The sequence below is a fragment of the Halotia branconii CENA392 genome (assembly GCF_029953635.1).
Lineage (GTDB): Bacteria > Cyanobacteriota > Cyanobacteriia > Cyanobacteriales > Nostocaceae > Halotia > Halotia branconii.
On record NZ_CP124543.1, the window covers coordinates 6804831 to 6862013 of the forward strand.

The 57183-nt window shown below is 40.4% G+C and carries 62 protein-coding genes (2 of these 62 running past the window's edge); 29 read left to right on the forward strand and 33 right to left on the reverse strand.

Annotated elements, in window-relative coordinates; all coding sequences use genetic code 11:
• The 3 genes from QI031_RS29930 to QI031_RS29940 all read right to left on the reverse strand — a co-directional run.
• A protein-coding gene (locus QI031_RS29930) for a glycoside hydrolase family 24 protein (RefSeq protein WP_281483167.1) crosses the window boundary here: on the reverse strand, positions 1 to 278 show its 5' end (the start). Its footprint begins 421 nt before the window's first position; the window shows 278 of its 699 coding nt (coding positions 1–278); its start codon is at positions 276 to 278; the stop codon falls past the left edge of the window.
• A gap of 284 nt (positions 279 to 562) precedes the next feature.
• Positions 563 to 1738 carry a DNA double-strand break repair nuclease NurA gene (locus QI031_RS29935; protein ID WP_281483168.1) on the reverse strand — a complete coding sequence of 392 codons (1176 nt, stop codon included), beginning with the start codon at positions 1736 to 1738 and terminating at the stop codon, positions 563 to 565.
• Between the two features lie 351 nt (positions 1739 to 2089).
• The gene (locus tag QI031_RS29940; RefSeq protein ID WP_281486161.1) at positions 2090 to 2875 is read right to left on the reverse strand and encodes an HAD family hydrolase; all 786 of its coding nucleotides are present in this window, start codon (positions 2873 to 2875) and stop codon (positions 2090 to 2092) included.
• A gap of 155 nt (positions 2876 to 3030) precedes the next feature.
• On the opposite strand from QI031_RS29940, the gene QI031_RS29945 reads away from it, so the two are divergent.
• Positions 3031 to 3564 carry a hypothetical protein gene (locus tag QI031_RS29945; protein ID WP_281483169.1) on the forward strand — a complete coding sequence of 178 codons (534 nt, stop codon included), beginning with the start codon at positions 3031 to 3033 and terminating at the stop codon, positions 3562 to 3564.
• A 7-nt stretch (positions 3565 to 3571) separates the two neighbouring features.
• Here QI031_RS29945 and QI031_RS29950 read toward each other — a convergent pair whose 3' ends face one another.
• Both QI031_RS29950 and QI031_RS29955 read right to left on the reverse strand, forming a co-directional pair.
• Positions 3572 to 4417, reverse strand: coding sequence for a metal ABC transporter permease (locus QI031_RS29950; protein WP_281483170.1), 846 nt, complete (start codon positions 4415 to 4417; stop codon positions 3572 to 3574).
• A 127-nt stretch (positions 4418 to 4544) separates the two neighbouring features.
• The gene (locus QI031_RS29955) at positions 4545 to 5342 is read right to left on the reverse strand and encodes a metal ABC transporter ATP-binding protein (protein WP_281483171.1); all 798 of its coding nucleotides are present in this window, start codon (positions 5340 to 5342) and stop codon (positions 4545 to 4547) included.
• 96 nt (positions 5343 to 5438) lie between these two features.
• Here QI031_RS29955 and QI031_RS29960 point away from each other — a divergent pair, with 96 nt between their 5' ends.
• From QI031_RS29960 to QI031_RS29990, 7 genes are all read left to right on the forward strand, one after another.
• Positions 5439 to 6404 carry a metal ABC transporter substrate-binding protein gene (locus tag QI031_RS29960; RefSeq protein WP_281483172.1) on the forward strand — a complete coding sequence of 322 codons (966 nt, stop codon included), beginning with the start codon at positions 5439 to 5441 and terminating at the stop codon, positions 6402 to 6404.
• Positions 6405 to 6609: 205 nt separating this feature from the next.
• Positions 6610 to 6954 carry a hypothetical protein gene (locus QI031_RS29965; RefSeq protein ID WP_281483173.1) on the forward strand — a complete coding sequence of 115 codons (345 nt, stop codon included), beginning with the start codon at positions 6610 to 6612 and terminating at the stop codon, positions 6952 to 6954.
• Between the two features lie 130 nt (positions 6955 to 7084).
• Positions 7085 to 7819, forward strand: coding sequence for a hypothetical protein (locus QI031_RS29970; protein WP_281483174.1), 735 nt, complete (start codon positions 7085 to 7087; stop codon positions 7817 to 7819).
• 22 nt (positions 7820 to 7841) lie between these two features.
• On the forward strand, positions 7842 to 8489 hold the full coding sequence (locus QI031_RS29975) for a carboxylesterase family protein (protein ID WP_281483175.1): 648 nt from the start codon (positions 7842 to 7844) through the stop codon (positions 8487 to 8489).
• Between the two features lie 309 nt (positions 8490 to 8798).
• Entirely contained in the window at positions 8799 to 9092 is a 294-nt protein-coding gene (locus QI031_RS29980) for a collagen-binding domain-containing protein (RefSeq protein ID WP_281486162.1), read from the forward strand.
• A gap of 67 nt (positions 9093 to 9159) precedes the next feature.
• A complete protein-coding gene (locus QI031_RS29985) occupies positions 9160 to 10425 on the forward strand; it encodes an IS701 family transposase (RefSeq protein WP_281480781.1) in 1266 nt (421 codons plus the stop codon).
• Complete coding sequence (locus QI031_RS29990) at positions 10376 to 11119, forward strand: choice-of-anchor A family protein (protein ID WP_281483176.1); 744 nt, start codon at positions 10376 to 10378, stop codon at positions 11117 to 11119. The genes QI031_RS29985 and QI031_RS29990 overlap by 50 nt, the downstream gene beginning before the upstream one ends.
• Here QI031_RS29990 and QI031_RS29995 read toward each other — a convergent pair.
• The 5 genes from QI031_RS29995 to QI031_RS30015 all read right to left on the reverse strand — a co-directional run bounded on the left by QI031_RS29995 (position 11116) and on the right by QI031_RS30015 (position 16478).
• A complete protein-coding gene (locus QI031_RS29995) occupies positions 11116 to 12174 on the reverse strand; it encodes a zinc-dependent dehydrogenase (protein WP_281483177.1) in 1059 nt (352 codons plus the stop codon). The two genes, QI031_RS29990 and QI031_RS29995, sit on opposite strands and share 4 nt — an antisense overlap.
• 668 nt (positions 12175 to 12842) lie before the next feature.
• Entirely contained in the window at positions 12843 to 13793 is a 951-nt protein-coding gene (locus tag QI031_RS30000; protein WP_281483178.1) for an AAA family ATPase, read from the reverse strand.
• Between the two features lie 301 nt (positions 13794 to 14094).
• The gene (locus QI031_RS30005; protein WP_281483179.1) at positions 14095 to 15183 is read right to left on the reverse strand and encodes a DUF4350 domain-containing protein; all 1089 of its coding nucleotides are present in this window, start codon (positions 15181 to 15183) and stop codon (positions 14095 to 14097) included.
• Positions 15180 to 15776, reverse strand: coding sequence for a DUF4129 domain-containing protein (locus tag QI031_RS30010; protein WP_281483180.1), 597 nt, complete (start codon positions 15774 to 15776; stop codon positions 15180 to 15182). Before QI031_RS30010 ends, QI031_RS30005 begins: the two co-directional genes overlap by 4 nt.
• Before the next feature lie 207 nt (positions 15777 to 15983).
• Positions 15984 to 16478, reverse strand: coding sequence for a DUF2243 domain-containing protein (locus QI031_RS30015; RefSeq protein ID WP_281483181.1), 495 nt, complete (start codon positions 16476 to 16478; stop codon positions 15984 to 15986).
• Between the two features lie 159 nt (positions 16479 to 16637).
• Here QI031_RS30015 and ybiA point away from each other — a divergent pair, with 159 nt between their 5' ends.
• The 3 genes from ybiA (at position 16638) to QI031_RS30030 (ending at position 21960) form a co-directional block, all read left to right on the forward strand.
• A complete protein-coding gene (ybiA, locus tag QI031_RS30020) occupies positions 16638 to 17123 on the forward strand; it encodes a riboflavin biosynthesis intermediates N-glycosidase (RefSeq protein ID WP_281483182.1) in 486 nt (161 codons plus the stop codon).
• A gap of 483 nt (positions 17124 to 17606) precedes the next feature.
• Complete coding sequence (locus QI031_RS30025; RefSeq protein WP_281483183.1) at positions 17607 to 20357, forward strand: GAF domain-containing sensor histidine kinase; 2751 nt, start codon at positions 17607 to 17609, stop codon at positions 20355 to 20357.
• An 832-nt stretch (positions 20358 to 21189) separates the two neighbouring features.
• Positions 21190 to 21960, forward strand: coding sequence for a hypothetical protein (locus tag QI031_RS30030; RefSeq protein ID WP_281483184.1), 771 nt, complete (start codon positions 21190 to 21192; stop codon positions 21958 to 21960).
• A 37-nt stretch (positions 21961 to 21997) separates the two neighbouring features.
• On the opposite strand, the gene QI031_RS30035 is transcribed toward QI031_RS30030, so the two are convergent.
• Both QI031_RS30035 and QI031_RS30040 read right to left on the reverse strand, forming a co-directional pair.
• Entirely contained in the window at positions 21998 to 22759 is a 762-nt protein-coding gene (locus QI031_RS30035) for a DUF4058 family protein (RefSeq protein WP_281483185.1), read from the reverse strand.
• A 151-nt stretch (positions 22760 to 22910) separates the two neighbouring features.
• Positions 22911 to 24251: a pentapeptide repeat-containing protein gene (locus tag QI031_RS30040; RefSeq protein ID WP_281483186.1), complete on the reverse strand. Its 1341-nt coding sequence runs from the start codon at positions 24249 to 24251 to the stop codon at positions 22911 to 22913.
• Positions 24252 to 24366: 115 nt separating this feature from the next.
• Here QI031_RS30040 and QI031_RS30045 point away from each other — a divergent pair, with 115 nt between their 5' ends.
• Both QI031_RS30045 and QI031_RS30050 read left to right on the forward strand, forming a co-directional pair.
• Positions 24367 to 25332: an acetamidase/formamidase family protein gene (locus QI031_RS30045; protein ID WP_281483187.1), complete on the forward strand. Its 966-nt coding sequence runs from the start codon at positions 24367 to 24369 to the stop codon at positions 25330 to 25332.
• 24 nt (positions 25333 to 25356) lie between these two features.
• Positions 25357 to 25728: a TSUP family transporter gene (locus tag QI031_RS30050; protein WP_281483188.1), complete on the forward strand. Its 372-nt coding sequence runs from the start codon at positions 25357 to 25359 to the stop codon at positions 25726 to 25728.
• Positions 25729 to 26271: 543 nt separating this feature from the next.
• Here the strand turns inward: QI031_RS30050 and QI031_RS30055 are convergent.
• On the reverse strand, positions 26272 to 28146 hold the full coding sequence (locus QI031_RS30055; RefSeq protein ID WP_281486163.1) for a DUF1565 domain-containing protein: 1875 nt from the start codon (positions 28144 to 28146) through the stop codon (positions 26272 to 26274).
• A gap of 320 nt (positions 28147 to 28466) precedes the next feature.
• Here QI031_RS30055 and QI031_RS30060 point away from each other — a divergent pair, with 320 nt between their 5' ends.
• The 9 genes from QI031_RS30060 (at position 28467) to QI031_RS30100 (ending at position 35395) form a co-directional block, all read left to right on the forward strand.
• A complete protein-coding gene (locus QI031_RS30060) occupies positions 28467 to 29570 on the forward strand; it encodes a thiamine phosphate synthase (protein ID WP_281483189.1) in 1104 nt (367 codons plus the stop codon).
• 39 nt (positions 29571 to 29609) lie between these two features.
• A complete protein-coding gene (gene thiS, locus QI031_RS30065; RefSeq protein WP_281483190.1) occupies positions 29610 to 29822 on the forward strand; it encodes a sulfur carrier protein ThiS in 213 nt (70 codons plus the stop codon).
• A gap of 343 nt (positions 29823 to 30165) precedes the next feature.
• Positions 30166 to 30327: a hypothetical protein gene (locus QI031_RS30070; RefSeq protein ID WP_281483191.1), complete on the forward strand. Its 162-nt coding sequence runs from the start codon at positions 30166 to 30168 to the stop codon at positions 30325 to 30327.
• Positions 30328 to 30530: 203 nt separating this feature from the next.
• Positions 30531 to 30719 (forward strand): CPXCG motif-containing cysteine-rich protein, encoded by a 189-nt coding sequence (locus QI031_RS30075; RefSeq protein WP_281483192.1) that lies wholly within the window; start codon positions 30531 to 30533, stop codon positions 30717 to 30719.
• Between the two features lie 19 nt (positions 30720 to 30738).
• On the forward strand, positions 30739 to 31185 hold the full coding sequence (locus tag QI031_RS30080; protein WP_281483193.1) for an SRPBCC family protein: 447 nt from the start codon (positions 30739 to 30741) through the stop codon (positions 31183 to 31185).
• Positions 31186 to 31221: 36 nt separating this feature from the next.
• A complete protein-coding gene (locus QI031_RS30085; protein ID WP_281483194.1) occupies positions 31222 to 32226 on the forward strand; it encodes a sodium:calcium antiporter in 1005 nt (334 codons plus the stop codon).
• 378 nt (positions 32227 to 32604) lie between these two features.
• The gene (locus tag QI031_RS30090) at positions 32605 to 33168 is read left to right on the forward strand and encodes a methylmalonic aciduria and homocystinuria type D protein (protein WP_281483195.1); all 564 of its coding nucleotides are present in this window, start codon (positions 32605 to 32607) and stop codon (positions 33166 to 33168) included.
• Between the two features lie 410 nt (positions 33169 to 33578).
• The gene (locus QI031_RS30095) at positions 33579 to 34043 is read left to right on the forward strand and encodes a GFA family protein (protein WP_484832218.1); all 465 of its coding nucleotides are present in this window, start codon (positions 33579 to 33581) and stop codon (positions 34041 to 34043) included.
• 398 nt (positions 34044 to 34441) lie between these two features.
• Complete coding sequence (locus QI031_RS30100; protein ID WP_281486165.1) at positions 34442 to 35395, forward strand: heme-dependent oxidative N-demethylase family protein; 954 nt, start codon at positions 34442 to 34444, stop codon at positions 35393 to 35395.
• A gap of 47 nt (positions 35396 to 35442) precedes the next feature.
• Here the strand turns inward: QI031_RS30100 and tftA are convergent, their stop codons facing one another.
• From tftA to QI031_RS30120, 4 genes are all read right to left on the reverse strand, one after another.
• Positions 35443 to 36795, reverse strand: coding sequence for a hormogonium tapered terminus morphoprotein TftA (gene tftA, locus QI031_RS30105; RefSeq protein ID WP_281483196.1), 1353 nt, complete (start codon positions 36793 to 36795; stop codon positions 35443 to 35445).
• 147 nt (positions 36796 to 36942) lie between these two features.
• Positions 36943 to 37158 carry a DUF5615 family PIN-like protein gene (locus tag QI031_RS30110; protein WP_281483197.1) on the reverse strand — a complete coding sequence of 72 codons (216 nt, stop codon included), beginning with the start codon at positions 37156 to 37158 and terminating at the stop codon, positions 36943 to 36945.
• An 11-nt stretch (positions 37159 to 37169) separates the two neighbouring features.
• Entirely contained in the window at positions 37170 to 37376 is a 207-nt protein-coding gene (locus QI031_RS31860) for a DUF5615 family PIN-like protein (protein WP_425526001.1), read from the reverse strand.
• Between the two features lie 3 nt (positions 37377 to 37379).
• The gene (locus QI031_RS30120) at positions 37380 to 37706 is read right to left on the reverse strand and encodes a DUF433 domain-containing protein (RefSeq protein WP_281483198.1); all 327 of its coding nucleotides are present in this window, start codon (positions 37704 to 37706) and stop codon (positions 37380 to 37382) included.
• Between the two features lie 140 nt (positions 37707 to 37846).
• On the opposite strand from QI031_RS30120, the gene QI031_RS30125 reads away from it, so the two are divergent.
• Positions 37847 to 38122 carry a Precorrin-3B methylase gene (locus QI031_RS30125; RefSeq protein ID WP_281483199.1) on the forward strand — a complete coding sequence of 92 codons (276 nt, stop codon included), beginning with the start codon at positions 37847 to 37849 and terminating at the stop codon, positions 38120 to 38122.
• 1 nt (position 38123) lies between these two features.
• Here QI031_RS30125 and QI031_RS30130 read toward each other — a convergent pair whose 3' ends face one another.
• On the reverse strand, positions 38124 to 38741 hold the full coding sequence (locus tag QI031_RS30130) for a tetratricopeptide repeat protein (RefSeq protein ID WP_281483200.1): 618 nt from the start codon (positions 38739 to 38741) through the stop codon (positions 38124 to 38126).
• Between the two features lie 213 nt (positions 38742 to 38954).
• Here QI031_RS30130 and dnaG point away from each other — a divergent pair, with 213 nt between their 5' ends.
• On the forward strand, positions 38955 to 40874 hold the full coding sequence (gene dnaG, locus QI031_RS30135; RefSeq protein ID WP_281483201.1) for a DNA primase: 1920 nt from the start codon (positions 38955 to 38957) through the stop codon (positions 40872 to 40874).
• 240 nt (positions 40875 to 41114) lie between these two features.
• Here the strand turns inward: dnaG and QI031_RS30140 are convergent, their stop codons facing one another.
• Positions 41115 to 41867: a hypothetical protein gene (locus QI031_RS30140; protein WP_281483202.1), complete on the reverse strand. Its 753-nt coding sequence runs from the start codon at positions 41865 to 41867 to the stop codon at positions 41115 to 41117.
• Between the two features lie 169 nt (positions 41868 to 42036).
• Positions 42037 to 43641 carry a tetratricopeptide repeat protein gene (locus QI031_RS30145; protein ID WP_281483203.1) on the reverse strand — a complete coding sequence of 535 codons (1605 nt, stop codon included), beginning with the start codon at positions 43639 to 43641 and terminating at the stop codon, positions 42037 to 42039.
• Between the two features lie 270 nt (positions 43642 to 43911).
• On the opposite strand from QI031_RS30145, the gene QI031_RS30150 reads away from it, so the two are divergent.
• Together QI031_RS30150 and QI031_RS30155 are read left to right on the forward strand one after the other, a co-directional pair.
• Positions 43912 to 44499 (forward strand): TetR/AcrR family transcriptional regulator, encoded by a 588-nt coding sequence (locus QI031_RS30150; RefSeq protein ID WP_281483204.1) that lies wholly within the window; start codon positions 43912 to 43914, stop codon positions 44497 to 44499.
• A gap of 4 nt (positions 44500 to 44503) precedes the next feature.
• Positions 44504 to 44893: a tautomerase family protein gene (locus QI031_RS30155; RefSeq protein WP_281483205.1), complete on the forward strand. Its 390-nt coding sequence runs from the start codon at positions 44504 to 44506 to the stop codon at positions 44891 to 44893.
• Positions 44894 to 45091: 198 nt separating this feature from the next.
• Here the strand turns inward: QI031_RS30155 and QI031_RS30160 are convergent, their stop codons facing one another.
• The 11 genes from QI031_RS30160 to QI031_RS30210 all read right to left on the reverse strand — a co-directional run bounded on the left by QI031_RS30160 (position 45092) and on the right by QI031_RS30210 (position 52165).
• Positions 45092 to 45496: a hypothetical protein gene (locus QI031_RS30160; protein WP_281480803.1), complete on the reverse strand. Its 405-nt coding sequence runs from the start codon at positions 45494 to 45496 to the stop codon at positions 45092 to 45094.
• 204 nt (positions 45497 to 45700) lie between these two features.
• Positions 45701 to 45880: a hypothetical protein gene (locus QI031_RS30165; protein WP_281480802.1), complete on the reverse strand. Its 180-nt coding sequence runs from the start codon at positions 45878 to 45880 to the stop codon at positions 45701 to 45703.
• Positions 45881 to 45886: 6 nt separating this feature from the next.
• On the reverse strand, positions 45887 to 46321 hold the full coding sequence (locus tag QI031_RS30170; protein ID WP_281480801.1) for a hypothetical protein: 435 nt from the start codon (positions 46319 to 46321) through the stop codon (positions 45887 to 45889).
• A 5-nt stretch (positions 46322 to 46326) separates the two neighbouring features.
• The gene (locus tag QI031_RS30175) at positions 46327 to 46674 is read right to left on the reverse strand and encodes a hypothetical protein (RefSeq protein WP_281480800.1); all 348 of its coding nucleotides are present in this window, start codon (positions 46672 to 46674) and stop codon (positions 46327 to 46329) included.
• Entirely contained in the window at positions 46671 to 47174 is a 504-nt protein-coding gene (locus QI031_RS30180) for a hypothetical protein (RefSeq protein ID WP_281480799.1), read from the reverse strand. Before QI031_RS30180 ends, QI031_RS30175 begins: the two co-directional genes overlap by 4 nt.
• Positions 47171 to 47383: a hypothetical protein gene (locus QI031_RS30185; protein WP_281480798.1), complete on the reverse strand. Its 213-nt coding sequence runs from the start codon at positions 47381 to 47383 to the stop codon at positions 47171 to 47173. Before QI031_RS30185 ends, QI031_RS30180 begins: the two co-directional genes overlap by 4 nt.
• Positions 47376 to 47918, reverse strand: a complete 543-nt coding sequence (locus QI031_RS30190) for a hypothetical protein (protein WP_281480797.1) — start codon at positions 47916 to 47918, stop codon at positions 47376 to 47378. The genes QI031_RS30185 and QI031_RS30190 overlap by 8 nt, the downstream gene beginning before the upstream one ends.
• A gap of 117 nt (positions 47919 to 48035) precedes the next feature.
• The gene (locus tag QI031_RS30195; protein ID WP_281480796.1) at positions 48036 to 48857 is read right to left on the reverse strand and encodes a hypothetical protein; all 822 of its coding nucleotides are present in this window, start codon (positions 48855 to 48857) and stop codon (positions 48036 to 48038) included.
• Complete coding sequence (locus QI031_RS30200; protein WP_281480795.1) at positions 48857 to 51361, reverse strand: alanine-zipper protein; 2505 nt, start codon at positions 51359 to 51361, stop codon at positions 48857 to 48859. Before QI031_RS30200 ends, QI031_RS30195 begins: the two co-directional genes overlap by 1 nt.
• Position 51362: 1 nt before the next feature.
• Positions 51363 to 51833 carry a hypothetical protein gene (locus QI031_RS30205; RefSeq protein ID WP_281480794.1) on the reverse strand — a complete coding sequence of 157 codons (471 nt, stop codon included), beginning with the start codon at positions 51831 to 51833 and terminating at the stop codon, positions 51363 to 51365.
• A 2-nt stretch (positions 51834 to 51835) separates the two neighbouring features.
• Positions 51836 to 52165 carry a hypothetical protein gene (locus QI031_RS30210; RefSeq protein WP_281480793.1) on the reverse strand — a complete coding sequence of 110 codons (330 nt, stop codon included), beginning with the start codon at positions 52163 to 52165 and terminating at the stop codon, positions 51836 to 51838.
• Positions 52166 to 52394: 229 nt separating this feature from the next.
• Between QI031_RS30210 and QI031_RS30215 the strand changes: the two genes are divergently transcribed.
• Both QI031_RS30215 and QI031_RS30220 read left to right on the forward strand, forming a co-directional pair.
• Positions 52395 to 52976: a tyrosine-type recombinase/integrase gene (locus QI031_RS30215; RefSeq protein ID WP_281483206.1), complete on the forward strand. Its 582-nt coding sequence runs from the start codon at positions 52395 to 52397 to the stop codon at positions 52974 to 52976.
• Positions 52977 to 53145: 169 nt separating this feature from the next.
• Positions 53146 to 53484, forward strand: a complete 339-nt coding sequence (locus tag QI031_RS30220; RefSeq protein WP_281483207.1) for a hypothetical protein — start codon at positions 53146 to 53148, stop codon at positions 53482 to 53484.
• A gap of 21 nt (positions 53485 to 53505) precedes the next feature.
• Here the strand turns inward: QI031_RS30220 and QI031_RS30225 are convergent, their stop codons facing one another.
• Together QI031_RS30225 and QI031_RS30235 are read right to left on the reverse strand one after the other, a co-directional pair.
• Entirely contained in the window at positions 53506 to 55932 is a 2427-nt protein-coding gene (locus QI031_RS30225; protein ID WP_343217833.1) for a DnaB-like helicase N-terminal domain-containing protein, read from the reverse strand.
• Between the two features lie 244 nt (positions 55933 to 56176).
• Positions 56177 to 56566, reverse strand: a complete 390-nt coding sequence (locus tag QI031_RS30235; RefSeq protein WP_281483208.1) for a hypothetical protein — start codon at positions 56564 to 56566, stop codon at positions 56177 to 56179.
• A 494-nt stretch (positions 56567 to 57060) separates the two neighbouring features.
• Between QI031_RS30235 and QI031_RS30240 the strand changes: the two genes are divergently transcribed.
• Positions 57061 to 57183: the 5' portion of a hypothetical protein gene (locus tag QI031_RS30240; protein ID WP_281483209.1), read on the forward strand. Its footprint extends 120 nt past the window's final position; 123 of the gene's 243 nt are visible here — the first part of the coding sequence; the start codon lies at positions 57061 to 57063; its stop codon lies off the right edge, out of view.

Genomic DNA, 57183 nt, shown 5'->3' on the forward strand with positions numbered 1-57183 from the left:
TGGCGGTTGAGGTCATTGATCTGCTGTCCACCATACAACAGAGAATAGGGACGGTTGCCACTTGCTTCACTGGCTGAGATAGTTCGCATTAAAGCGCGGATGCGGGGATCGCCTCCTTTCATGACTAAAGGTGGCTGTTTGACGTTAAAAATAGGGTCAGAAGGCGATCGCAATTCTCCAGATATGTACCACTGCAACAAATATACAAATCCTAGAAGTGCAGCTATCGGGCCAATGAGTTTTTCAACGCCTTTGATTTCAAAGCTTTTCAGAGTCAAACTCCTCCCAATGCGTTTGCTTAATCAACAACATTTATTGACGCACTCTTTTTGAGCAAAGTTCACTGTTATTAGGAAAAGGGGCTAGGGACTAGGGCGTGTTTTCAAACTCGAACTGTAAGTTGGGTTGACGTAAGGAAACCCAACAAAGCAACTATAAGTTTTATTTTGGGTTTGAAAATAGTCTCTAGGGGCAGAGGCTAGATTGATGTATTCTATCCATAAAAAATAGTGATATTGCCAATCTAGCAAATTATCTGTTTAACAGTTAACTGATAACTGATTCATGCAATACTGCCTCGTTTTCTGGCTTCTTTGTAAGAAGTTCCCACATTTCTTAAACCGGCTTTAATCATTTGTCTCTCTAAAAGAGCAAAAAAACGTGCTTTATCACCACCGCGTACTACAGCTTGATTATGGGCTTCAGCGATCGCTACAGGGTAGCCATAGCCTTTTTGTACTTGTGCCAACATTAATCCTAGTGCTTGATCAAACATAGTTGTGTCTTCAGCTACCCAGGCAGGAACTTCGATTCTGGCAATTTCAGCACCGACATGAACGTAGCAAAAGTAAATAATTTGGTCGCCATAAAGTTCTAAAATGCGGTTATTACTCCGCCACAGAGGGCCGCGTTGTCCTGGTTTGAGTTGAGTTACCCAAAGGGCAGTATCTCGCAAAGGTTCAAAAACTTTACAAGGTACTTTTTCTAACTGATTTGGGCAATAACTCTGACAGTCAGGTACAGGATGGGTACAAGCTAACAAACGTAAAAAGTTCATACCTTCGATGTTACGAGAAGCGCTAAGATAACCCATCAGTGGAATTTGAGCATCACGCATTTGCTGCCATGCTTCTAAAATTGGGGGTAAAATGCGATCGCGGGCATCAATCGGCAACTGTTCTAAAAACCAGTAAATTAATGAACCATCTACCATTGCTAGGGTTGGCGCTTCTGTTTTGGCTGCACAGGCGAGTTCTGCCAACACTGTTGTTTCACTAGCAGTCCGCCGATAACCCATCCATTCTTCGGTTTTAATTCCCCACTGCCGAGACATATATAAATCTTCGGGACGATAAAATACTTCTGGCAAACTATCTAATAATGGCTGGCGATTCTGCCCGTAGTGCAAGACAACTCTGCCAATATTTAATAGATAACAATAAGCAATTTCGTGATGATTAGGGGCAATTTGGGAACCGTCGGTAGCAATAACAGTATGGATTTTGGGGGGAACTGGAATATCAATGCAGGTTTCTAATGGTTCGGTGGGGGTAGCGTTAGCAAAAATAATGCGATCGCGCCATTTTTCTTGACGTTCAATTAAATCTTGTTGAGAATCGTAAGCTTGTTTTAGATATTGTTGCGCTAATTCTAAACGTTGACGACTGGCAACAGCTTCTAAGGTAAGATGCTGACTTAAACCTTGCATTTGCCGCGCTAACTTATTCAGATCAAGCATGGGTTTTTAAATATTATCTTAAACTTGGAGTTGATATTTCACGCAGAGGTAATCTTAAGCTAATCATCATTTAAATTGCATCATGTTCATGGTAATAAAAGCTGCAAATCCTCTCCCCTGCTCCCCTTCGGGTTCGCCAGTCCAACGCCAGTCGCTCCTGGGGAGCCACTGCGTTGCGGGGGTTCCCCCCGTTGAAGCAAGTGGCATGGAAACCCCCATGACCGCGCTGCCTCCTCTTTGTTGGAACAACAAGACCAGGCTGGCTCACCTGCTCCCTGCCCCCCTACGACCTCAATGTGCAAATTAAATGCTTAACAGTTTAACGCCTCTGCGTGAGCTTATCCTACTTTCTTAACCCCAATTTGAGAAATTCTTAGTAAATTGAGAAAGGGATAATAATTGAATTTGGGGATCATCTTGGGCAACTTTTCTTTCTTGTTGGGTATTATAGCCCCAATCTGCCAGAAATAATTTTACATCCCTAAGATCTGCTTGCTGTTGGACTAACTGCAATGTCTTGAGTCTATCTTCTACAAACCATAAACTGACTGGTTGTACTTCTGCTACTTTAATTAATTCTCGCAGAATTTCGTACTTAGGACGTTTCACTTCTTTACCAAAAATTGCTGTTGGAGATAAATTGATTCCTTCTCGTTGCAATAACTGATGCACAAAACGTCCTTCTTTCGTAGTGACAACAAATAACTTAATTTCACTAGCAATAGTCACCTTGAGTTTTTCCACCACGCCTGGATAAAATTTATGCAGACTCAACCATTCATTTAAATTTGTGGTAATCCATTCATCTCGCAGGTTATCTAATTTTGCACCGATGTCTTTCGCTTGTAATCTACTTTGCAATAAAATTTGCGGGGTAATATTTGACCACTCTTGAAGGATTTTTTCCTCGGTAATTTCATCTACCAAGGCTTTAATTAAAACAGGCATTTCCCAGCCTGTTTCAATTACAGGTCGCAAGCGATAGAATCTCAAAGCTAAATCATCTGCGGGTGTGTCGTTCGCAGGCGACCAAATTTGACAGTAAGTACGCCATGCTACCTCAAAATATTCAATTAGTCCATCGCAAATTACTCCGTCAAAGTCCAAGGCTAAAATTGTGGGACTACCTGCTGTCATTGTTTTGAGGGTTAAAACTGCTGTTGTCAGCTTACCCGACAAATTAAAATTATGCAGTAATTTTTGTTAGTGTTTTATAATCTGACTGGAAAATACTTGGTGTCTTAGTGCCTTCGTGGTAAAAATACCTTCAACCACTGAGACATACACTGTTGATGATGACTACTTATTTAATTAAGAAAAATATGCGATCGCAACATGAACCACAAGTTTTTTCCGCTGTCATTAAAGATGCCGGAATAGAAAGAAATTTTCTAGATGCAAGGTCTAGTAGTTTAATAACTAGCACTTCTTTAACGCCAGTTCTTTCATGGGAAAATCTTCGTCTGCCAGAAAGATTAATTCATGGAATGAAAATTATAGGTTTTTCTAATCTTCAAAAAGAGACTTACGAAGATTGGCTTTCAATTAATAATCAACCTTCCTGCCTCACTCCATTGATTACAAATCCTCATGTCACTTTGATTTCTGAAAGACAGTCTGAACAAATTATCAATAACCATGATTATAGATGGTCTATTATATATACTTTAACTCGACCAGGATTTTCTATTGATTTTTCCCAAGCATTAATTCAAATAACCGCCCATTGTCCAGCAGGGCCACCCCAGTATGGGAGTTTGCTTTATTTGGAAAGAACGAGCGAACAATGGCAAGTCCAGTCATCTTACGGGCTATACAATCAGTAGAAAAAATCTATTTTTGATTTACAGTTGGTATCAAAACCCCGTGCTTGGGACTAAATAATAACGCTAATAAAAATAATCCCGATACTACTAAAACGATCGCCGGGCCAGAAGGCAAATTATAAAAGTAGCTGAGATACATCCCACTAATACTAGAAATAACTCCAATTACTGCACCTAAAATCATCACTTTATGCAAGCGTTTCACTAATAAATAAGCAGTTGCTCCTGGTGTAATTAAAAGTGATAATACTAAAATTACACCTACAGCTTTCATACTAGCAACAATAGTTAAAGCAATTAGCAGCATCAATCCAAAGTTGAGCCGATTGACTGGCAAACCTGCGGCTTGAGCGCCTAAAGGATCAAAGGTGTAAAATAAAAGTTCTTTATATAATAAAAAAACAACTATTAAAACAACAGTGGCAATAATGGCAGTGTCTCGTACTTCGTCAATAGTAACACCAAGAATATTACCAAATAAAAAGTGATTCAGGTCAATTTTATTATCTTTTTGAATAACAGTAATTAAAGTAATTCCCAAAGCAAAAAATGCTGAAAATACTATACCCATTGCAGCATCTTCTTTGATGGGCGATCGCGTCCTAATCCAGGCAATCACCATTGTACTCAAAACCCCAGCAATAAATGCCCCAATATATATATTTGCTCCCAGCATAAAGGCGATCGCTAATCCTGGCAAAACTGAGTGACTGATAGCGTCACCTAATAAAGCTAGTCTTTGCACCATCAAGTAGCTGCCTACCACAGCACACAACAAACCGACTAAAATGGCAATGACGAGCGATCGCTGCATGAAACCATACTGCAACGGTTCAATTAATGCTTGCAACATAAGAGTTTATTGATAATATGAACCCGGAGTATGAATATCACGCAGAGACGCAAAGGCGCAGAGAGTAAGAGTTAATAAGAGTTTATTTTTAAATTTCATATTCTAATTCAGTAACGTCTTTTAACTCTTATGCGGCATCAGAATAATACATGACTTTACCACTGTAAGCGCGCTGTAAATTTTGTTCTGTAAGGACTTGTTGTCGTGAACCTGTGGCAATTAATTCACAATTTAATAATATTAAATCATCAAAGTGAGTGATTGATTCTCCTAAGTCGTGATTGACTACCAACACGATTTTATTGGCAGCTGTTAGTTCTTGAAAGACTTCAAAAATTACTGCTTGAGTTTTTTGATCGATGCCTACTAAAGGTTCATCAAAGCAGAAAATTTCCGCTTGCTGTACCAATGCACGGGCCAAAAATACTCGCTGTTGCTGTCCTCCTGAAAGTTGTCCAATGGGACGATCAGCATATTCACTCATGCCAACTCGTTCTAGAGCATTTTTTGTGACTTGGTGGCTAACTGTTGAGAAGCTACGCAACCAACCTGTTTTCTTGACTCGTCCCATCATCACTACATCCCAAACTGTGGCGGGATAAGTCCAGTCTATTTGATTGCGCTGGGGTACGTAGGCAACTTTTGATCTTTGCTGCATTAAAGGTTTTCCCTGGTAAAGCACTGTGCCGCTATTTAGGGGAACCAAACCCAACATTGCTTTCATTAAAGTACTTTTACCAGCGCCATTGGGGCCAAAAATTCCTGTTAACTTTCCTGGCTTGATAATGCAGTTAATGTCCCTCAAAGCCTCTTGTGTCCGGTAAAGCACCCCTAAATGGGCAATATTAATGGTTGCAGTGGTTGTTTGGGTGTCTTTCATAAAGTGGCTGGAATTTGCTTCTAAGGAAAAGTCAACAGTTCTCATGAGTTGATTTTTGGTAATTAAATAAAAAATGAAAAGAATATGAGAATAATGTACCTTAAAAAATGAGAAGAATATGAAAATAAGTGTAACAAGTCGATGAGAGGAATCACTCAGTCAAAAGCTATATACTATTGGCCAGCCACATTTGGAGTATTATTAGGACTTTGGATAGGTGGTTGTGTGCAACGTACCTCTCCAGGGGTAGATGGCAAGCCGCGAGTGGTGGCAACTAGCACGATTATTGCTGATTTGACACAAGAGGTGGGGGGAGATGAAATTCAGCTAACTGGAATTTTGCAACCGGGTACTGATCCCCATGTTTATGAACCTGTACCAGCAGATAGCATAACTTTAGAAGAAGCCGACTTGATTTTATATAACGGCTACAACTTAGAACCAGGACTGATTAAGTTAATGAAAGCCTCTGGTGGCAAGGTGCAGCAATTACCTGTGGGAGAAGTTGTTAAACCTTTACGCTTAGAAAAAACCAAGGGTGAAGTCGTGCCAGATCCCCACGTTTGGGGTAGTGCAGCAAATGCGATCGCAATGGTAAATGTGATTAGAGATGCTTTGATCAAGTTATCCCCGGAAGATCAAGAAAAATTTACCCAAAATGCTGCACAACTGACTCAAGAATTACAGCAGTTGCATAGCTGGACTAAAAAACAAATTCAAACTATCCCCCCAAATAAACGCCAACTTGTAACCACACACGACGCATTTCAGTATTATGGAGATGCTTATGGAATTGCGATCGCAGGGACTTTAATTGGCATTAGTACTGAAGAACAACCCAGCGCTCAAACTGTGCAACGATTGGTAGAGTCAATTAAAAAGATTGGTGTACCTGCAATTTTTGCCGAAACTACAATTAATCCTGCTTTAATTAAAACCGTTGCCCAAGAAGCAGGTGTGAAATTAGCACCAAATCAACTATATTCTGATTCCATTGGTGCAAAGGGTAGTAATGGAGATTCTTATATCAAAATGATTGAGGCTAATACCCGGACTATTGTAGAAGCATTAGGCGGTAAATATACACCATTTCAATTAAACAAGTAAATCCAACACCATTTTTTGATCATGCCCTATGCCCCATGCCCTATGCCCTATGCCCTATGCCCTATAAGCACGAATACATTTTATAACTTTAGACATGAAAATTTTATTTTAATCCCAAACTCTCTCCGAAGAAAGAACAAATTGTAGCTGTAATTTACTAAATTGAGATTTAGTAAACGTAGATATCTTAATTTCTGAAATTACCATGAATAAAGAAGTAGAAAGTAAAAATAATCAATCAGATATTCGTCAGCCAGTCGGTGACGATCCTAACACTAGAGAACAGCCAACGGTTCAAGAAAGAAACTTAACTGCAAATCCCGGAGATGCGATCGCTGAACGGCCACAATCAGTTGAAGAGAAAGCAAAACAGGTAGCTGTAGATTCTCCAGATATTACAGGTGATCAAATTACAGTCCCAACTTACTTTGTTGTAGATGAACCCGACGGTGAAGAAAAAGCCCTTCATCATGTCAAAGATGCTGAGGAAATTTCTGACGTGATTCGGGAAGCACGAGTTGACGAAAATGGAAACCGAGTTTGGTGGTAGTTTATTTAATAATTCAGTAGAGACGTGATAATTAATCATGTCTCTATCTTCATGCCCTCGATTCGATTTCCAGGAAGCTCATGATTTTGATAACAAATTAGTTCCCGCGGCGAATTGAGGGCAGATATTAATGAAAAATATTATAGATACTCAAACGTTAACTGACTGGAATACCCAGGAAATTAAAAATAAAACTTTAGAGCTAGTAGCAGGACGAGATACAGAGCCTTTGAGAGATAAGGTAAAATTTTATCAAACTGAATTAACACCCTATTTTGACGAATTAAGTCAACGTAATCCCTTTCCCAATGTCATCGAGCAAGTGCCGATTGTAATTGGTGCTTGGATACCAATTTGGTCTACCATACCCTTTCAAGATATTTTGCCGGGTAGATTATACGAACAGTCTTACCAAATCTTTCATGATAATGGTTACTATGCCAACATTGCTCGTTACGCACCAGGACAATCTAGGTTTTGGCGAATATTTGCTTCCAAATTGCCAGCTTTCGATTTAATGGTGATGCAAAAATACGCAATTCAAGATAACAATTGGTGCATTCAAAATGTAGGGTTGTTTCAGGCTTGGAAAAACAGAGAAAAACCACTGACTATTGACGATGCAGACAAGTGGTTTACAGCGATCACAAAATCTAAATTCCAAGAAAATAGAGCTGAGTTAGATTTACGGCAAGAAATTCAGTTAGAAAAAATGGATAGAAATACTGTCAAAAAATTTGAAAAAGCCTACTTAGCTACTTCTGTTTTAGAACATTTATATATAGATCATGACTTTCGGTTAGTTAAGAGTCAACGCGAAGCTAAACAGCGACCGAGTTATACAATTGCTGTTCGCAGAGGTTAAGTTAGCCCAAGCCGTAAATATTATGCATTCAATACAACAACAAATTAATTGTACTGATACATACAACTATTTGCTGTTTTTACCCGATCGCCAAAAAACGCCAGAGCAACTTTTGCCAACAATTATATTTTTACACGGTGCTGGTGAGCGAGGCTTTAATTTAGAAGACGTGAAAAAGCAAGGCATTCCCCAAATTGTAGAAAAACAGCCAAACTTTCCATTTATTGTGATTTCTCCTCAATGTCCTTTAGGTCAGTATTGGTCAGTACGTCCCTTGAGTATTCTTTTAGATCAAGCGATCGCAGCTTACCCAATTGATAGCGATCGCATATACTTAACAGGGTTAAGCATGGGTGGTTTCGGCACATGGCGCTGGGCTACAGCTGAACCACAACGCTTTGCGGCGATCGCACCTATTTGTGGTGGTGACAACCCATTAACAGCAAAGAACTTAAAAAATCTTCCTGTGTGGGCATTTCATGGAGCGCAAGATCATGTTGTTCCATTGAAAGAGTCTGAAAATATGGTTTCTGCGCTGCAAGCTTGTGGTGGTAACGTCAAGTTTACGGTTTATCCAGAAGCTGATCATGATTCATGGACGCAGACATATAACAATCCAGAGTTATATGAATGGTTCTTGCAGCATCAACGACAACAGACTGTGCATTAAAACAGATTTTAACTGTCTTCAAAAATTATGTGGAAATTACTGTATTAATTTAAATAATACTAAAATTTTATCAAAATGCTTATTTATTATTATGAAATCAGCAAAAATACGGTAATCAAATTACTTTAACCGCTGATATTTTATGGAAAAATTTATACTATCTTTTTCCGTTATTAATTAAATAAACAGTAAATTAGTATCGTAGCTATTTGATGATACTAATCTATGTTTAAAAGGCTCAAAACTACATTTGCATTGATTCCTCTATCATTGGGAACAATTGCCATAACAAGCGTAATACAACCAGCTATGGCTGTTAATCTAGGGATCGCGCAAAACTATAATGTCTTCGTTTTTGGAGATATGAATCAAAGCTCAGATTCCGAAGGTCGTGTAGCTGTTGGTGGTAATGCCACATTAACTAATTTTGGAATTGCTGACCGTCTAACTAATTCTAATGGTACAGATACTCGACTTGTTGTAGGTGGTAATTTAACCTACAATAACGGTCAGATTTTTGGTGGTAATGCTGTTGTTGGCGGTACTGTTAAAACTCCTGTCTATTTCAATTGCTCACCTAACTGTGGTGTTAGCGGGACTTAGGCAAAAAAAGAGAATAAAAAAGGCTATAATGCAGAATTAGCATAGGTTTTACGTCAAACTAACCCCCATGAAAGAGACAACTCCCACAGCTATGCCCCCATGCTTTGAAAAATGGTGTCAAAGGTTTGACGATGTATTTGGTCATAAAGCGCAAAAAAGGGAGTTTAGACATTATTTAGGGGGGTTGTTAGGAGAAAGCGAACGGAAAAACTTGTTCCAGCTCGCAGAAAATGCCGTAGGAGTAAATTACCACCGATTACACCACTTTTTGACAGATTCCCCTTGGTCGGCCACAAAGGTGAATGAACGACGCTTAGAGGTAATGAACAAGTGTAGTCAGACTAAAATCAGTAGGGGATTTAGCTTGATAATTGATGATTCAGGGCATAGGAAAAGTGGTAACTTTACCGAAGGTGTGGGAAGACAATATATCGGAGAAATTGGCAAGACAGATAATGGAATAGTGGTGGTAACAACTCATTTATATGATGGGAGAAAAAGCCTACCATTAGATATAGAGTTATATCAACACGCTGATTCATTACCCGAAGGAAAACAAGACCCTCTATTTGAGAAAAAAACAGAGATAGCAATTAAGTTAATAGACCAAACAAGAGAGCGAGGATATCAACCAGGAATAGTGATTGTAGATGCCGGATATGGTAACAATACATCATTCCTATTAGAACTAGAAAATCGCAAATTAAAGTATTTAGGAGGAATAGCCAAAAATCGGAAAGTCACAATTAGTGAGCAAGAGAATAATCAACGAACAATTAGGATAGATGAGTTAGCAAAGTCTATACCCCAAGAGGCTTTTAGCGAAACTCAACTCAATTTAGATAAACCTAGAAAAGTATGGGTAGCAACTTTTGAAGTAGAGATATCACGTCTGGAAGGTAAACGAAGTATAGCTATCGTCATGAATGCTGCTACTTTTTCTGATGCCACAGATATCGACTACTTTATTACCAATGTTTCTACATCTGTTGTAACTTCAGAATGGATAGTAAACACCTATTCTCAACGCAATTGGGTAGAGGTCTTTTATAGAGAAGCCAAGGGTTTTTTAGGATTGAAAGAATATCAAGTCCGAGATAAAACCAGTCTCATGCGACATTTTATCTTGGTATTTTGTGCCTATACTTTTGTCCTTTGGCATCAGTTGACTGGTGGTTTTAGACGTAGGTGGGCAACTAAACCGTTGAACACTTTTACTGAGGCTTTAGAAGCCTTTAGAACTGCTATTTCTTTCCGATTTATTGAGTGGTTGACTGTTAATCGTGACGTATTTGCCGCTCATAAAGCCAGTTTCGGCTTTATTTGGGCTTGATTTTTCCTTAAGTCCCGTTAGTTCAGGTAAACCGATTGATTTTGATGCTGCGCGCCAAGAGTTGAATAATCTTTCTAATTATTTGGGTGGATTAGCTTCTACAAATACTACAGAGTATAAATGGGGCGGAATTTACCTTCAAGGAAACAATAGTGATTTGAATGTCTTTACAATTGATGGTTCCCAGTTTTCTAGTAGTAGTTACTTAAATTTGAGTGGCGTTGGGAGTAATTCTACTGTAGTGTTTAATATTTTAGGAAATAGTGTCGATATCAAGAATTTTGGATTAAATCTTAATGGTGTTAATAAGCAAAATGTCTTGTTTAACTTTGTGGATGCAACTCAAGTTACAACCACTGGTTTCTCATTCCAAGGCAGTGTACTTGCTACCAACGCTAACTTTAATTTTTCTAATGGTAATGTAGAAGGAACTTTAATTGCTTCTTCATTATCTGGTAGCGGCGAATTTCATAATACCCAATTTACAGGTAATCTTCCTAACGTACCGCAGCCAGAACCTCCTAGCAATCAATGGCATCCTCCTAGTACAGGCACAGTAACAGAACCTAGTGCAACCACAGTGCCAGAACCAGGTGCTGTTTTAGGGCTATTTCTCTTAGGGACTTTGGTTGGATTTTCCCGCCGTTCTAGAATCTTGTCACAATCGGCAAGTATAGCTAATACAGTCCATTAGACTTGAGCAAGGGGATAAATCAATATTTTGTAGGTTTCTGGTGTCGGAGCGATCGCTTGTTCTACCGCTGCTGATAAATTTTGTAATGGGTAGCGATCGCTAATTAACGCTTTTACATCTATACGCCGATTAAACACAATATCAGCCGATAGATTTTGAAGGCGGTAAGACGAACTGTAACTACCCATTAAGTCAATCTCTCGGCGATAAAGAATATTGGGATTGATTGAAATTTCTAACTCATCGGGAAATTCCGCGAAAAATAGGATTTTGCCACCTTTGCGGGTACATTCCAGCGCTTGATAGAAAGCTTTCTCGCTCGGAACAGCCAGCAGGGTGACATCAACACCCATACCACCAGTGAGAGTATGAGTTTTTGCAACTAAATCACGGTCGCGGGCATCAAAAGCCGCTTCTGCGCCGACATGCAAAGCTTTTTCAATTCTAGAGGGTAGTAAATCAGTGGCGATCGCTTTCGCTCCGAAATACTTGACCAACATTACAAACATTAACCCAATTGGCCCGGCTCCTGTCACCAAAACAGTTTGTCCAGGGGCAATTTGGGCTTTTTTTACTGCTTTGAGACAACAATTAGTTGGTTCTACAAAACTCGCTTCTTCAAAACTTATGTGATCGGGAATGGGAATTAATCCCCCGTTCTGCACAATATGATCAGGAACTTTCACATACTCAGCAAAACCGCCACCACTGGCGTTAAATCCTGCTGTGGTGGAGATATTTTTGTAAACATCGCACATCGAAAAATTATCATTTAGACAGTAAGCGCAACGCATACAAGGAATGTGATGCATCACCGCTACCCGTTGTCCTACTTGCCAATTTTTGACTTGATTACCTACCGCTGCAATCATTCCAGCCGTTTCATGTCCAAATATACGCGGCGGTTCATACAAAGGATAACGAATTTTTTTGATATCTGACTGACACAATCCCACCACCTGCACCTGTACCAACACCTCACCCGGTTCCAGAGTCGGTACTGGAATCTCTTCGTAGGAAAGTTGATTAACGCCTCTAAATACTTGTGCTTTCACGTTGATTTTTATCGTTCAACATTACTAGATGTAACATTAGCGGTCAACATTCAGCTATATAACTTACGCAAGAACTCTCTCAAAACAGTAAAATAAAAGTCCCCAACCTCATCAATCAAGCTTTTATCTCCAAGTTTCGTGTTCTGAACTCGAAGTTTCCTGTTCTGAACTTGAAGTTTTATGTTTTGAACTCCAAGTTTCGTGTTCTGAACTCCAAGTTTCGTGTTTTGAACTCGAAGTTTCTTGTTTTAAACGAGAATATTCTTGTTTGAAGGTGGAATGATGGTGTTGTGAGGGCAATCGCTCTACCTTTTTACTCGAAGTTTCTTGTTCGCAGGTCAAATAATGGTGTTCTGGAGGCGATGTCTGACGACAAGCTGCAAGCGTTTAAGTAAGTCGGTGAAATAAAATCAAACTATGTGAATAAAAGTAAATAAGGCTCAAACTCTTTTTCTCCCTGCTCTTGGTCACTGAGCGACTTGTACTGAGTTTAGCCTGAGCGTTGGTTGCTGAGTTTCGACTTCGCTCAACTGCCGCGCAGTCGAAGTAAGCCGAAGTGCTGCCCCCTGCTTTATTCCAACGATAATTATTAATATCGACCTACTTACGCTCGACTGAAATTGTAAAATCAGATGCGATCGCTTGTCTAGAAAAAATCAATTACATTATTATCTTGGAACAGGAACTCCATTAATTACTGATGCAATTACGGCATCCATTTGTAAACCATCCAACATTGCCTCTGGTTTCAAAATCAGGCGATGACGCAATAATGGAGATGCCACAGCTTTAATATCATCTGGTGTCACAAAATCCCTACCAGCTAACCACGCCATTGCTTGAGATGTCTGTAACCAAGCACCAGCTGCACGGGGTGATGCACCCAAAGTTAAATCGGGATATTGACGCGATGTTCTAACTAACGCTAAAAGATAATCAACAATCGCTTCTGATACTTTCACTTGTTTGAGCGCTTGTCGTGCCTGCAAAATTTCGGCTACTGTTGTTACTGGTCGCAAATTGCTAATATCCCAACGACGTGCAGCAAAACCTGCTTGACGATTAAATAACATTTGCTTTTCGGCAGCTTGGTCTGGGTAATCTACTACCAGTTTGAATAGAAATCTATCTAATTGTGCTTCCGGTAAGGGATAAGTACCTTCAAATTCCAGAGGGTTTTGGGTCGCAATTACCAAGAATAAATCTGGTAATGGCAAACTTTCACCATCCAATGTTACCTGCATTTCTTCCATTGCTTCGAGCAGCGCCGCTTGTGTCTTGGGAGGAGTGCGGTTAATTTCGTCTGCTAGTAACACCTCGGTAAATACAGGGCCTTTTTTCAAGGTAAAACTGCGGCTATTCAAATCAAAAATATTTGTACCAGTAATATCTGACGGTAAAACATCTGGTGTTAATTGAATCCGGTGAAAATCTGCTTGGATTAACTGTGCCAATACTTTTACTAAAAGGGTTTTACCAGTTCCTGGTACTCCTTCTAAAATTACGTGTCCACCTGCTAGCAGTGCTACCAAAAACTGCTGTATCAGTTGGGATTGTCCAACTACTACTTTATTCAGATTTTGACCGAGGCGAAGGAAAACGGAATGGGTTTCGCTCATATTTTTTTATTTACGCTACGCGGATCAGTTGTCAATAGTCAGTTGTCAGCGATGCACTGAGCGGCTGGTGAGCGCAGTCGAACCATGTCGAAGTGTTGTTTTTGATTTGGTTTAACATCCCCAAAGCGTAAGTAGTCTGGCGCAGCCGCCCACGAGACTGGCTTGACTTTTCGCTGTCTTGAAAAGTTGCTCCTCTTTAGAACCCAAGACCGCACTTTTCGCTTTGCTACTGACCACTGACCACTGACAAAACTTCACCCACAAGTGGATGAAGTTTTTTCTGTAGCTTCTTTGCATGAAACTACAAGTGCCGACGCACAATTTGCCATTTCCCCAACCAGCTTAACAGGTCTGGTTCACTCATGCGGCGTTTTCGAGATTGTAATTTTAATACCGCATCTAGTTCTGCTGTACTTGCGCCTGTCTTTTCTACCCAATGGTTAATTAGGGTTTGATGTTCCAGGGGAATTTGCCCCAATCCTAAGGCTTTTTGCAATTGTAGTTGTTCCTCTTTCCCCAACATCTCTACAACAAAATCGCTAGATTCAGCTTTCTGCAAGACTCCTGCTAAAGCTTGGATATATGCTTCGCTGTTATCGACAACTGGTGTATCTAAAGCTACTGCTTGACCAAAGCGGCGATTTTTTGCCCAAATTAAGACTAATAGCAAAACGCCTATCTGCACTAATATCGGCAACACAGGAGTTTTAATAAAATAATTCAGTAAGTTGCCTTGTCCTTCAGTTTGCCTAACATCGGCATCTTTGTAGCCGTGGATGTATTCATCTACAAATACAGGCTGATTTTTATTAGTAACTAAACTTGCCAAGTATTGAAAATTGCTTAAATTATCTTGGTAGGCATTAGCAGCCAAATAGCGAGTAGTAGAAAAAATGACTTTTCCTTGATCATACTTTTTTTCCCAAACAACAGCTCCAAAGCGATCGCCTAAAGCAACTTTTTGAGGATTAGCCTTAGCATAACGTCGTCTGGTCGCAATTTTCACATCACCAAAAGACGATTTTTGCATGGTGTTAAAGTCTGCGGCTGTTACCTGACTATTCACTCCTAAAATTATTAAAGTATTGCCTTTCTCGACCCATTCTCGTTCTTCGTGAGCTAGGATTGGTGGTCTAAGAATACTGTATACCTGTAGAAGAGTGATAGGACTTGGTTGTTTTTTCAGTTCGCTAAACGGTTTTTGCCAACGCTGAATGGTAGTTCCTTGTTTTTGCATGAAAGCATACCAAGCACCATAGCCATCGGCGGCGCGATTATAAGTAGAGCCATTATTGATTTTGCTGCTATTAGGAGCTGCAATTAAGGTAAGTAAAATTATTACACCTAAAGCGATCGCTCCTAGCCAAGCAATGCGGTTTGAGCGTTTCATTCTGGAGAAACCTCTCGATAGGCTTGCCGACACTGTTCATAATTTTCTGGCAAAATCTCAGTATCACTAAAACATAATTGCTCATGGGTAGTAATTAAAGTTTCATAAGGCTGCATCGAAGTCACGGTTGATTGAAGCAATTGCAGATATTCGCCATCTGTGCGGCTGGGTTTATGAACAATCACCTTTGTATCATGCAAATGTTGCAATATTGCCAAATAAAGACAACGGCAAGCTTCGCGGTAGTTTCCCTGACGATAAAGTTGTTGCGATCGCTCCAACAAAAGTGCTACAGATTTATCATCAAAATGACTTGGTGCTTGAGAATTTTTAGAATTGCGATCGCTAGATAGCCAAGAATAAATATAAGGATTAAACTCTCGCCACAAACGCCAAGCCACCCAAGCCAAGAGTAAGCCTAATACAAGCCAGAAAAGGAATTTTAGTAAATTAGCTAGCCAAGGACTAATTGACCCAGTAGGTAATTCCGGTAAATTTTTATAAAACTGGTATTCCCACCATTCTCCCAGTTGTTGTTGCAACTGAGAAAGCCGCCAACCTAAGCTAGTTTTTTCAAAAGTATTTATAGGCATAGGGCATAGGGTATGGGGAAAGAAGAGGCAGTGTTTCGACTACGCTCAACAACCGGGGCAGGGTGCGGGGTGCAGCACTTCGGCTACGCTCAGCAACCGGGGAATGAAGAATGTCTTGAATTTGTTCATAATCTTTCTTTCTCCTTGTCTTTTTGTCTCCTTGTCTCCCTGCTCCCTGCTCCCTTCTTTCTGCTCCCCCTGCTTGTTTTAAACTTCTAATTCTTGTTGACTTTTGCTCTTTTGTAGCATTATCCAACCAATTAAAACAAGCAATGCACCCAAGACTAAAAATCCTAAATCCCAAGCTAACTGATTAGGCCCTGGTTTGACATGATGGATACCAAGAATTTGGTGGTCAATCAATCCTTCTACAAAATCGAACAATCCTACACCAATTAGCAAAGACCCCACAAATGTTTGTGATGACCAAGGAACATCGTCTCGACCTCCTGCACGCCACAGCAGTATTATTCCTACTAAGGTAAACACCCAGTCAAGGGCATGAAATAACCCGTCCCATACCATATTTAAATCTATGTTTGAGACATTTTTCAAAGGTCGAACACTGCTTAACATGTGATGCCATTGTAAAATCTGATGCAGTAAGATGCCATCAATGAAGCCTCCTAGACCCAGACCGAGGAAAACTCCAGCAACTATCAACGGTGTACGCTGATAAGGCTTTGTACTCTTTGGCTGCATTGTCAACCTCGCATATAGACTTTTCTCTCACAATAAAATTTTTTGCTTAGCAATATCTTCTGTCTTGAGACAAATTTTAGGTTTCAATCTAAAGTTGACCACTGTCTGCTAGCATCTACAGGCATTATAGAGAATGATATATAAAAGAGAAATTTTCAAATGACTATTTACTTTTACAAGGTTTGGCAGCCTTATGGCTGTTTTTCCAATTTTTCTCCCCACGGAATCCAAATTCAAGGTACTTACTGGCCAACGGTAGAACATTATTATCAAGCGCAAAAATTTGTCGGCAGTGTAGATGCAGTAATTATACCTACCATTCGTGCTGCCGCAACCCCAGAAGAAGCTGCGGCTCTAGGACGCTGTAGCACTCGCCAACTCCGTTCAGATTGGCAAGTAGTCAAAACTCAAGTAATGCGAGAAGCTGTACTTAAAAAGTTTCTTACTCATGCCGATATTAGAAAAATTTTATTAACCACAGGCAATGAGATTTTAGTAGAAAACTCACCAACAGATTATTTCTGGGGTTGTGGTGCAAAGACTACTGGTCAAAACCATCTCGGCAAAATTTTGATGAGTGTGCGCGAAGAAATTCGCCAGTCACTACTTATTTCGGTAAGTACTGCTGATTATGCCTCAGAATAGCTGCTTTTAATGATGAATTTGCTCTGTAAGGGGAATGGCAACATTTCCCCAGACAAGTAACTTTTGGCAAGGAACAGGCTTAAAAGTTTTGGTATCTGGATTTTCAGCTCGATTTTAGTTAGTCGGCATAATTAAAGCTAATTATGTCAATAAAGATTATCTTCTTTGCTTTTGCTTACTGCTTGATGCCAATGATAAATATTCACACTTACCTATTGATAGGTATACTTTATAATTACTATTTAATTTTTGATTAATAATCAAAAAGTTGTAAATAAATATCACAATTATAGAAAAAATTAGGAATATTCTAATTTACATGATTCTACCGAATACATCTCAATATTAAAATTATAAAATTAAATGTTTATAACTAATATTTTCTTAATTTTTGACCCTTGAAAATTAGGGTTTTAATGGGTATCGGCATCAAGCAATAGCTATCTAAGCATTTTTATACTTTTATTTTAGGTGTACCCAGTAATGGCATTTTCTGACAACCTTAATAGTTTGCCGCTAGCCTTCCAAAAAGAAGACTTATTGCATCGCATCACAAACCGGATCAGGCGATCGCTCGAACTACAAGAAATATTAACAGCTACTGTTGCCGAAGTTCGTTTATTTTTAGGTACAGACCGAGTGATGGTGTATCGGTTTGATGGTGATGGTAGTGGTGAGGTTGTTGCCGAATCTATTCACGAGCAAGTTTTACCATCACTATTAGGATTGCACTTTCCAGCAGATGATATTCCCCTAGAAGCGAGAGAAATGTTTGTCTCACTACGGCAACGTTCAATTGTGGACATAGCTGCCGGCAAAATTGGACTATCGCCATTGTATTCCCCAGAAACCGATGCATCTCTACAAACGCAGAGCATCAATTATCGGCAAGTAGACCCTTGTCATATTCAATATTTAACAGCAATGGGTGTACAATCTTCGCTGGTAATACCAATTTTACATCAAGACCCTAGTCAGCCATCAGCAAAGCCAGAGTTGTGGGGATTGTTAGTATCACATCACAGTAAATCACGAACGATTTTACAGCCGGAACTAAAGGTATTACAACAAGTTGTAGATCAGGTGACAATTGCGATCGCTCAAAGTAATTTACTTTCTGTCACCCGTGCCAAGCAAGAGCGAGAAGCGACTATTAATCGAATTACCACACTGTTACATAAGTTACCCACAATTCAACTACAAGGGGCGCTGGAAGAAGCTATTACTACTTTTGGTGGAGTCGGCGGAAGACTTTATGTTGATCACAGTGGAGAAGTCTATACTTGGGGCGAACAACCGCAATTGCCTTATGAATTAAAATATAGCGTTATTGAACAGCATCCTGTCTGGCAAAACTGGATAGGTGAGTTTAAGCTAGGTAATGTTTGGCCAATTAATGATCTCTACAAAGAACCGCGTTTGCGAGTTTTGGCTCCTGCATTCGAGTTAACTCAGATTCGCGGACTTTTGGTGATTCCCCTGCATTATCGCCAAAATTTTATCGGTGTAATCAGCATTTTTCGTTCCGCATTTAATAGCGAAATTTTGTGGGCAGGACAAAACGATCCAAATCAACAGCAACGGTTGCCCAGACTGTCTTTTGAGGTTTGGCGAGAGCAGAAAAAGGGTCAAGCACAAGCATGGCAGCCTCAAGAAATTTCATTGGGAGAAGCTTTGTGCTATCACTTCTCAATGGCAATTCAGCAGCAGCAAATGTATCAACAAGTACAAGTGCTAAATACTAATCTTGAATTAAGAGTACAAGAAAAAACTGCCGAACTAGAAAAATCATTACTACTAACTAAAGCTGTCAAACAAGTTGCAGAGCAAATCCGCAGTACATTAGACTTAAAAGCCACCTTGCAAACCATCGTGCGGGAAGTTCGCCCGCTAATCAATTCAGACCGAGTGCTGATTTATCGCATAGGAGATGAAGCTGATGGTGAAGTGATTGTCGAAGAAATTAACGGTAACTGGCTGTCATCGATGGGTATAAAAGCACCACTAGGATGCTTTCCTGCTGAGTATGCCTTGATGTATTTTCGGGGTAGGATACGAGTAATTAATAATGTCTCAACGTCTTATTTGAGTGATTGTCATCGAGAATTTTTGCAAAGTCTGCAAGTGCAAGCCGACTTAATTGTTCCAATCAATATGGGTACGCAACTGTGGGGATTACTTATTGCCCATCAATGTGACAGTCCCAGAAATTGGCAGGATGGAGAAATTAATTTATTACAACAGTTAGCAGATCAAGCTGCGATCGCTATTCAACAGGCACAACTTTACGAACAAAGCTGTATTGCTGAAACAGAAGCTAGATCTCAAGCTGCACAACTAAAGCATACCCTACACGAACTTCAAGAAACCCAAACAAAATTAATTCACACTGAAAAAATGTCCAGCTTAGGACAGCTGGTGGCAGGTGTAGCACACGAAATCAATAATCCTGTTAACTTTATCTACGGCAACCTCTATCACGCTAATAAATATACTCAACAGTTGATAGAACTTTTGAAACTCTACCAATCTTACTATCCTCATCCCCAAAATGAGATTAAATTAGCAACCGCAGCGATCGATTTGGATTTTTTGGTAGAAGACTTACCAAAAATCATGGATTCAATGCAAATAGGAGCCGATCGCATTCGTTCTATAGTTTTGTCATTACGCAATTTTTCTCGCCTGGATGAGGCCGATAACAAGCCTGTTGATCTCCATGAAGGGATAGACAATACTTTATTAATCTTGCAACATCGATTAAATTCAAATGGCCATTTAACTAGCATTGAAATCATCAAAGACTATGGTCAATTGCCGCGAATAGAATGCTACGCCGGACAAATGAATCAGGTATTTATGAATGTTCTCAGCAATGCCATTGATGCTCTAAATGAGCAAAGAACAACAGAACAAAGCCAAAGCCACCTTGCCTCACCGACAATTCGGATTTCTACCCAAGTCTCAACTAATAATTCATATTTATTAATCCGTATTGCTGACAATGGGCCGGGAATGACTGAAGACGTGAGAAAACGCATTTTTGATCCGTTTTTCACTACTAAATCCGTGGGGAAGGGTACAGGATTAGGGCTGGCAATCAGTTATCAGATTGTTGTAGAAAACCATAATGGAGTGATGGAGTGTGTTTCGGAACCAGGAAAAGGTACAGAATTTTGGATTGAGATTCCTATCAAAATGCTAAGTAAAGTAAATACTCAAGAATTAAGTTAATGCATCCTTAATTTTAAAGGTTGATGTTAAGACCATCTGTTATTTGTCATTTACCACTGACAACTGACCACTAATACCGTTTCACTTTAAAGTTGATACATTTGGGCAAGCAGGGGAAGCAGGGGAAGCAGGGGAAGCAGAGGAGGCAGGGGGAGTATAAGAAAAGTAATTTGTATCAATAATTTCGTGAAATGGTATAACTACTAGCTAAAGTAAAGTTTAGTTGCAAAAATAATCTACTTTCATCTACAAGTGCTAATTTAATAGTAGAAGCTAATAAAAAGCTTCCCTGACAGATTCAACAGCAGGTTTGTAATCAACAAAAGAGGTAAAAGACGCTGTTTAACTTATGTCTGTCTCGTTCAACCCCAACAACACCCAACGCGAACGCTGATATTTCCTCAAAATATTGAAAATCAGGGGGCGCTGTAACTGGTTTTCATTGCTTGTGAAGAGTGATGAACGTGATTACATCCCTGGCTATAATCAACAAAGGGAGGAAATCATTAAAGCTAGTAGATGTCTGGGTGTTGTTGTATTAATATGATTTTACCAAAGGCGGCGATCAGTCCATTTATTCAAGGAGTAAGAGAGATAGTCGCCCTGCCCCGTCAGTGGTCAGTGGAAAATAAACAACTAACAACTAACAAATAATAACTGATCCTAATCCTGCAAGAAGCTTAAAAATTTTTGATATAAATCGCTTTTCTTACTCCCCCTGCCTTCCCTGCTTGTCATCTGTATCAACTTTAAATTGAAACAGTATAAAGGGTATCACTCGGTGTAAGCTAATAAAAAGTCGAATAGCAACAGACATTTGAAATAGCCCCTTATGTCAATAATTGCGCTCAGAGCCTGGTATATAGAAGATTATGAGCCGATCGCAGAACTAGAAAAACGCCCAGCAGACATTCGTCTCAGTAAAAAAAGCTTGCTGAGATCAGCAATGCGGGCGGACTTTTTAGAAGACAGCGATGAAGTTAAACAATCAACTTGGTTTGGGCGCTATTTAGAAGGGGAAAATATTGAATTTTACATTGAAGGTAGTGGTGGTTATTGTGTAGCTAACATAGACTTGATTAGCCATGAAATTTATTTTACTAAACAGGCATTGTTGGCTCAGTTAGAACCAACAATTTTTTTATGCTATCAAACTGAATATACCCCAGCAAGTGATGCCTTAAAAGAAGAACTGCAAAAAAGTTTGGCATCTTTAAATTTGCGATCGCGTCTTCCTTTAGGATTAGCAGAAGCTAACCGACCTAGTGATGCTCCTTTACGGTTGAGCCGCGCTATGATGCGAAAAATTCGTAAGAGTTTATTGTTTATTGCAGACACTACACCTGTTGCTAACATTGCAGACAAAGAAACCAATCGTTTAATTCCTAGTCCGCATGTTTGTGTAGAAATTGGCTATGCAATTCAAAGTAAGCGTTCCGAACAAATTTTATTAGCTCACATGCAACGCCCAGACTTTGAGGGACAATTTCCTTTTGATTTACCTACACAACAGATTTTGCCGTTTCAAGACAGTGAAGAACTCAATAAAATTCTCACAGGGGCAATTGAAACTCAGTTAGCAAGATTTAAACTGTTTTTTTGATGTCGATGGTAAATTTACAAATATAGAACTTTCCCGCCTATTTAATTTGTAAAGTTTCTCTCACCCAAGCTTCTTCTTGTGGCGATCGCAATATTTTCAAAGGTTGTGTATAATCAATTGCCAAGTCAAATCTAGCACGTTCGTAAACTTGATTTAGTAACCTTTGCAAGTCAACTAGTGGCTCAGTTTCACCCTTACCCAAAGGCACAGGAAAAACAGGAATTGGGTTTCTTAAGTCGAAAGTATATAAATCTGCATCAGGTCTGTTGTAGCTACGACTGACTAAAATACTATAATCTGTGGCTGTCGCTCCCAAAATAGGCATTGACTCTCCTTGCCTCAAGAGGTCGATTTCTACCAATTTAGTTGCCGAAGCCAAAATTTCCTGTCGTTTGCTCTCGTAAGCGGTTCTACCTTCTTTGGAGCGTTTATTTTTGGGTGAAAGTATTTCAATTACAGCAATTACTTCTTGACTTTGAGTTGCTCGTACCTCTAAAAATCGCTCAGTTACCTGTTCAGGTATGGGAACTTTCACTTTACTAGGTTCGGTAAGTTTTGCAGCAGTCAAAGTTGTGCCAATATCTGTAGTATTACGATTAGCAACTGCTACATCAGCAATTCCTACAAGTAAGATATCTTCTGCACTCTGATAAACTCGCTCTTCAATGGAAACTCGGTATTTAGGTGCAATTTGAGGAGTCAAATCATCAGCTATAGCTACAATCAAACGATTGTGAACTTGATGCCAAAGTTCTGGTTGTTCTAAATAGGGGTTCATTCCAGGAAATGGATTTCCCATTGCACTTTCCTTTAGTTTTCTCGTAATATCTTTGGATGCTCACCCCAAAGTAATAAAGCGCGGGACTACTACTGCAAAAGCTCAATTGAGACTATTCTATCTGTTCTCATCTGCTGAATTTTCCCTTGTGCAAGGAGCCGCCAAGCGGAATTTATCTTCCTAACTTATTATCAATACCTTCGCAACCACCAGGAATAGTGGTTCTCGTTTTTTCACCCCCCCAAGTGCAGCAATAATAACGGTTAGCCTCAGACATTCGTTGCACATTGCTAAAATCAGCATTTTCTATGACCGCACCAGTACATTCTCCGGTCTCGTAGTTTGGTGGTATGGTGCGACTGCGGGGTGATGCCTGATCTAAGGAACCATAAAATAGTCGAGTGCCGTTAAAATCAGTATTGCTGAGATTAGCATCATATAAGATAGTGCGAGCAAGATTGGCTTTAACCAAATCACAACCGCTAAGATTAGCCCGGACAAGGTTAGCTTCACTAAGATCAGTCCAACGTAAATCATTACCAGAAAGGTCTGCGGCGGCTAACATCACCCCTAAATCAATCACACGTACACCTTCTAAGCGGTCTTCTGCATAACCTCCAACACCGTTGAGAATGGCTCTACCTAAACGGCGATCGCGTTTTAAGGGTGTCAGTAATTTGGAACGAGAGAGAAAACGCAGAATTTTCGCTTTACCACTACCATCGACACTACTAAAAATTGCCGCCGTGCGTCCTTCGGCGATCGCTCTTTCTTGAGGCCAGTCTTCTAATAAGCCTTCTTCATCCAATACCAAGTCAGAAACGCCTTGAAAATAAGAATCAATTGTCTGCTGCTGGGTGATAATATTTTGCTGAACTGTCAGCAGGTTTTGTTGAATTGTCAAGTCTTTGGAAATGACATATTGTCGCCATGCTACATATACAGCAATGACGGCAATCAAAATTTGCCCCAAAGCACCAAACCATTCGGCTAACGTGCCAGAAGCCTCCCAGTTAATTTGCTGTCCCCAAAGCAGCAGCCGATAGCCTACACCAGTAAACTTTAATGAGCCGATAATCGCTACTACGAGTCCTAAAAAGGCCACAAGCAGTGTTTTATCTAAAGACGAAAACCATTCATTGACTAGATACTGCAACCAAGGCAATAGCATCGCCAAAGATAACATCAAAGTTATCACTGTTCCAAAAACGCCGATGATCCAGTTATTTAGAATCAAGCCAACAAAAGTGATTGCGATCGCCAGTAGAGTAATCAGCAATGCTCTTGGCTTAACTGTAAATTGATTACTGATGTTTTGCTGAACACTGGAATGGGCTTGTTGCAGCGCCGTTTTATTCTGCGGAGATTGCAAAGACGCAATTGCAGATAAGGCTTGTTGGGTGGCTAGTGTTTCTGAGCTTAAGTGATTATCACTTACACCAGTCTCAAAGTCATCTGGTGGCAATTTTTCTTCTGGCACTGGTAAATTGAGGGAGTCGGGTTCAATCGTCATGTTTTCTATTTTGCCCTACAAGACTCAATTCAACAGCCACGAAGTGCAACACAAATTGATTTTCTAAAGTCCTGAGATATCTTAAACAAGAATATTAAGTAATTAAAACCTCGGCATGACTCACCATATTTTAAAAGCTACTAAAGAAAACGTACATCTAGGTGGTTTCTCACATTTGCTAGAACCAGCACTTACTATTGATTCTGGTGACACAATTGACGTAGAAACTTATACTGGCTACTATGTTTACGACAAAGCACCACCAGAGTTTCTCACACCAGAATTTGTTGATATCTGCCAAAATCTGCCACCAGAACGGAAAATTGCAGCAGGGCCTCACTTACTAACAGGGCCAATTTATGTAAAAGATGCAGAACCAGGGGATGTTTTAGAAGTAATATTAGAAGCGATCGCACCTAGTTTACCAGTTGGCTTCAATGCAATTCGTACAGGTTGGGGAGCCTTACCACAGCAATTTCCTCAACCTGCCCTGAGGTTTGTTCGCTTGGATTTAGTCCACAATATCGCTGAATTTCCTCCAGATAGCGGCATTAAAATTCCCCTCAAACCTTTTTTTGGTATTCTTGGTGTCGCGACTCCAGAAACTGCCCGAACTTCCATTCCGCCCGGCTGTTATGGTGGTAATATTGACAACCGTGAACTACAAACAGGCTCTCGCGTCTTTTTACCTATTTTTGTGTCTGGTGGATTATTTTCTATTGGTGATGGACATTCAGCACAAGGAGATGGCGAAGTTAATGTGACTGCTATTGAAACTTCCATGAATGGCAGAATAATACTCAAACTTCGCAAGGATTTACAACTGTCAACACCTGTAGCCGAAACATCTACTGATATCATCACAATGGGATTTGCTCAAACTTTAGATGCAGCTTTAGAAATGGCTGTGAAAAATATGATTGATTTTTTAGAACGTTTTGTAAATTTATCGGCAGAAGATGCTTATGTATTGTGTAGTTTAGCTGTGAATTTTCGCATCACTCAAGTTGTCAATAGCCCCCAAAAAGGTGTTCATGGGATGCTACCCAAATCTATATTCTCACATAAAATCAATTTATAACTAACAACAAACACATAGTTTTGTATGTCTAATTTACTTGTGCAAATGTTACTTATTGGTCTAGTTGCTGGCGTTGCTGGTGGGATGTTTGGCATCGGTGGTGGTGCAATTATGGTTCCAGCAATGGTACTGATAATTGGACTAGATCAAAAATTTGCTACTGGTACTTCTATAGCTGCCCAAATATTACCAATTGGCATTTTAGGAGCAGCAGTTTATTATCGTAGCGGCAATATTAATATTAAATATGCTGTGATGATTGCTATTGGTCTAGTAATTGGTAATTTTTTTGGAGCATTATTTGTTAATCAGCCATTTATTAGTAGTGAAATGATCAAAAAACTTTATGGCATTTTTTTGTTACTTATTGGTCTACGTTATTTAGTAGGACGTTAACAATAATGCCTCAGGTGTAGGTTGGAAAGCCACTCCGTTGGGCGGGTTCCCAAGGCACTCCGCCCTTGCGGTTCCCCGACTTGTAGGAAGTGCCGCCGACTTGTAGCAAGTGGCATTTAAGCACAGCACAATCCAACATCTATAAAAAACTTCATCCCGCAAGGGGATGAAGTTTTCGGGCATAGGGAATGGGGCATGGAAAAGAAGTTACCAGTTATCACTGTTTACTGTCAACTGTTCACTGTTCACTGATTTAACCACTCACGTTAGCGAAGCGGGACGAAGTCCGGGGATGGAGTTTCCCGTCGCTTTTAATAAAAGTGTTGGGTTGACGTAAGGAAAACCAACATACTAGACTGACACAGCTAAAATTTTGCATTAAAACTAACGGATTCCTCCTCCTCAAAAATTTGTTCGAGTTTTTCTCTGTGTTATACCGTCAGATGGACTTTATCTCGGCCACCTCTTCCCACTTTCGAGTCCTCACCTTGGCATATCTATTGCACTATTTGTGCTGTGTGAATCTGCTAGTCTCTTGCTCGTTCAATTCAATGGTTCAACTATGCTTCTTAAACCATTGCTACTAAGTTTTTTTAGCATTTCATCGGCGTTATAGCGGTTACTAAAAACTCCCGCTTGCATCACTTTTCGACCTTGCCAAATTGTGGAAAATGCTTCAGGAGCAAAAAGGCGTACTAAATCTCGTTCTCTGTCAGTTGCTACTTCCACCACTACGCGGTAAAGCATACCTTGCATTTGCTTGGTTTTAGTAGGTGGTAACAAATATCCACCATTGGCAGTTGTGTAAGTTTGAGGTACTTGTACATTGGGAATGGGCAAAATAGTTGAATTACCAAGGGGAGGAGTTTCTGGTACTGGTGATAATTGTCTTTGCTCTGTTTTTGCTGTTGCTACTGGATAGGATGACTGTTGGGGTGCAACAAACTCAATTGTGTTGGTATCAATATGTACATAATTCAACTGTCGCGTATCAGGCTGAAGTGCTGGTAATGGAGTTAATTTTTGCCTAGAAGCAACTTGTGTATTTGCCGATGCTTCTCTAGCTGCCAAGCTACTGGGAATTGGAAAACCGCCTATCTTTGAGGTTAGTGGTTGTTGATTGTATTTAGGCACATTCAATGGTAACTGAGCGGGCTGTAATGGCAGCAATTGACTGTTCAATTGTCTAGAACTACTGCTAGGTGATGTGTCTGTAGGCTTGGTGGCAGTATTTGATACACTTGGAGCAGAGAAATTAATTTCTCGATTCACAGGATTTTGGGAAATTTTACTATTACTTGCGGTGATCGCTGTTTGAGCATTGGTATCTACCTGACCAGCGATCCGGTCACTAGAAAGAGTATTACCAGCAGCAGCAATTACTTGTTTGGCAGCCATAGCATTAATGTCATAACGAGCATTGTTACGAAACTCGTTACCACCTATTTCAGTAACGTTACCCAAATCTGGCATTGCTTGAGCGATCGCTACTAAACCGTCTTCTTTACTACCCTGAATTAAATTATTTCGTAAAACAGGACGGGCATTGCCTTGGACTAAAATTCCAGAACGATTGTCTTGAATTTGATTACCTGCCACCACTGGAGCCGCATTTTGGGTAATATTGATCCCAAAGCCCGTGTTTTCAAAAATGTTTTCCCGCACTTGGGGTTGAGAATTACCACCAATAGTGATTCCATTGGCCCCATTGCGATGAAAGTAGTTTTTGCTGATTGTGGGTGAACCTTTACCAGTTACAGAAATTCCATCCTGAGTACTACCAGTAAATGTATTTTCTGCAATTACTGGATTGCTCGATTCAATCCACAAACCATAACCACGGGGATTTGAGTTTGTAACCGTTACCCCAGTCAATCTTCCTTGGCTGGCTGCGATGATGGTAACATTTTGCCCACCAAAACTACGACTGAGGTATTCACCTCCTCCTTGAATCGTAATCCCACTGCCTTTGTTGGCAGCGTCTCCTTGAAGGGAAACACCCGGTTTTAACATTAAGGGAAATACTTCTCCAGTTTCTACATTATAAGTACCTGGAGAGAGCATAATTACTGTATTAGGTGTAGCTACTCGCAACGCTTGAGTAATGGTTTTTAAAGGGGCATGTTCACTACCATTGCCCCCTGTGTCATCTCCGACACTTGGGTTGACAAATAGCACACTAACCTGAGAAATTATTGTTTCACCTAGGGGCATCTGAGCAACGGCGCTATTAAGGCTGACATCTAGCAATGTCAGGCTTGTTAATCCCACGCTAACTGTGAAACACAACACTGAAAAATGGGAAATTGAAGGTATTGCTAATTCCAGTCTAGGATTTGATTTTTGAAGCTGGACAATTAGCTTTACTGGCAGAATATCTGCTCTACGATATTTAGTAAACACAACAGGGGGAATCAACTTCACACCACTCCTTAGAAATTAACAATAAATTCTTATACTTTCGGAAATAATAGATATGTCGATAATGTAATCTACATATTGACCTGTTGACTATCTTGAATACAAAGTAATTAATAAAGGGACTAGGAATTAGGGACTAGGGACTAAAGAAAGCAAGAAAGCAGAGGAGCAGGAGAAAATAACAAATAATTAATCCACTATGCCCTATGCCCTATGCCCTATGACGGCAGTTGCTCCACTTGGGAAGACCCCAAGACTGCACTGCCTCCCCTATGCCCCGTCTTTAGTAAATTAACGATGCGAAGAATATTGCAAATATGAAAGAGGCTGGCTGTTACGATGAAAGCACTAATGGGGTTGTTGTAATGGTCGAGCCATACAGCCAAAAAGAGCAAATACAGCAAGTTGTTTACCGCATACTAGATGCCAATTTAGATCGTGCTCGTGAAGGCTTGCGAATTATTGAAGAATGGTGTCGCTTTGGATTAAATAATGGGCGATTTACTGGAGAGTGTAAAAGTTTGCGCCAAGAAGTAGCTATTTGGCATACTTCTGAACTTAGGGCAGCTAGAGACACTCCAGGTGATGCTGGTACTGAATTAACCCATCCTCAAGAAGAATATCGCTCAAGCGTTAAATCTTTATTGCAGGCCAATTTTTGCCGTGTCCAAGAAGCCTTACGAGTATTGGAAGAATACGGCAAGCTTTACAACCCAAATATGGGGTCAGCATTTAAGCAGATGCGCTATCGGGTTTATACCCTAGAAAGTGATTTGATGGGTTATCAACGCCATCAACTCTTGTGGCGATCGCATTTATATCTTGTTACTTCTCCCTCAGAAACTTTGGTAGCTACTGTAGAATCTGCTCTCAAAGGTGGATTAACCCTTGTACAGTATCGCGATAAAACTGCTGATGACACTTTGCGTCTGGAACAAGCTACAAAACTACGACAATTATGCCATTCTTACGGCGCTCTATTCATCATTAATGATCGGGTGGATTTAGCTTTAGCAGTGGATGCAGATGGTGTCCATCTAGGACAGCAAGATCTGCCTATTACTAGTGCGCGTCAATTACTTGGCCCTCAGCGTATTATAGGTCGCTCTACCACAAATTCACAAGAAATGCAAGCAGCGATCGCCCAAGGCGCAGATTACATTGGTGTAGGCCCAGTTTATGAAACTCCTACTAAAATAGGTAAACCTGCTGCTGGTCTAGAATATGTCAGTTATGCATCCCAAAATAGTTCAATTCCCTGGTTTGCGATTGGAGGCATAGATGCAAATAATATTAATGATGTGATTGATGCAGGAGCAAAACGTGTGGCGGTAGTGCGATCGCTAATGCAAGCTGAACAACCTACTTTAGTGACACAATATTTGCTGTCCCAACTCAATCGTGTGCAACCAGAATCTTAGTAAATTCAAAATTTCCATCGACATATCTTGTGATGACTTATGTCTAATCAAATTACCCTTGAGGTAAATGGAGAAACTCGTACCTGCTCATCCCAAACTTATTTACCAGAATTGCTCCAGCAGTTGGGTTTTAATCCTCGTTTAGTGGCGGTGGAATATAACGGCGAAATTTTACATCGCCAGTTTTGGTCGCAAACAACAGTACAGACAGGCGATCGCTTAGAAATAGTCACAATTGTCGGTGGTGGTTAAGGAACTTCCAACTAAAAAAATATCCCATCGCTGTGTAGACAAGGGGGCAGGGGAAAAAAATAAGCGCAGAAATTCCAAACTAACTGTCACCCAAACGGCTAGGCAGTTTCATTAACGTGCGCCTCCGTTAGAGACTCACGTTTAGTTAAGAATTATTGAGATAGATAATAATTTTTGCGATTGTTAAGAAATTTATTGTATACCGACATCGTAATCATGTTTGTTTAAAGACTGTTTACTTAAAACGGCAGGAAACGGGATAAAGGATTTTCGGCGTTTTCAAATGTAGGAATAGTAACTAATTCAATGTATATGTCCATAAGACAAGATTGCAAGACAACTGATGAAACTAGAACAAACTAAAACTAGACGAAAACGGGGAGTTATATTAACTCCTACAGGGCTAAAGCGTTTACAAACAGCGATTCAGACTGTGGAAGTAGTAGAAAAACAAGGCGAACTTTACCGTGCTTACTTTGAAAAACAATTAACTACAATCACATAAAGATCAAGGCTAGTGGTCTGTCGCAAAAGTTTTGATAGGTTAATCAACTTTTCAATTTCTCTTGTTTCTCTCTTCCTTTGTGTACTTTGCGTTTTTGGCAGTTCGTTATTTTACCCCGCAAAATTAATGGGACAGACCACTACTAGCTATTTCAGTTCATCCCCAAAAGAGCTACAGCCATTAAATTTGTAGTTGAAAACTTGATGCAAACAACCACTGAGTATTACTGCGCCTATTGTGGCGAACCTAACTTAACCTTTGTTGATTTGAGTGCTGGTTCACAACAATCTTATGTAGAAGATTGTCAAGTTTGCTGTAACCCTAATATTTTGTATGTGCGGGTTGATGAAGACACCCTAGATATCGAAATAGATACCGAATACGAAGAGTAAATTTTAGGTTTTTCTTCCCATGCTGCACTTTACCCATTCCTCAGTGATTAATGCGCCACCAGAAGTAGTTTGGAATTTTCACGAAAGACCAGATATCTTGCAACTTTTAACTCCACCTTGGCAACCAACGCAAGTAGTTCGTCGTGAAGGAGGACTTGATGTCGGCGCTATCACAGAATTTCGCCTATTTGTAGGGCCACTACCTTTAACTTGGTTAGCACGTCATACTGAATGTGAAAAATATCGCTTATTTACCGACGAACAGATATCTGGCCCTTTTGAATCTTGGGTACATCGCCATCAATTTGCACTAGAAGCTGGTAAAACTAGGCTGACTGATGCTATCACTTACTCTATGCCAGGGGGAGGAACAATTGAATTTATCAGTGGTTGGCTAGTACAAACACAATTAGAAGCGATGTTTCGTTACCGCCATTACGTAACTAAACGCGAGTGCGAATCTTAATAGTAATACTCAATCTCTAATCTTTTGAAATTAATCATGCTACTTTTTGTTCAGGTTATTGTCTGTTTCATCTTGGTAATTGTTGTAGGAACATGGCTGTCAAAGAGTGCTGATATTTTGGCAGAGAAAACAAGATTGGGGCGTACCTGGATTGGTACATTGCTACTTGCAGGTGTCACATCTTTACCAGAGTTGGCCACAGGGATAAGTGCAATTGTTGTATTCAACGCCCCAGATTTAGCAGTGGGTGGCATTTTGGGCAGCTGTCTTTTCAATCTACTCATTCTGGCGTTGCTGGATATTCTTAGTGGTCCAGAACCATTACTCAAACGAGCGCAGATTAGTCATGGATTAGCCGCTAGCCTAGGCTGTGCAATGTTGGGCGTGACTGCTGCTGCAATCATCTTAGCTCGTACAAATATTTCTTTGACTGTGGGATGGTTTGGTTTGCCGAGTTTGGTACTACTTTTGTTTTACATGGCCAGCGCCCGGACAATTGCCCAGTTTGAAACTAGACGACGTGCTGAAGTTTTAGAAGAAGAAGCTGAGATTTTTCAATACCAACATGTCAAACGTCAGCAAGCTTATCTGATATTTGTCTTACTTTCAGTAGCAACTGTAGTTTTAGGTGTGTGGCTGGCTTCTCTAGGCGAACAAGTGGCAACGGCGACTGGATTGGGACAGAGTTTTGTCGGCGCACTTTTACTAGCTGCGGCTACCTCACTACCAGAAGTTGTAGTGTCTCTAGCAGCTATCAGATTGAATGCTGTAGATATGGCAGTTTCTAACATTTTTGGCTCAAATCTCTATAATCTGGCAATTCTGGGGATATATGATTTGGTGTATTTTCAAGATAATCTTTGGTTACATGTCAACCAAGTACACATTTTTACTGCTGTTATAGCAATGATTATGACTTCAATAGCGATCGCTGGACTCATCTATCATGCTGTCAGTCGTTCAAGGATGTACATCACTTGGGATGGACTCACTTTGATTATCCTGTATTTCGGCGGTATGTATATGATTTACTACACTTAAATTTCAGGTAATGCTATAAGCTGTTCCACATTTAACTTACATATTTTTGATTTTGGGGAAAAACCCATTAATCCTTCTCGCCTGCCCCCTACACCCTGCTTTCCTGCTTGCCTCAATGTGCAAAAAGTTTAACAGCTTACCGTTGGTATTTGGGATAGCATCTGCTATTAGATTCATCTCATCAATGCCATTTTTGTAAAAAATTCAATTGAGATTAACGCAGGTTAATAAGCGATAAAAGTCTGATTAAAGTTTCTCAACTTACGAAAACAGCTGTAAATAAGTCTTATCTATGATAAAAAATTAATGATGTTTATGAAGTGTTAAGAGTTATCATCAGTACCAAGGAATAATTTAAAACTTGCAAAAACCGAATTAATGTTAGTGAACTATTCTAAAGTTTACACTTCGGAGCAAGGCTGTCCTATTAATTTGGTTGGCCAAACGGGACAAGCGGTGCAGATTTCTATTCATTCTCCCAGTCAGTATATCTGTGCCAACTGCGAACGGATATTGCCAGATTGGAAACAGAAACCTTTTTTATGGGTTGTGATTGTTTTACAGCAATCACGATGTCAGTTAATTAAAAGTACGACAGAAGTAGAGATAGAAAAAGAAAACCTGCGGGAAAAGTTTATGAGATTTGGCTGCGATTTAGCATTTAGTTTACGCGATCGCGGTTATAAGGCTGATCTCATAGATCCTCGTACTGGCTATCCTTTACTTTCTCATCCTGGGACAATTCCCCACAATGACACAGCAGTTGTCAAAGCTTTGCTCAAATATCCGGTAATTAAAAACAAATGCTGTGTATTAGTTCATCCTACTTGGGGTACAGCAGTTTATCCCAGTATTCTAATATCAGAAGCACCCCCAATGATCATCGAATCAGTGACAAAAGATCTAGCACCCTTGCATGGGTGGAAAGAAGTTAGTAGTTAATTGTTAGTTGTCATTTGTCAGTTGTCAGTTGTTAGCGATGCACTGAGTTTCGACACTTCGACAGGCTACTTCGACTATGGTTCCTGAGCGAAGTCGAAGGACGCTCAGTACAAGTGCGCGGAAATCGAGTTTCGACACTTCGACAAGCTCAGTGCAGCGCGGCAATCGAGTTTCGACTACGCTCAATTGCCGCGAAGTCGAGATTCAACTACCGCTAGCCGAAGTGTAGTGAATAGCAAAAACAACTGACCATTGACTACTGACCACTGACACGAAATCACGCCCCTTCCAGGGGTGGGATGAGCTGAAAGTGAGGCGAAAAGCAAACGGGAAAAATGGTATATTTAAAAACTAAATAAAAATATTATTATTAGTCACCAAAGTATGGAGAACAAAGACGGCATATTATTATGAACGACTGGAATTTGCCCTGGGAAGGTGGATGCCGTTGCGGACAGCTGCGGTTTAAGGTAAGCGCGCCGCCTCTGCTGACGATGGCTTGCCACTGCACTGGTTGCCAGCGAATGACTGCTAGCGCTTTTTCTTTAAGCGTTGCGATTCCAAGCGTTGGGTTTTCAGTAGTGAAAGGTGAACTGGCTATCGGCGGCTTGCACGGCGCGACTCGCCATTACTTCTGCCCGCACTGCATGAGTTGGATGTTTTCTCGACCGGAAGGAATAGACGAGTTTGTTAACCTTCGTCCGACGATGCTGGACGATGCCTCATGGTTCACGCCTTTCATCGAAACTTGGACGAGGGAAAAGCTGCCCTGGGCGATGACCCCTGCGGTTCATAGCTTTGAGACTCTACCCACTTATGAAGATTATGCTCCTCTGACAGAAGAATACGCCAAGCAAGCATCAAAACCTGCATGATAACTGCAACTTGAATAAGAGAAAATCGCGATAGTTAATTTATTTTATAACAGCGTGTTGTCGGCGACAGTCTTCGACCAACGTAGGTTATCGCATCCTTGGTTACCCTAAGATAGTTATCGGTTGTTTGGCTCTCTGGTCTTCATCATCATATATATTGAAAGTGGGTAAAGTATAGTTACAATGAAGACCGATAATAAAATCTATTTTTCTAGGTAACTTATACCATTTCACGAAATATTTGAAACAGATGATTGGTCTTTAATTCTTTCCCCCTGCCCCCTGCTCCCCTGCCTCTTCCTGCTGCCTATTTGTATCAATTTTAAAGTGAAACGGTATTACTTTTGGAAGCTCAGACCATCGAAGCCTTTAATGGTAAAGTTTGTTATTTTCCACTGATGAGTGGACGCTACGAAGTTAAGCCAGGAATGATGCCTTTTGGTTCCTGCTTAAGTAACACTCAGGCTGACCAGCAGGTATTTCAAATTGATGAAAATTTTATACACTATCGCCAGATTAAGCTTTTAGCCCGTGCTGAACGGTTGAGTAAATACTATCAGACTTACAACTATTCTCAGGCTGTAGCTGGAGCGATCGCTTGTTTAATCATCAATCGTCTTACCCAAGAACACCCACAATATTTTGACTGTCAAAAATCCTCTGCTAATACCTGGAGATTTCATAGTTATCTGACTCAAGAAACACTTGATCTAGATGCAAATTGGCAGTTACAACAAGTCAAAACACCAGATAATTTAGCTACTCCAACTTATGCATCTATCTTAGATGCTTTGGCGGCACAGGTACAGGAAGATTTAACTGTGATCTGCCGTTCTCAAAATGCTAGCAACTGGCTGAGTGCGATTCATTTATGCTATCCCAATCACTGGTCAGCCGAAGCAAAAATTGGTCAAGACTTTGCCGCGATACATGCACCTGTTGCAGGTATGGAAAAAATTAATCGCCGGGCAGATGCGATCGTTAATACTATGATTGACAGAGAACCAATGGTGCGCTTTGCTTGGGGTTTAAGCACCGATACCCGTCTCAATCACCATCCAGAACCGCCGCCTGAAATATCAGTTAGTCAATGGCATGGTAGAAGCTTTGATTCACAGTACCCCAGACTTTATCTGCGAATTGAGCGACAGGTCATTTGGGGGCTACCAAAGTATGAAGCAGCACTTTTTACTATTCGTACATATTTTAGAGATTGTAGCGCAATCAAAAAAGACTCAGTGTTACGGTCTAAGTTATATACTGCAATTGAGTCTATGACACCAGAATCTTTAGCTTATAAGGGTTTAGTCGAAAGTAAAGCTAGTATTTTGCAATGGCTAAACTCCGTTTGATCAGCTTTTGAAGCATGAAGTTTTACCCTTTTACGCTATTTTTTTAACTACAGCAATCCTGCTGACTCATACAACCTTTTTTGCATGGCTGTAATCTTCACACCATAGTCCAAATCAGCTGACCAACGTCCTGATAATTGATTAACTGATGGTGCAATCCCACGGGTGACAAAGCGAAACCGTGGATCTACGACTTCGTTCACTAAAGGTTCTAGACTGGCGTAAGCTTTCAAGTGTTGGATATGCGCTCTGACTCCAATTCTGGCACTGGGAAAGGATGCAGCCTCTGCACCACCACCGATCGCACCTAAACCAGCAAAATTATTTTGCTCTGGTCGAATATCACTGCCAAAGCGTAAAAATCCCGTTTCTACACACATTTGGCAAAAAGCAATATCATGATTGACTCCTTCTGCGATCGCTTCTTCTCGGTAAAGTTTGGGAATGTCAGGAAACTTGGCTAAGGCATTATCATTATTATTTCTTAAAAATAGTTGTAACTGTACTTCTGAGGTGATACCGTTTGACATCACCCGATCATATTGACCAGGGCAAACTACTACATTTGAGCGTAAGCTGACGGTACGAGTTGCAGCATCCCAACTGATGGCAATATTAAAGTCCCGCAGTTCAACGGCTTTCACATATACTATCCTGCGGTAAGTAATACGGTTGACATTAGGCGCTTTTGATAGGTCAATTCGCAAGCGATCTATTAAATCAATGGGGATGTAAGCATTCCCATTCACCACTATTCCTTGCTCTGGATAATTTTGCCCATTTATGTTGATGTTAATAGCTGGATAAGTTGCTTCTGGAGGAGTATTAGGAGTGGGGTCAATGACACGACTCCAAGATGCGAGTCCATCAGCAATGCCTAAAGCAAAATCCCGGCGACGAGTTTGCAGCAAAGCCCGATCTTCTGGACTGCTGAGAAATCCCACTTGCATCACCAAAGCCGGCAGGATTGTTTGGCGACAAAAAGCTAAACGACCTAATCCACTATCTGTATCTGGTTTGACTCCTCGATTAGGCAACTGAGGTACACGGCGCAACAACCCCACTAGTAACAATTCAGCATTGCTTTTACGCTCAGTATTGTTAGCAATATAGTAAACGCTAGCTCCCCGCACAGATGGACTGCTAGCCGCATCAGCTTGAATTTCTAAGGCGACATCACCCCGACGACTACGAGAATTAATCCAGGCGATTGTGTCTGCGGCACTGAGGTCATCGGGAACTGCTAAAACTTCAAAACTCCGCGCCCTGAGTTCCGTGACAATAAAATCTCGCAGCAAAATCATTTCTCTAGCTTCAGTTGTACCACCTGCGATCGCACCTGGATCGATTCCTCCTGCCTCTCTACCTCCGTGTGCTGCTGAAATAAAAATACGTCCCATTTATAGTATTTCCTCTGATAAAATTAAGCCTCAGCAATTTTAGACTTGATTGGTGAATCGGCAACAACAATATAATATGCATTAGAAGTACTTAATCATTTGTCCTTTGTTATTTCTCTAACTCCCATCAATCACCAATGCCACTCTTTAAGTAACTGGACGTACTACACGAATTAGTTTTCCTAGCAAAGGTTCTTCTGCTGTTACAGCCTCATCTATCAGGGCTGCAAACTGTTCCCAATTACGATTGTTTGTGCAAACAATAATACCGAAGTGCCTAGAATCACGACGATGTAAACGGATAAAATCATCTCTATTGATAGTTAATATAGAGCGTTCTTGACTTATGGCAAATGCCAGCACTTCGTCATCAACTATACCTTAGACTTCTTGCAAAAGTCCTTATTCTTAGCTTCTTCTTTGCGTCTTTGCGTCTTTGCGTGAGACAAAAAGATATTTATGCAAGAGGTCTCTTTGTATGCATTTCCAGCATCTTGGACTGTCAAAACATCATGCCCCAAAGTACGTAATAATTCCACAGCGGGAAACGGAAACTGCTCGTCTGCGTAAAACCTAGCCATCGATTAGGCTACCTGATTACGTTCAATTGCCGATTCAATTTCATTGGGGTGAGCTTGTGCATATATCCAAGCATTAGCTAAATCTCTAGCTGTGATGGTTGGATAACTCGTCAAAAGGTCAGCATCACTATATCCAAGACGGCGAGCTTCTACAAGTATCCAGACAGGAATACGAGTTTTAGCGATGCAAGCCTCTCCACCGCAGACTCTAGGAGTTTTCTCAATTCCTTGCCAATTGCTACCGAGACTTTGAGCCAGTAACTGTATAGCTTGCAATTTTTCAGCAGGACTGAGGGCAAGAAATTGTTGTTCTAACTCTTTGAGTGTCACGCTTGTAAATTTTTTGATGTTTATAGAATTTTATCAATTGCTGATTTGATTGTAGCTCGACTAGCAAATTTAACGTCCTAGTAATTGTGAGGATGAGCCTGATTCGGTAAGATCGCATGAGAAATTCATCGCATTGAAGTATGGCAAAGCAAGAAGCTCCACTGACTAAAGACGCGCTAATTAAAGAAGTCTGTCGGCGGATTCGGGTAGCCCGCAGCTATTGGGATGCTCACAATAATGCTGCCTGTCGAGGTGAGCGCGATCGCGCCTTAGCACTTTACAATACATTAACTAAAGAACAAAAACAGCAGATTCCCCAAGTGTTGCGAGTGTGGCTACGCTATCGCAGTGAAAAATACTTTGGCGCACATCGAACACCGCCCAAATCGGCACGAAAATCGGCTAAAAAAGATTAACTCAATTAAAGCCTCGTAACTTTTGATGTACAAAAGCTAAATGCCACATATAGTCATTAATCTTTTCACCAACTGCTTGCATGATATGTTGCTTGGCCTTCTCAACTTGATTATCTGCCTCAAAATATAAACCCACATAAAGATGGCTGTAAAATTTCGTGTGTTTATTACCATCTGTGCCAAGCTTGAGGAGATCATCTGGAGAACAGCGGTCTGCATACAAATCATATATCTGCCGCATCACAAATCGGGGATCGTTTTTCACTTCTAGTAAAGACTGACGTGCTTTGGTAACGCCTTGAAGTTGAGCAATACATAGATAACGCCAAACTGTCTCTTCTACATCTTGAAAGTTAACAGTCAAATCTACCTCAAATTGTTTAGCACCTTCTGCAAATTTTGCAGCATAGTAGTAAGATAATCCCCGTTGCCATAAATATGGTGTTAAACGCGGGTCAAGTTTTTCTGCCATGTCAAAATCTGCAATAGATGCATTTATCTCAGCTAGTTTAAAATAAACCATACCCCTCTGCACGAAGATTCTAGGGTCATTGGCATAGCTGGAGATCAAATCGTTATAACGGATAAGTTCTTGTTCTAGACTATTGCTTAAGTTCATTATTTAAGTAGTTTGTAGTGAGGACTTTAGTCCTCTGTGCGAGACGCTATATAAACAAAAAAGGGCTAAAGCCCTGATTACGAAATCAATTACAATAATTTTACATTGCTTAATGTAGCTTAATTTGTTCCTGCCGACTTACTTAGTTATCATCCAAATAGCTTAGTTGCAGATTGCGTCAAAATATAATTAATGACGAATAAATGATTACTTATGCCAACTCCCCGCTTGCATCCAGACACAATTGAGGAAATTAAACAACGAGCTGACATTGTAGATGTTGTCTCAGAACATGTTGTCTTACGCAAGCGCGGTAAAGATTTTGTGGGATTGTGTCCTTTTCACGATGAAAAAAGCCCCAGCTTTACAGTCAGTCAGACAAAGCAAATGTATTATTGCTTCGGCTGTCAAGCTGGAGGAAACGCCATTAAATTTTTGATGGATTTGGAGAAACGCCAGTTTACAGAAGTTGTATTGGATTTAGCACGGCGTTACCAAGTAAACATACAAACCCTAGAACCTGAACAACGGCAACAATTGCAGCGTCAGTTGTCTTTACGCGAACAATTATATGAAGTTCTGGCTTCGACGGCACAATTTTATCAACATGCCCTAAGACAATCTGCACAACTAAAAGCAATTGAATATCTACAATCTAATCGCCAACTGAGAAAAGAAACAATCGAGCAGTTTGGCTTGGGTTATGCACCCGCAGGTTGGGAAACTCTCCATCGCTATTTGGTAGAAGATAAGCACTACCCAGTGCAATTAGTAGAAAAGGCGGGATTAATTAAGCCACGTAAACAAGGAGGTGGCTATTATGATGTATTTCGCGATCGCCTGATCATTCCCATCCGCGATGTGCAAGGGCGGGTAATTGCTTTTGGTGGGAGAACTCTTGGCGATGATCAACCCAAATATCTCAATTCACCAGAAACCGAACTTTTTAGTAAAGGTAAAACTTTATTTGCCCTAGATGAAGCCAAAGCTGGGATTTCTCAACTCGATCAAGCAGTAGTCGTAGAAGGATATTTTGATGCGATCGCTCTTCATGCTGCTGGGATTACTAATGCCGTTGCTTCCCTGGGTACAGCATTAAGTTTAGAACAAGTACGGCTGATATTACGCTACACCGAATCGAAACAATTAGTACTTAACTTTGATGCCGATAAAGCAGGCAATATTGCTGCCGAACGCGCGATCGGCGAAATTGCCGAACTAGCATATAAAGGGGAAGTTCAATTAAAAATTCTCAATATACCTGATGGTAAAGATGCTGATGAATACTTGTATAGTCACACTTCAGAAGACTATAAACAATTGTTGGCAAATGCCCCACTGTGGCTAGATTGGCAGATTCAGCAAATTACTCAAAACCGCGATTTAAGGCAGGCTACTGATTTCCAGCAAGTAACTCAACAAATAGTTAAGTTACTGAAAAATATAGCCAATAGTGATACACGTAACTATTACATTTCTCACTGTGCGGAAATTCTCAGCTTAGGAGATAGCAGACTGATACCTCTAAGAGTTGAAAATTTGCTCACTCAAATTGCTCCTACTAAGGCTATATATTCAAAGCCTGTCTCAGCAAAAAAAGCGTGGGGAGGTGCTGAAAAGCCTTCTCATTCAACACTCACCACAGATTACAGTCTTTTAGAACACGCGGAAGCTTTGTTACTCAGGATTTACTTGCATTGTCTTGAACAGCGTCAAGGGATTATTGACGAATTAGAAGAACAAGATTTGCAATTTAGCCTTTCTCACCATCGATTTTTGTGGCAACAGATTGTAGAAATAAAAGCAGAACAAATAGATTTAATCTCAACTCTGCAAAATAGATACCTACAATTGTCAGAAGACTTGGGAGTAGTGTCACATCTGTTTCATCTCAACGAGAAATGGAAAAAAGAAATAATGCGGACTCCGCAAGTAGTTCAAGCTGCGATCGCTTGCATGAATTTGGTGATGATTGAAAAACGCTATCGTCACTTTTTGGAACTATGGCAGACAACAGATCCAGAAGCTGAACCAGAACGTTATCAATCTTATTATCAAGCCTTCTACGCCGAAAAAATCAAGCTGCAAAAAATAGACAGACAACGGCTATTTTCGATTACAGAATTGCTTTGATCCAATAAAATTTTTTCATTGAAAGCAGCGAGAAACTCCATCCCTTCATACCGTTTTACTTTAAAGTTGATACATTTGGGCAAGCAGAGGAAGCAGGGGAGGCAGGGGGAGTAAGAAAAGTAATTTGTATCAATAATTTCGTGAAATGGTATCACAGGTGGTTAAATCAGTGAATAGTGCTGGTAACTGATAACTTCTTCCCCATGCCCCATGCCCCATGCCCACAAGGGGATAGAGTTTTTAATAACAATTCATTGCTGAAGCTGCACTTACTTTGGTTAAATCGCTAGTGAATGCGCCGATGTATTTGTAAGGTGATGAACCAGAACAAGTCATGGAATTTTTATCAGCGCGGCGGGGAGTCCACCATGAATCTGCCTTCACAGTTAGATTTATACCATTCCATGATAGTCCTGTGACAACTAAAGAGTTAGTTTTGCCATCGCTTGGTTTTCTGGCAGAGAGAAATGTGGCATAGTAAACGCTACCATTGACGGGATTAATCTTGGCGATCACTGCGACTTTAGCGCCGCCGCCACTGCCGTAACTAGATAGCCAACGTCCAGTAGCAAAGCGCCGGAAATCATTACCTGTCTGAGTACCTGTGGAGGTAAAAACTCCATACAATACGCCTTTTCCGTCCCAAAATAATCCGTAGCCTGTGCCATCATCATTCGTCGTTTCGTAATCACTGCGACACCATTTCTTGATTCCATTATCAAAACGAACAATTCGGGGGTCTTTGTTTTTAGATGATACTTGCTGATAACCAATGTAGATAGTTGTTTGTCCATTAATTACCTTGGGGCCATTTTTAGCTTTAATTGTCGCTTCATTATCATTGCAAGTAAATGTCACACTTTTACTCACAGATGAATTAATAACAGTTTGAGCCAAAACAGGAGGAGTTTTTGTGATTGCTAAATCAGTCCCTAATATGACTGCAACAGATAAAAATGTTAAATACTTCTGCAATTGGTGATGATAAATCATGGTATTTGATTGTTAAGTTTAGTGTAAATGTTCACACTAATTTAAATTAAGCTACCAAATTATACACGAGTGAATACACTTGAAAAGTTGATCTACGTTGAAACACTTATTTATAATAGCGATCGCTTGTACCATTTTCTTTTTAATACATTTACTATCAGTACATTATCTAAAAGTTTAAAATATCTAATGACTCTTCTATTTCTAAATCCAAAATTCTAGACCGTGCGTCTTTAAGTGCTTCTATATTGCCTTCTTGACGATAGATGTCTACCGCTTTTTGAAAGTCTTCAATTGCACCCTGATGATCTTTCATTTGATCGTAGATAGTACCACGATTATAATAAGCATCAGCATAATTAGGGTTAATCTTGAGTGTCTGAGTATAATCATCAATTGCTGACGGTAAATTTCCTAATTCATAATTAGCATTACCACGGTTGTAATGAACATCAGCATAGTTAGGGTTAATTTGTATTGCCTGAGTATAATCATCAATGGCTCCTGCATAATCACCTAAATCAAAACGAGCATTACCACGATTTTTATAGGCTTCTGCATTATCCGGGTTACTCTTAATTGCTTGAGTAAACCCTTGCTGGTATCTGAGAAAATAACGAGCAATTCCCTGATTTTTGTGAATGTTGGCATACTGAGGATCAATTTTAATCGCCTGAGTGTAATCTTCAATTGCTCCTTGATTATCTCCTAAAAAAGAACGAGCTTCAGCACGATTTTTGTAAGCGATCGCACCATGAGGATTAATCGCGATCGCCTGAGTGTAATCTTCAATTGCTTCTTGATAATTGCCTAATTGATAACGAGCTAAACCTCGTTTATTATAAGATTTGGCATCTTTCAGATTTAGCTTAATTGCTTGAGAATAATCTGCGATCGCTTTTTCATAATCTCCCAAATTATAGTAAGCTAAACCTCGTTTATAATAAATATCAGTATTATTAAAATTAAATTTTAATACTTGGTTATAATTAGCAATAGCAGCTTTATATTGTCCTTTCTTTAAACATTCGTCACCCAGACTTTGGTAATGGAAATCTTTATTTGTATTAATGTAAAATGTAGATTTATTTAGCTGATTTGTGCTAAGTATAGATAAAGATTGTGGCTGTAAAACATCCTGACAACTTAAAGTTTCTTGCCTAGAAGTTATAGAAGACTGGCACTGTTCCAAATAACACCATAAACCACCCCCATATAAAAGTTGATCTATACCAAATGAGATTCTTCCAGTTTTTAGTTTAATCATCCGTGTAGGTAGAAAACCAGCCAAAAAAAGGTGATATTCAGATTGTGCTTCACTCACTTCTTCTTGAATCAAAATACAAACTATAACGGCATTTTTGGCAACTTCTTCGGAACTAACTGACCACTTAACTTGATCTATACTGCCATGACGTGATTTCACTTCAATGCCTATAAACGGGTCAGCAGTTAAAGTAAAATCTATTTTGCCATCGCCACCAAATCGCTTTTCATAATCTACTTCTGTAATCAACTCGGCTAAACGTTCTTTAACAACTTCTTCACCTAATTTTCCTTTGAGATAGCTGATAAAAACATCACGAACTGGCGAAACACGCTTATACTTTTCAGCCATTAGCCAGCAAAATTGTCGCAACACTTTTAACCTCTCTCCAGAGATTATAGTTAATTCGCTATATTGACCTTCTGTTTCGCAATGAAGCAGACAACCAGTTTTTAACCTTTTAACAAAATCAGACTGTAGCGATCGCAGTAACGTAATCCAATCCATTGATATTTCTGCGAATCTTTTTGATGATGTTATTTTATTAAAATATCCAGTCGCCGTAAAGCTGGCAATTGTTTTAACGTGAGTTCGACGGTGAACGAAAGCCAGAAAGCTTGCGCCTAGAGTCTTTGAAGGAATGGGATGAAACCAATTCGCAATGACGCTTGCAGACTCGCTACCGCTGTGTTAACGCAATTAAATTAAGCTACCGTTATTGACTTTCAAATAAAGTTTGTATTAAAATTAATCAGACCAATCGGTCGGAAAAATATTATGTCTAAAGGCCAAGAGACAAAAACTAAAATTCTTCAACAAGCCGCTGAACTGTTTAACCAACAGGGGTATGCTGGCTCATCTATGTCCGACATTATGCGTGTAACGGGATTGCAAAAAGGAGGAATTTATAATCATTTTCCCAGTAAAGATGAGCTAGCACTACAAGCTTTTGACTTTGCGATCGCTTGTGTCAGCAAGCATTACAGATCTGCCTTACGTAGCAAAAGTAATGCAGTCGAACGTCTACAAGCAATCATTGGGGTTTTTAGTAATTTTGCAGACAATCCACCCATTAAAGGAGGATGTCCATTACTTAATACTGCCGTGGAAAGTGATGATGCTCACCCGGCGCTGCGAGAACGAACCCAACAGGCGATGAACTCTTGGCTAAATTTAATTCGGCGAATTATTGAAACAGGAATTGCAAAGGGTGAAATTCGCCCTGAAGTTAATGCTGAGGAAATCGCAACTATTATCACTGCAACCTTAGAAGGAGCAATTATGATTAGTAAGCTTTATGGAGACTCTGTTCACATGCAAAGGGCAGTTAATCATCTAAATCAGTATATAGAAAATTACCTTTAAATTCATGACACAAATTAAGGTTTACGGTCTAGCAGAAAAACTTAACCCTATTAAAACAAAGCTTGCAAATATCATTCATAGCTCTATTATTGAGGTGTTGCAACTTCCCCCTAAAAAACGATTTCATAGATTCTTCTCCCTGGAAAGAGATGACTTTTACTATCCATCAGATAGGTCAGAAAATTACTTAATCATTGAGATTAGCATGTTTGAGGGGCGTACACTAGAAACCAAAAAGCGCTTAATTTATAGATTAATTCAGAAGATTAATCAAAACTTAAATATCGCTGTTAATGATATTGAAATTACACTTTTTGAAACGCCTCCGGCTAACTGGGGTATTCGGGGTTTAACAGGTGATGAATTAAATCTAAATTACAAGGTAGACGTTTGAAATTAGTCATATTAAATTTATAGTAGGAGATTATCAGCCAGCAACTCAGAACAACTGAATTTCCCAAAGCAAATTTTTTTAGACTTTAACAGACCGTTTGGTCTTTTTGCCAATTTTAGGAGAAATTATTCATGCTGAAGTTTTACTATAATCCGCGCTCACCTATGGCTCGCCGTGTGTGGAGAATCCCCAGTAGACCTAACTGCGATCGCTTTCATACTCCTGTGCAGTTTCGTACTCACGCTGGAATTGTTCTAATTCTTGTACCCGGCGAAATAGCTGATCGCGTTGCGAAGTGCTGACGGTTTCTAGTTCGCTGATTTTAGTGTTGAGATGCTTAATCATCAAAAACAATACGTTTTTATCAAGATTGTCAAGTGTCTCACCGTCTACTAATAGACTGTTTAAAGTTTCACTTGTGGATGTAGTGCATTCTAGGAAATTACCAATAACCTTAAAATCCCAAGTTTCCCCGTTAATATCTTGGGGGTGAATGTAAAAGCTATACTGATTGTTTTGGTCTTTTTGGACTCTAAGTCTAAAATCAATTGCTTTTCCTTCGTGTATCTGAAAGTAATTTTCTAACGTAAACTTACTAATCATGTTCAACCTTGAAAAATTAATTAGAGAATTAGACGAATTTATCAAATACTGGGGAACTTTACCCTCAACGTTTATAGCCTATTACGATGATTTATATGGTTATCCTTGGGGAAGACTTAAACTATTTGGGATGCTGTGTTTAAGCTTTTCTTTTTATTTTGGATTGTTGATCTTGATTCTTGAACTAAAGTAATCTCCGTCCGGTTAGTCAGCCGGCTTGTCACTAGCCGGGCGTTGCACCAGATAGCCCAGAATAGCTGTAGATATTCCTGTGATTATCGTCGCAGTGTTACTGCCAATCATCCCACTACCGCCCAGGACACTAGAGACTCCTGCAACCAAACCTAAAACTGTGCTGAATCGATCTAAAGTTTTTTGATTCACTTGTAATTACTCCTGTTCTGTATTCTCTTCGTATTCCCGAATTTGGAAGTTAGTGTCGCGCTGTAAAAAGCGTTGAATATCGCGGGTGTAGAATAAAACTCGTTTAAACTTGTGGTCAATTTTTTCATTCATTTGACCCAACAGCATTTGAATTACATCTTTTCTGTTGATATACTCTTGAACGTGTAAATCAAATCTTTTGTCTAACTCTCTAATCTTCTCGGCATTGCTAGCATACTCTTTCAAATCTTCTTCAATTTGAATAATTGAAGTTGAAATTCTATTGATACTGCTAACAATTTTGATGCCTAACCCACCTAAAATGGAAAAGCTAACAAGGATTCCTAAAAATATACCAGTAGATTCTAAAGTAATTGTGATTCCTGGGCTGTTACTGTTAGTTGAGTTACTAACAGCTATTACTGATTTTGTAGTAGTCACTTGTGTTAATCAGTTGGATCATCCAAATTTTCAATAAACTGTGCTGTGTCAACCTTCACCCGGACAGTAAACTCATACTCTGGCATCTCCGGTGTACCCGTAAGCTGTTGACTGGCAAATTGAATAGGTGGTAATTCAGCATTAACTCTTGCTTCATTCACTTGGTCGGTTAATGCAGCTAATCCTTGCAAAAGTTTAACAATTCCCTTAACACAAGAAGCATTAAGAGTCAGATTGCTACCGCTTTCTGTAGTTGTGCTGAAATTAAGCTTGACTTGATTATTTCCAACAAATTCAATTGAACCAGCGGGTAACTTTTCGGCTAATGCGCTGTAACTTAATGCAGTAGTCATAAATTATCAATTTTGAACTCAATTGTTTCTAATTTGGAGCGAACCGCGTTGATTAAATCTTCCGTGGTATCAGTTTCTATTCCTCTGTATTCCCAGACAGCCAGAGTGACTTGGTAAATCCAAGGTAAAGCCTCAAACCTCAAACGATAAGATTCGGTCAGCTTGGGAAACTGAACCAACTCAATCGCATTAAGCTTAATTAGTCGGCGTGTACCATCTACTTCAGTGGTTGGAACCTGTCCCAATCCCTCAAAAACTACAGTGTCGTCAACATGAATGCCGCTAATTTGTTGATAGAAATATCCTGCTCTAATCCAAGTAGGTTTGGCATTAAGCCAGGAAGCCCCGACTAAAAAAACGTGACTATCAGTCAAATAAGGAAGCTCTACTGGGTCAATTAGCGGCGCTCTGGCTCTGCGGTTGTCGGGATTACCTACTAACTTTTGGTAGTAAGTTAATTCCCAAGCTCCCATTGCTGTTAGGTCAAGCTGAAGTGTCATATTTTGACTAATTCCCAATCTTCAGCTAGTTCAAAAACGTCATACTCTTGTTCGTCCAGGAAGTCGAGAAAGGTATCTGGGTGAATATTGCCGCGCAGAAACGCTGCTGTCATATTTGCCCGCTGGAGCATGAGATTTAATTCCTCCTCATACTCCAATTGCGACTGTCCCGGATACCAAATTGCAGGAGTTTCTAAAAAATTATTCACCACTGCCAGTTAATACAAAATATTCAGGCGTAAACCAAACACGCCCATAAGCACCCCCTAATTTGCCTTTAACAGCGTTGAAAACAGTTTTCACTTCATTATCTAAAGCTGCTGCTGATTGAATTGAAAGTGGTGCAGTGTAAGAATATTGGGTGTTACTGCCACGATTCCCTGGCGCATATCTCTTGTATGGGCGATTACTACCTAAAGCCCGAATGATATTAGGTGAATCGTCTGATACAGTAGCGTGAACTTTCGCAGGCTTAGCGCCGCGAGGTAAAGGATCTTCTGAACCGGCATCAACCAAGTTTAAAGCTGTCTGTCCAAAAAACACGACACTTTTTTGGGATGCCTGTACTTTGTACTTTTTAGCAGTTTCTCCAGCTGCAATCTGTATAGGTTTGTAAGCTACTGCAATTAAAGGATTTTTGCGAGTACTTGCACCATCTTCTCTAACGGGTGGGTTATAAGCTTCCCTTGCACGAGCATATTGCAACTCTTTTTCAATCTGTTTGGCGCTTTTGCGTCTTCCCATAGTTACTGAGGTTTGTGTAAAAAATGTTTTGCGTAAATCATTTCTAGCAAGGGTTTAGCAGTAATTTTCTCAACCGGATAACATAAGGTTGTCCGTAAAATTTTTAGTTTTATTCAATTAAACGCGTTCAATTACACTTCGTAGCCGAGATCCACTAACAGCTACTAAATTCACAGGATTCTGTTTTCCCCAAATAAACAACTGAGCATAACGAAACTTTACGTCAGATGTGCGTCTACGCACGAACTTTTTAACTGTACGCCCATAAACTCGATGTGTTCCTGGGTTATTTGAATAAACGCGGTCATTGTCTATAAATTGCAGATAATCACGGTCAAGAGAATGATTTTGGATATCTAGCACGGCTCGAATAATTCTTTCTCCCTCAGTCTTACTGGGAACTAACAGTTTTAATTCATAACCACGTTCTTTATCTGAATAAGTACATTTAAAGCGTCCTTTATGCCAAACAAAAGGAGGTGTCGCAAAAACACTTTTAATTTTTCTTGCTAATGTTTCTGCGTCAGTTCTGCTGATACTTTCACTTGATTCATTCATCAACCTAAAAGTTATTTCGCCTTCTGCTTGTGGTGTTGATTCATTGCTATGAATTTCAAAATTATAAGGTTCTAAAAAGAATAGTTTTACTTGAGGCTTAAAAGTTCGTTCTGATTGCACATCAAACCAAGGAACACCATACACTGGGCGCTGAACTGCTTCTAACCTTCCTATTGTTACTTCAAACAACCACATCCTCATCATGGTCATAACATCGGTGTCGTCATCTTTCATTAAACAAGAATGCTTCAGTCGTGGCTTAGGATTACTAATATCATCATCTGGCTGGTTTTTAAAATATGCTCGAACTGCTTTATTATGCTCCAGTCTGACAATATCTTGTAGATTTTCCCACTCATCAAATCCTTCTGGTAATGGCATTAATCATCTGCCTCCTTGTCTATATCAGTAATAGCCAAACCAGTTGCACTAAACAATTTAGCAACATCAGAAGCAGCTTTAATTTGTGCTGCCTCTGGTGGTGTAGTTCCTTGCTTACTTTCTGGCTCTTGACTCAATGCTTTAGTAAATTGTTCTTTTTGTTCTCCAATCTGGTTAACAGTTTGCTGGACAGAGAGAACCTCACTAGCAACTTGATCTACTTGAGAAACTACATTTTCAGCGTTTTCTAAATTAGTAAAAAATTTATTTTGAAAGTTAGGTGTAGGATTCATCCATCTGTAAGCTTTTTCGCTAACCTTTCCCCATCTTTTTAAAGCATTACCAATAAAAGCAACCCAAGAACCAACAACTTCTAAAGCACTTAAAATTGAATAGCCAATTGATTGAATGCTATTCATTAAGTTAGCAGCAGCTTGATAAATACGGTTCCATTTTTTATATTCAGCTTTAATACTTCCCCATTCACTCTCACCAATTACAGATTTAGCGAGTGAATCAAACTGACCACCTAAAATTGCACCAATATCTAAAGGGCTACCTTCTGCATCTTTGATACCAATTGCTGCTAATACATTGGATATTGCACTAGTTAATGTTTGTCCTAAATTGGCACTGAGCATATAGGCATTGTGCAAAGTCTGCCACCAGATAAGAACATTCAAAACTCGATCTAAATGCAGCCATTCAGCTACTCGCGATAACTTACCAGCAATGCCACCAGGAAGTTGGACACCGAGCTTATTATTAATAATGTTTAATAGTGCTAATTGTGCGGCATTACTAAATTGACTAACAGCATCTAAAATCTGCTTACAAATAGCAAATATTGGGGCTAGCAATGCCATGATCGGAGCCAATATCGATGACCTAGTTGCTGAGTGTTGAGCTGCTATAAAGGCTTTTAGCCCTGAATCGTTATAAGGCACTGCATCTACTCCATCCTTTCCATCTCTCCCTGGTCTACCGGGGAATCCATTTAAACCATCTCTTCCGTCTCTGCCCGGTTGGCCTGGAATTTGAATAATTTGCGTGATACCAGGAGCGCCTTGCCGTCCATCCCTGCCGGGTCTACCGTCACGACCCGGAATGCCTGGAACACCTGGAATGCCGGGTTTAAGTTTAAGCAATTGATACAGTCCCAATAATGTCGCTAGTCCCGCAGCTACTTCTACAGCTTTTGCTAGGGCATTATCACCAGTGTTTTGGGCTTTCTTGGCTGTGTCCTTAGCATCCTTAGCTGTTGATTTAGCTTCATTTGCTGAAGTGCTAGCAGCGTTGGCAGTTACGTTTGCAGTTGCGGCGACGCTACCCGCAGCGATCGCAATACTTGCAGCTTTCACTGCCTGAGAATTTGCTTGTACTGCTGTATTGATTGCTGTGGATGCAACGGTTTGAGCAACATTAGCTGCAAGAATTGCTTGTCCCGCTGTGCCAATTGCTTGCCTAGCTTGAGATATTGCACTGCTTGCTTGAGAGCTTGCAGAATTTCCTAAGCTTACGGCATAGTCAGCTACACCACGCACCGAACTAGCTACCTCTAAAGCATTCCTGGCTATACCTCTAATGGTTGGCAATTGGCGACCTAAAATATTAGATACAGCGTCACCAAGTGATGTCAACTCTCGCTCTATGCCGTCTATCCGAGAACCCAAAGCCTCAGCGAAGGCTACTAACTGCAAAATTTCGATAACAGTACTCGCTAAACCTGCCACTCTAGCGGCAAGTCCCAATAAATCACCAGCTACCTTACCAGCAGTAGTTAACGCTTTTCTTGATATGCCTATTGCTTCAGCCGCGTCTAAAGCTACATCTGCTACTTTGCTAGCAAGCCTGCCAACTTGACCGACAACACTAGCGATTTTGTTGTCTACGATGTCAATAGCGCGTTGGGCTGCTTTTGCTACCCCTACAGCATTGTCAGCAATCCCCCTAGTCGCTTTACTTAGTGCGCTTGCCTCTTTAGCCACTAACGTTGACGCTTTGGCTTCACTGATAGCCGTTTCTGCTACTCTTCTGGTTTGAATAGACAAACCTTTACTTAACTCGGCATCGCTTGCAGCCTTAGTTGCTTGAGCGCTTGCATTATTAGCTTGACCGAATGCAGCCGCCGCGTCTCTGTCTGCTTTTGTGCCAACGATTTCAGCACGTTCACCTACGACGAGCGCTCGTCTTGCTGTGCCTTGTGTTTCGTTGCTAACATTCAACGCCTTATTGGCCTTATTGTCGGCTTTGTTGGCGACACCAGTTGCATTTTTAGCTTCGTTACTAGCACCGTTAGCGGTACTAAGCGACCTAGTAGCTTTTCCGTCTACGATATCAATTTTTGATGATAAATTATCTGTTTTCCTCTCTACCGTATTTAAACCATTAGCGGTTCTAACAGCTATGTTTGTGGTATCACTTAACTTTATTTCTAGTGCGCGTAATGCCGATTTCAGCCCATCGACATCACTTATTAATGTTTGCCCTCCAGAAGTTGGCATATCACCTTAATAATCTCCTAATTTCGTTGAACTCAGCTTGTTCTATGCAAACCATGTCAGGAGGACAATAGTTATTTGGATCGAGACACTTAAATGGATCTGGACATGTCTGACCGCTGACCATGCCACAGCCGGCTTGACATTCAGCTAATGAGTCATATTCGCCAGGAGTCCCGTAAACATTGCTCTTGACACATGAATTATTTATGCAATCATAAGGAACCGCGTTACAAGCGGTGCAATTACCGTATTTTGTATAACCAGCATTAGGATTATCATTAGCTACAGCAGTTACTTGTGCCGTTGTAGTCAGATAAAAATAATTTGTCCCGGCAACGTTTACACCATCAAGATAAAGATATACAGTAGTTGAGTTTCTGGCACGATATTCAGGTGTTGTGCCACAAGCAAAAAATTCGTAACTAACATTCCCGTCAGCCCCTTTGCCGTAGAACCGAAAACATTGAGTCATCTTTAGTAATTATCCGGGTCAATTGTTGCAGCGGTGTCAATTTTGCTCAAAGAGATTGTTAGTTGATCAGTCCTATACCCAGTGTTATCAGTGCCGCGTGTGATAAAGCTTGTATAGCCAGTATCGATAACAATAGATTGGTCAATATTGGAGTCAAAGTTAGTCGTAGTTAAATAAGATTTCGCCTGCAACAAAATAGCTACTAACAAACTTTCGCCAGTGTTGTTACTAGAAGCGGTTAATCCTGCTAAATCAGATTTTGTAATAGTAATAGTTGTTGCGTCCTGAATCGCGTTAGCACCAAATACCTGAGTTAAAGTTGGTTCTGCCATAAAACGAATTTTTGATGAAGTGAATAGAAGTGATAGATCCGTTTTATGAGCGATTGAAATTTATGTAAATCTTCCAGTTTTATGTAAATCCAGAACATTCACCGACGACGTGAAAGTATTGTCATGCCTAGTATTGAGCGAAGTATTAGTAATACCTAAAAATAAAAATATTCCGGTTTGACCAGTGACATTGGTTAAACCGGAATAGCAGGAGCGAGATAGAAGGTCGATGAAAAACCATAGAAACGGTCAAGCTGCAATTTTAAGCGATGCGGAATATTCCAAAATTCGCAAGCAGATCCGCAGTAAAAAATATAAGTTGCTTCTGGATCTAGCATGGTACACAGGTGAAAGATGGGGGGCACTCGTGAAATTGCAGGTTGCCGATGTTTATCGCGAAGACGGAACACCGCACGAGTATATCAATTTTCGAGCTTGCACCCGCAAAGCTACACCAGATGGTAAACGCCAAACTCGCCAAGTGCCCGTGCATCCAGTTTTGGCTGAGGCACTGGCAACTTATCAACCAGAGGATAACTCATTGTGGTTGTTCCCTTGCAGAGACGGAAACGGGGCTATAACTATTCGCTGGGCTGATATGATTCTGCGAGCAGCAGTCGATAGGGCTGGGATGAGTGCTAAAGGAATTAGTACCCATAGCACCCGCCGGAGTTTTATAACTAAGCTGCATCGCAACGGAACGGACTTGTACACAATCAAAAAAATTACTGGACACCGTGATTTTAAGTCACTTGAAAAATATGTAGATATTGACAGCGATCGCGTCAAGGGAGCCATCAACGCTCTATGAACCCCCAAATCCAAATCTGTGACAAAGCCCGACCAAGCGAATATGCTAAGTCACAACATCAGTAATAACTTGGGATTTTGCGATCGCAATTTTGACCCTATTAACGCGATCGCATTTTTTATGGCTTGATGCTATATTGACGTGTCACACGTCAATACAAGGATTTTAAATGAGCAAAGGTGGACATACTACTGGTACTTGGACAGGTGGTAGCACTTGGAACCACGGGAAAACTCAAACTATCCGTGTGCCGATCACGTTGGCGGCTCAAATCATGGATTATGCCAGAGCAATAGATGACGGTATTGAGTTGTCACACGTCAATACAGCCGATTTAATTCTTGATGCTATTGACTGCTACATCAAATTTAGACAGCGCAATTTTCGCCCAAACCAGCATTCTAAAAAGCCTGATATGACTAGCCGCGCCTGGGATGAGTTGAGAAAGTTTAGAAAACTTCTTCAGGAGCAGCCCGAACTGATCACAAAAAACCAGACTTGCAGATAGTACTCGCCGAAGTTATAATTGTCAGCCCTTTTTAAGCTGTTGTGCGTGGTAAGGTTGCCCATTATTGCTCAATGGTGGAGAGAAGCTATTACGGCTAGGCTTTTTGAGCCAAATACCACCATTAATGGAACTAACAAGCAAAACCTGGCCGCGGTGTTCTCCTTCCAAAACTTCCACCTCATCCCCAATCCTTAGTTCTTCTGTCCAGGCAACCAAATCTGACCAAAGTAAGCGAGGCTTTGCTATTGGGTCTTTAGCAACAACTACATCCGCTTTTTTGGCGGAAGGGTACAGCTTTGTGACCTTGACTTTATTTTTCAATGACTTTGACCAATAGATATCACCAACCTCAATGCTGATTTTGGGGACTAGGTGTGATGAGGGGTGATCGTCCTTATTCACGATCACCCCAGGATCACCCCCCGGATCACCCTGCGGAGAATGGCTGCAATTATTCTCTGGTAAGTCTTTGACTGCTATTTCCTGGGTATGTATCTTTTCACACATATCCGGGGTAGGATCACCCCCTGGATCACCTCCAGACTCTATACCTAGCAAGGCATTCGAGCAAAGGTGATCCTCAAGGTGGCTTGGGGCTGCAAAATTTTCTGACTGCTGAATTTTTTCATGATTTTCAGCACTTTTAGGATCACCTTTGGCTGTGTTGTTGACTGCATCTACTTTTTGGAGGTGATCCGAGGGGTGATCCTGGGGTGATCCTGTTTTTTTTATACTAACATCAAAAGTTGGCTGTATCTCTCTACTAGCAAAGCTTTCAGGATGTGGGTCGAGGTGATCCGAGGGGTGATCCTCTGGTGATCCTTCGTAAGCAAGGAAATAGAGGTTGGCTTTCCCCGGCTGGCGCTTTACGCTCACCAAACCATCGGCTGATAGCTCCGTTAGGTAACGACGGGCATAATCCTTTGAAAAGCCTAGCCTGTGGGCTATTTCTTCACTGGTAAATTTGACGTTTCTGTGGTCAGCCAGCAGTTGCAATGTTCTTTCCTTTGCCGATTGCGCTGGGCCACCAAAGTCTTGCCCCTCTTCTCCCATAAAAGTAAAGCTGAGGTCTTCGGGATTAAAAAACATCCGATATTTATTGCCGGAGGAGCGCGATCGCGATTTGTCAATTTCTAAGATGCGGTCGTTAGGCGTACCAGTTTCACTGCTGTCCTTTGATAGTGTCCAGACCTCACTAACTGCATTTCTAATGGCTGTTGTACCCCTGACACCACCTAGCTTATTGCTGTGATGAATTAGTAAAAAGGTGGTTTTATAATTAGTGGCCAGCCCGGTCATCTCTAGGATGGGACGGGCATACTCCATCTGTGATTCCTGATAAATTGAAAATCTGTTAATGGTTGAAAGCGAGTCGATGACAACAAAATCAGGTTGAAACTCTTTTAAGTCTTCAATTAAAGCTGGGATATTTTCAGCACTCCAGCCAAACCGCACCCTAACGTACTTGCCAATATCTTCTTTTGAATAACCTAGCGACTCCAATGCTTGCATCATGTCGCCGGGACTTTCATCTCCTTGGTAATAGAGAATTTTGCGTTTCTCTCCTGTAGCAATGAAATTACCAAACTGATTACCCTGAATCAGGACTTTACCAATTCCATAAGCGAGTTTAGTTTTACCAATTCCACCATCAGCAGCTAGTAAAATAGTTGTGCTTTTAGGAACCAAGCCATTTAATAACCACTCACGAACTGTAGAACCTGCTAACTCTTTTAATTCTTCATAGGTGAGTAATTTACTACATTGAGCCGTGAGACTTTTTAAGTAAAAATGTTCTAGAAAATTGTTAGTAACTGAGTGTTCCTTCGCTAACTCATGCAGTTTGAGAAACCTAAAAGATGGTTCTACACAAGTTGTATAAATATTCGTCACCTCTTCTAGTAGTCGGTCATGTTTCCAGCGTTGATATTCATCTTTTGTAGGTGCTAAGGGTGTATCGGTTACTGCCTTGATTTTGTTAGTAACGGTTGCAAAGATATCTACCAAATCTTGCTCCTCATCGTAGGCTAACTGTATAGTCTTATAACCTGATTTTAGGAGTTCTCGACGCTTGTATTTTTTGATTACTATCCCCGCGAGGCTATCAATGTTTGCAGCGCTGACTGTACGGTCTGCAAGGGTAGCTAACTTGCTTCTGCCACCAATTCTTGCAAGTAAATCATGGTCTGATAACCAGCTACTAACATGTAGTAAATCGGTTGGTAATCCTTGCTTGTTTAGCCGAAGACAAGCATGATAAATATCTTTGTGTGCGCCAATATAAAAATGTTCTGTTTTTAGCCTGTCTTTAACACGATATATGGCACTTGGGTCTAGTAGAATGCCACCTAAGACGGCTTCTTCTGCTTCAATATTTTGTGGTGGCAACCTATCATCAGCAGGTTTAAAGCTGTATTCATCTGTGTAGGAATAAGGAACTGCTACCATTTTTCAGTTCCTCCAGATGTTGTGTTATAATTACTTTCAATGACGGCATTAAAAGTTATCTGAATTGCTATTTCAGTCCTTTGTTTTCTGTTATTATTCATTAGTATTTTTGATACTTTGAAAAGTTTTACTCACCACTTAATCTCTGGTGAGTATTTTTTTAGAGTACCTGCGATCGCGCCCGGTTTTTGAAGTTAGACGCGATCGCCATGAATAAACCCGCCCTATCTGTACGTAGGACGGGTTATTCTTTGTTTTCAGTTGCTTCAGTAGAAACCAGATCGTATATTTCTTGCTTCAGTTCCTGGACTGCTTTCTTGAAGACTTCCTTCTGTTTCTTGGTTTCAAGCAGACGAATTTCTAGGTGCTGTTGTTGGTCATCAACGTAATTAAGATAAGCGTTCTCGATAAATTCGAGACGCTCTAGAACTTTGCCAGAAGTAGCTTCTCCTTGTTCTCTTGCCCCAGTGGTATCTCCCCTCTGCCTATCTTCGCTACCAGTTCCGATCTGCTCAATCCCATTGACTTTGCTTTGGACAGGAACAAATTCCAATCTTTCTCGCTGAGGTTCAGAGACACGTTTTTTGCGTCCTCTGCTAGCTTCCGAGGTCTTGCCATTTTCTTGTATTTTCACAACAGTAAACCTATTTTACATACCTCAAATTGAATTTCATACCGGAAACCATTGACTATTCGTTTTCGGTATGTTTAATATATCATTAGTTTCCGGTATGAAAAACATCTTTCATAGAAACTTATGCCCCATGAGCAGCAGTAAAAACGACTGTAAGGATTGCGATGTTTGCCGACTCTTTGAAATAGGAGTATATGAGACACCTTGCAATCCTCCTTGCTATGTGCAACAAGAAACAATCAAGGAAGGAAACGCTATAACCCAGCAACAGTAAGCCTTCAGTAAAAAGGACTGCGACGCGTCGCAATACTAAACACCATGCATAGTGGCACTTAAACCGCACTATGCCAGGACTGTAAAAGCACTATGCACGGACTTAAGACCGTGCATCATACCCTTATGCAACCACTATGGAAGCACTAGAACCCGCCATTAATGGCACTAAGACAGGATCAAAGACCGACGATAAGCCTAAAAACAAGCAGAAGAGACACTTGCCATCTTTGCCCAGTGCTGCTTCTGCCGCAGACATGAACCCCGTGACTTTTTCAGGACTGTCAGACAAAACAGCCGTGGAGTGGTCATCTTTACGAAATTACGAAATGTTCAGCCTCAGC

Bases quoted from the DNA above. Each gene is read 5' to 3' on its own strand.
- QI031_RS29955 (WP_281483171.1), bottom strand. From the start codon at position 5,342: ATGAGAACTGTTGACTTTTCCTTAGAAGCAAATTCCAGCCACTTTATG.
- QI031_RS30040 (WP_281483186.1), bottom strand. From the start codon at position 24,251: ATGACGATTGAACCCGACTCCCTCAATTTACCAGTGCCAGAAGAAAAA.
- QI031_RS30175 (WP_281480800.1), bottom strand. From the start codon at position 46,674: ATGACTACTGCATTAAGTTACAGCGCATTAGCCGAAAAGTTACCCGCT.
- thiS (WP_281483190.1), top strand. From the start codon at position 29,610: ATGTCTAATCAAATTACCCTTGAGGTAAATGGAGAAACTCGTACCTGC.
- QI031_RS30085 (WP_281483194.1), top strand. From the start codon at position 31,222: ATGCTACTTTTTGTTCAGGTTATTGTCTGTTTCATCTTGGTAATTGTT.
- QI031_RS30205 (WP_281480794.1), bottom strand. From the start codon at position 51,833: ATGACTCAATGTTTTCGGTTCTACGGCAAAGGGGCTGACGGGAATGTT.
- QI031_RS30160 (WP_281480803.1), bottom strand. From the start codon at position 45,496: ATGATTAGTAAGTTTACGTTAGAAAATTACTTTCAGATACACGAAGGA.
- QI031_RS30140 (WP_281483202.1), bottom strand. From the start codon at position 41,867: ATGATTTATCATCACCAATTGCAGAAGTATTTAACATTTTTATCTGTT.
- QI031_RS30125 (WP_281483199.1), top strand. From the start codon at position 37,847: ATGGCAAAGCAAGAAGCTCCACTGACTAAAGACGCGCTAATTAAAGAA.
- QI031_RS30015 (WP_281483181.1), bottom strand. From the start codon at position 16,478: ATGCAGCCAAAGAGTACAAAGCCTTATCAGCGTACACCGTTGATAGTT.
- QI031_RS29950 (WP_281483170.1), bottom strand. From the start codon at position 4,417: ATGTTGCAAGCATTAATTGAACCGTTGCAGTATGGTTTCATGCAGCGA.
- QI031_RS30180 (WP_281480799.1), bottom strand. From the start codon at position 47,174: ATGACACTTCAGCTTGACCTAACAGCAATGGGAGCTTGGGAATTAACT.
- tftA (WP_281483196.1), bottom strand. From the start codon at position 36,795: ATGGGACGTATTTTTATTTCAGCAGCACACGGAGGTAGAGAGGCAGGA.
- QI031_RS30025 (WP_281483183.1), top strand. From the start codon at position 17,607: ATGGCATTTTCTGACAACCTTAATAGTTTGCCGCTAGCCTTCCAAAAA.
- QI031_RS30215 (WP_281483206.1), top strand. From the start codon at position 52,395: ATGAAAAACCATAGAAACGGTCAAGCTGCAATTTTAAGCGATGCGGAA.
- QI031_RS31860 (WP_425526001.1), bottom strand. From the start codon at position 37,376: ATGGCTAGGTTTTACGCAGACGAGCAGTTTCCGTTTCCCGCTGTGGAA.
- QI031_RS30030 (WP_281483184.1), top strand. From the start codon at position 21,190: ATGTCAATAATTGCGCTCAGAGCCTGGTATATAGAAGATTATGAGCCG.
- QI031_RS30000 (WP_281483178.1), bottom strand. From the start codon at position 13,793: ATGAGCGAAACCCATTCCGTTTTCCTTCGCCTCGGTCAAAATCTGAAT.
- QI031_RS30210 (WP_281480793.1), bottom strand. From the start codon at position 52,165: ATGGCAGAACCAACTTTAACTCAGGTATTTGGTGCTAACGCGATTCAG.
- QI031_RS30060 (WP_281483189.1), top strand. From the start codon at position 28,467: ATGAAAGAGGCTGGCTGTTACGATGAAAGCACTAATGGGGTTGTTGTA.
- QI031_RS30095 (WP_484832218.1), top strand. From the start codon at position 33,579: ATGAACGACTGGAATTTGCCCTGGGAAGGTGGATGCCGTTGCGGACAG.
- QI031_RS30075 (WP_281483192.1), top strand. From the start codon at position 30,531: ATGCAAACAACCACTGAGTATTACTGCGCCTATTGTGGCGAACCTAAC.
- QI031_RS30225 (WP_343217833.1), bottom strand. From the start codon at position 55,932: ATGGTAGCAGTTCCTTATTCCTACACAGATGAATACAGCTTTAAACCT.
- QI031_RS29960 (WP_281483172.1), top strand. From the start codon at position 5,439: ATGAGAGGAATCACTCAGTCAAAAGCTATATACTATTGGCCAGCCACA.
- QI031_RS30155 (WP_281483205.1), top strand. From the start codon at position 44,504: ATGACACAAATTAAGGTTTACGGTCTAGCAGAAAAACTTAACCCTATT.
- QI031_RS29935 (WP_281483168.1), bottom strand. From the start codon at position 1,738: ATGCTTGATCTGAATAAGTTAGCGCGGCAAATGCAAGGTTTAAGTCAG.
- QI031_RS30150 (WP_281483204.1), top strand. From the start codon at position 43,912: ATGTCTAAAGGCCAAGAGACAAAAACTAAAATTCTTCAACAAGCCGCT.
- QI031_RS30200 (WP_281480795.1), bottom strand. From the start codon at position 51,361: ATGCCAACTTCTGGAGGGCAAACATTAATAAGTGATGTCGATGGGCTG.
- QI031_RS29985 (WP_281480781.1), top strand. From the start codon at position 9,160: ATGAAAGAGACAACTCCCACAGCTATGCCCCCATGCTTTGAAAAATGG.
- QI031_RS29970 (WP_281483174.1), top strand. From the start codon at position 7,085: ATGAAAAATATTATAGATACTCAAACGTTAACTGACTGGAATACCCAG.
- QI031_RS30195 (WP_281480796.1), bottom strand. From the start codon at position 48,857: ATGCCATTACCAGAAGGATTTGATGAGTGGGAAAATCTACAAGATATT.
- QI031_RS29940 (WP_281486161.1), bottom strand. From the start codon at position 2,875: ATGACAGCAGGTAGTCCCACAATTTTAGCCTTGGACTTTGACGGAGTA.
- QI031_RS30130 (WP_281483200.1), bottom strand. From the start codon at position 38,741: ATGAACTTAAGCAATAGTCTAGAACAAGAACTTATCCGTTATAACGAT.
- ybiA (WP_281483182.1), top strand. From the start codon at position 16,638: ATGACTATTTACTTTTACAAGGTTTGGCAGCCTTATGGCTGTTTTTCC.
- QI031_RS30070 (WP_281483191.1), top strand. From the start codon at position 30,166: ATGAAACTAGAACAAACTAAAACTAGACGAAAACGGGGAGTTATATTA.
- QI031_RS30045 (WP_281483187.1), top strand. From the start codon at position 24,367: ATGACTCACCATATTTTAAAAGCTACTAAAGAAAACGTACATCTAGGT.
- dnaG (WP_281483201.1), top strand. From the start codon at position 38,955: ATGCCAACTCCCCGCTTGCATCCAGACACAATTGAGGAAATTAAACAA.
- QI031_RS30010 (WP_281483180.1), bottom strand. From the start codon at position 15,776: ATGCCTATAAATACTTTTGAAAAAACTAGCTTAGGTTGGCGGCTTTCT.
- QI031_RS30090 (WP_281483195.1), top strand. From the start codon at position 32,605: ATGTTAGTGAACTATTCTAAAGTTTACACTTCGGAGCAAGGCTGTCCT.
- QI031_RS30145 (WP_281483203.1), bottom strand. From the start codon at position 43,641: ATGGATTGGATTACGTTACTGCGATCGCTACAGTCTGATTTTGTTAAA.
- QI031_RS30220 (WP_281483207.1), top strand. From the start codon at position 53,146: ATGAGCAAAGGTGGACATACTACTGGTACTTGGACAGGTGGTAGCACT.
- QI031_RS29980 (WP_281486162.1), top strand. From the start codon at position 8,799: ATGGCTGTTAATCTAGGGATCGCGCAAAACTATAATGTCTTCGTTTTT.
- QI031_RS29975 (WP_281483175.1), top strand. From the start codon at position 7,842: ATGCATTCAATACAACAACAAATTAATTGTACTGATACATACAACTAT.
- QI031_RS30005 (WP_281483179.1), bottom strand. From the start codon at position 15,183: ATGAAACGCTCAAACCGCATTGCTTGGCTAGGAGCGATCGCTTTAGGT.
- QI031_RS30190 (WP_281480797.1), bottom strand. From the start codon at position 47,918: ATGGGAAGACGCAAAAGCGCCAAACAGATTGAAAAAGAGTTGCAATAT.
- QI031_RS29965 (WP_281483173.1), top strand. From the start codon at position 6,610: ATGAATAAAGAAGTAGAAAGTAAAAATAATCAATCAGATATTCGTCAG.
- QI031_RS30100 (WP_281486165.1), top strand. From the start codon at position 34,442: ATGAGTGGACGCTACGAAGTTAAGCCAGGAATGATGCCTTTTGGTTCC.
- QI031_RS30080 (WP_281483193.1), top strand. From the start codon at position 30,739: ATGCTGCACTTTACCCATTCCTCAGTGATTAATGCGCCACCAGAAGTA.
- QI031_RS30035 (WP_281483185.1), bottom strand. From the start codon at position 22,759: ATGGGAAATCCATTTCCTGGAATGAACCCCTATTTAGAACAACCAGAA.
- QI031_RS29945 (WP_281483169.1), top strand. From the start codon at position 3,031: ATGATGACTACTTATTTAATTAAGAAAAATATGCGATCGCAACATGAA.
- QI031_RS30050 (WP_281483188.1), top strand. From the start codon at position 25,357: ATGTCTAATTTACTTGTGCAAATGTTACTTATTGGTCTAGTTGCTGGC.